The sequence below is a fragment of the Kitasatospora sp. NPDC059599 genome (assembly GCF_042735125.1).
Classification (GTDB): Bacteria; Actinomycetota; Actinomycetes; order Streptomycetales; family Streptomycetaceae; genus Kitasatospora.
On sequence record NZ_JBHWCL010000056.1, the window covers coordinates 1 to 52,121 of the forward strand.

Genomic DNA, 52,121 nt, shown 5'->3' on the forward strand with positions numbered 1-52,121 from the left:
GTCGCCGACGGTCCGACCCCCGTGCAGGCCCGTGCGCCGACCGGTCTCAGCGCAACAGCACGCCGAGCAGCTCGGCGATGGTCGGACCGGCGTCGGCCGGGTGCCGCAGCTGCTTGCCGTCCATCACGCTGTAGTGGTTGGCGCGGCCGCGCCGCTCGTGCGTGAGGTAGCCGGCCTGCTCCAGGTCGGCGATGATCCGCTGCACGGCGCGCTCGGTGAGCAGGCACTGAGCGGCGATGTCACGCACCCGGATGCCGGGGTCGCGCGCGATCTGGACGAGGACGCGGGCGTGGTTCGTCAGGAAGGTCCACTGCCGCGCCGTGGCCGGGCCGTTTTCCACGGTTCAAGGATAGGGGCGTCAGACCGTGCCCCGGAGGCGCCGCCGGGGCCGGCCGTCAGGGGCACTCCTCGTGCAGCCCGCAGAGCCAGGCCAGCGCCTGGTGGGCGCCGAGGACGTAGGCGTGGTCCGTTCCCTGGGTCAGGGCCCGGCGCAGTCGTACGGCGGCGGCCTGGCACTCCGTCAGCAGCTGCGCCCGGCAGGGTTCGGCCGTGCCGACGGCGGCGGTGGCGGTGACGGGTGCGGCGATCTGGGCCCCGGCGGCCCACCGGTAGGCCCCCAGCACGCCGTGCTCGAACCCGGTCCACGGCCGGGGGCGCCGGTTGGCCGTGTCGATCGCGGCGAACACCTCGTCCAGCGGGCGCACCCCCACGGCCGGGATCGTCTCGTCACTGGTCATGTGCGCAACCTACGTCCGCCCGGGGCCGCCCGCCCCCGATGACGCCGCCCGGCCCGGTGCGCCAGCCGTCCGGTCCACCCGAGCGGCGGCGGGCCGTCGCGGCGCGGGGCCGGACCGGCGCGGGGCCCGGCGGGTGCGCCCGCCCCCGCCCGGTAGTCTGACCGGGTCGTGCCCGGCCGGTGAGGTGGCCGGGTCGGATGGACGGTGCGGGCCGGCGGCCCGCCGGTGGAGAACCCTGATGACTCGTCGTTTTGACTGCTCGGACGCGTCCGAGCGCGCAGCCGGGCTGCGTGAGGCCGTGGCCGCGGTGCGCCGCGGCGAACTCGTCGTGCTGCCCACGGACACCGTGTACGGGGTGGGTGCGGACGCGTTCGCGCCGGAGGCGGTGGCCCGTCTGCTCGCGGCCAAGGGCCGGGGACGCAACATGCCCTCGCCGGTGCTGGTCGGCTCCCCGGAGGGCCTGGACGGCCTGGTCGAGGTGACGTCGCGCGCCCGGGACCTGGTGGCCGCGTTCTGGCCGGGCGGGCTGACCGTGGTCGCCCGTCACCTGGCGTCGGTCGAGCTGGACCTCGGCGAGACCGGCGGCACGGTCGCGGTCCGGATGCCCGCGCACCCGGTCGCCATCGAACTCCTCGGCGCCACCGGTCCGTTGGCGGTCTCCAGCGCCAACCTGACCGGGCACGACTCCCCGCAGGACTGCGACGCCGCCCAGGGCATGCTGGGCGACTCGGTGGCCGTCTACCTCGACGGCGGCCCGACCGCCGCCGCCGTGCCGTCCTCGATCGTCGACGTCACCGGCGAGGTGCCCGTCCTGCTGCGTGCGGGCGCGATCAGCGCCGAGCGGCTGCGCGAGGTCGTCCCCGACCTGCGGGAGCGCTGAGCCTCCCGGTCGGCGCGCGGCGGCTGATCCCGCCCGCGCCCGCGCCCGCGCCCGGGCCCCGGCCGTCCGGCGGCCGGTCAGTCGTCCGAGAGCAGTCGGATGAGCGCGGACTCGACGTCCAGGTGCTCGGACTCGGATCCGGCGGGCACCAGGGTGAAGGACTCCGAGAGGAAGGCCGTGACGTCCTCCTCCTGGGCGCTGAGGACGGCCTCGCCGGTGGGCCCGCGCAGGGTGATGAGCACCTGGCCGTCATGCCCCGGGCTCACCCGGACGTCACCGCTGCCGGCAGGGGCGTGCCGGCCCTCGTTCAGCAGTTCGCGGCTGAAGTACCAGCACACCCCGGCGTCCACGGCCACGCACTCGCACGGGGCCAGCGGGAACGCCAGGCAGGCCGCGTACGGCAGGTCCGGATCGAACCGCAGCTCAGCGACGACCGGCACGTCGGGCAGTGGGCTGTCGGGGAAGGTGACGGGCACCGAGTGGACGGGCATCTGCATCGAACGACCCTCCTGAGGTCCTGACGCCGGCCCCGCGCGGGCCGGCGCCCCTGTTCGGCGCCTACCCGGCACCCCCCTGCGCAGTCCGCGGTCGTGGAACTTCCACAACTTCCCCGCACACCGGCGTGCATCACCCGGCGCGGAGCGTGCCGACGGGCGCGTCGGCAGTGGCAGTGGCAGTGGCAGTGGCAGTGGCACCGGCAGTGGGCGGTCAGGAGCCGCAGAGCCTCCCGAGCTGCGCCGAGTCCGCGTCGATGTCCGTGATCACCGGGTCGGGGTCGGCCATGACCATGCCGTTCAACCGGAAGCCCAGCTCCTGGAACTCGGCGGCCAGGCGGCGGATCGTCGCGCCGACCGCGCCCTGTGCGTCCAGGCCGGCGCCCATCAGGTCCTGGTAGGCCTGGCCGGCCGCGGCCGCCCGGCTGCCGCGGCTGCTCCCGGCGTTGCGGCGGTACGCGGCCAGCGCCGCCTCCGCCGCGTCGCAGCCGCCGGGCCGGACCGCCGGGAGCGGCGGCTGGGAGACGGGGTCGGGGGTAGGGCTCCGGACCGGTGTCGGGCTCGGTGCCGGGGAGGGGGTGTCGGGCTCCGGTGACGCGGTGGGCGTCGGGACCGGGGACGGGACCGGTGTCGGGCTCGGGTCCGGCCGGGGTGCCGGGGCGGGGAGCGGGTCCGGTGGCGTCGGGTCCGTGGTGGTGGCCACCGGGGTGGCCGGGGGCGGCGCCGGTGCGTCCGGCGGCATCAGGTAGGCGACGAGGGCCACGACCGCGGCCACCGCGCCCGCGATCGCCCCCACCGCTCCCCAGTCCGGGCGCGGGGTCCGCCCGGGGCCCGGGCCGGGCGGCCGCGCGGGTGGCTCCGTCGTTTCGCTGTCCGTCATGTCCTCATCGTGGGGCGCCGCTCCGGGCCTCGTCCAGGACACCGCGCGCTGACCTTCCTGAACCCGAACTCCTGCTCGTGCCGGGTCCGTTCGTCGCGCAGAGGCGCGGCGGCGCACGGTCACGGCGGCGCCGGGGGGCTCAGACGGTGACGGCCGCGGGCCGGGCCAGCCACTCCTTCCAGGACACCTGGTGGCCGATCAGGCAGGGCTCCCGGAACGGCCACTCCTCGGTGATCCAGCGCGGGACGAGCGCGTCCAGTGCCCGCTCCAGCTCGGTGCCCACCCGGTCGTCCACCACCCACCAGGAGATCTCGGCGTCCGCGCCGGCCTTCTGCGGCGGGTCGATGTAGACGCAGCCGAGCAGGGCCGTCTCCGCCTCGTCGAACAGCGCGTAGTTGAACGACTCGTGGGCGGCGATCTCCCGCTCGTGCCGGATCAGGTCGTCGAGGTCCTGCTGGTAGGTCATGGTGGCGGCCGGCCAGCCCCAGGCCTCGCCGTAGACGGACCAGAGGCGCTCCCGGGAGCCCATCACGGCGGGGTAGTCGAGCTCGGTGTCCGTCCCGGCGATCGGGCGCAGGTGGTGGCCGCCGCCGGGGAGCGGCACGTGGACGGGGTGGACGAAATCGGCAGGCAACCAAGTCATGGGGCCGGAGACTAGCCCAGCGGGGCCGTCGCCCGCCGCGAATATCGTGACGTGCACGAGCGGCCGGGGTGACGCCGGGTCGGCCGCCGGGGCATCATCGCCGGATGACGACGATCAGGACCAGGTGGGGGCGCCTCGGGATGCCGGCGGTGGCGGCCCTGGCCGTACTGGCGGCGGGGTGCGGGACGGAGCACGTGGACGCGCCCGGCGGGGCGGGCGCGCCGCCGACGACGAGCGCGGGCGCGGTGCCCGGCGGGGCGGCCGACTTCCCCTGTCCCGGGGAGACCCCGACCAGGACCCCGGCGCCGAGCACGAGCAGCGCCGCCCCGACCGGCCCGCCCCTCGACCACTACGCCGAGAACCACGCCTTCAAGGCGCCGCTCCCGTTGCACGGTCGGTACCGCTGCGACGGCCTGGCGGCCGTGCGGCGGATCGAGGCCGCCCTCGAACCCGTCCGGGCCGGCTGGCGGGCCGACCCGGAGACGATCCGCGGGGCGCTCGTCGGCCTCGGCTATCCGGCCGGGAAGGTGAAGGTCCAGCCCGGGGGCGACTTCCTGGTCGACGCCACCGGGCTCTGTCTGTCGGGCTCGACGAGCGGCGGGAGGACGACGGTGCAGGCCTTCGCGGGCTACGCGGACGGCACCGGCTGCGAGGAGCCGCGCGGCGGCCACTGACCGGAGCCGTCCGACCTCTCAACGCCCCTGCGGCGGAACGCCGTTGTCGCCTGCGCCCGCGCCCGCGCCCTTGTCCAGCGACAGCGGCGGCCGCACGTCGGTGTCGGCAGCCTCCGCCTCGACGGCCGGCGTCGCTTCGGGATCGGTCTGCTCGATGCGCCGCAGCAGCCGGGCGACGGAGTCGGTGCGTTCGCGCAGGACCACGACCCGGGCGGCGTCGGTGGGCTCGGCGAGCTCGTCGACGGGGAGTACCGGGATGCCGCGGCTGCGGGCGGTGGCGATGAGGCTCTCGCCGGCCCGGTCGCTCACGACGAGTGTCGCGGCGGCGAACGCGCCCGCGTCCAGGGTGCGCTGCCGTCCGAGCAGGCCGCGGTACACGATGCGTGCCGGGACGGTCAGTTCGTCCAGGCGCTGGTCGGCCGCGCCGCGTTCGAGGGCGGCGAGGACGACGGTGGCCAGCGCCTCGGCGGCCTTGGTGACGACCCATTTGCGGCCGGGCACCGGCGGGAGGAACTCGCGGATCCGGTCCACCTCGTGCTCCAGGGCGGTGGTGGTCAGCACCTCGAAGGCGTTGCGGGTGCGGATCTCGGCGACCTTGTCCCACTCGACCTCCTCGCCGTCGAAGCCGACCTTCGACGGCCCGAGGTGGACGGCGCCGAGGCCGTCGAGGAGCCCGAGCAGCTTGTGCACGACGGCCGGGGTCAGGGGGTGGCGCCCGATCAGGGTGCCCACCGACAACTTCCACGGCTCGGTGGCGGGCACCAGGGGCGGCGGGACGGACGTGAGGGCGGTGTGCGCCCACCGCCCGCCCGCCGCCGCTCCGCGTCCGCCCCGCAGCACGGCCTGCCGGCCCGCCTCGCCCAACCCGGCCGCCGCCCCCGTCGCCGCCCCGACCAACCGTCCCAGACCGCCCACCAGCTCGCCCCCGCGCACGTCCCGTTCCTCTCCCCGTACCGCTGTTCCGGAGCTCGATGCTACGGGTCGCGCGGTCCCGTCCCGCCCCGGCCGTCGACGGTGACGTTTGTCATGCGGTTCCGGCCACAGAACTCACTGACACCGGGTCGGTGCCCTGCGGCAGGCTCGACCCGTACCGGGAGGACCGGCGGGACGCACGAGCGGACGCGCGGCCGGGCGCAGGACCGGACGGAATCAGGGGAGCGGACATGAAGGTACTGGTGGCCGGGGCCGGACTCGGCGGGCTCTGCCTCGCACACGGGCTGCTGCGGGCGGGCGTGGACGTCCGGGTCCACGAGCGGGAGGACGGCCCGCACAGCCGCTACCAGGGCTTCCGGATCGCCCTGAACGCACACGGCCTGGCCGCTCTGCACGCGTGCCTGCCGGAGCGGCTGCACGCCCTGCTGGCGGCCGTCTCCGGTCCGATGGCGGGCGAGCGGCGCGTCATGGACGGGCAGTTGCGGGAGATCCGCCGGCTCGGCGCGGTGGACGAGGGCACGGCCACCGACCGGTACGTGCTGCGCCAACTGCTGCTGGCCGGCCTCGGCGACCGGGTCGAGTTCGGCAAGCCCGTGGTCGGCTACACCGAGCGGGCCGACGGTACCGTCGAGGCGCACTTCGGCGACGGCACGGGCGCGGTCGGCGACCTGCTCGTGGGTGCGGACGGCGTGGGCTCCGCGGTGCGCCGGCAACTGCTGCCCGGGGCCGAGGTGGTCACCGTCCCCGGCAACGCCGTCCTCGGGCGCACCCCGCTCACCGAGCGGTCCGCCGCGCTCGTCCCGGGCTTCGGCACCGTCGTGCACGGCACCGGCGCGAGCATGCTGCTCGGCCGGATGGAGTTCCGCCGCCCGCCCCGGCTCGCGGCCGCCGAGCTGGCGCCCGACGTCCGGCTGCCCGACACCGGGAGCTACCTGCGCTGGGTGCTGATGCTGCCCGGCGCCCTGCCCGCGGGCCCGAGGGCGTGGGACGCGGTCCGGGACGACCTGCTCGCCGTGCTCGACGGCTGGCACCCGGACCTGGTCGACCTCGTCCGCCGCGCCGACGTCGTCAACAGCTCGCCCCTGACCGTCCGTTACGCCGAGCCCGTGCCGCACTGGGACGGCAGTCGCCGGGTCACCCTGCTCGGCGACGCGATCCACACCATGCCGCCGAGCGGCGGCCAGGGTGCCAACACCGCCCTGCGCGACGCGGCGCTGCTGGCCCGCACGCTCACCGCCGTCCAGCACGGCACGGCCGAACTCCCGGACGCCGTCGAGCAGTACGAGCAGCGGATGCTCGAATACGGCTTCGCCGCCGTCGCCGAGAGCCTGGAGCGTCTGCCGGACTTCACCCCCGCGCGCTGAGCCCGCCGGGGCGGCCCCCTCGCCGGGCCCGCGGGCTGACCGCCGCTCGGGTGAACGGGCGGCGCGGCACGCGGCGCCGACCGGGGGACCCGCCGGAGCGGGGGCGATGATCTGCGGGTTCCCGGCCGCCCGCACCCCGGAGGCAGACATGCGGATCCTGCTCCTCGCCAGCGCGTTCAACAGCCTCAGCCAGCGCCTCCACGCCGAACTGCGGGACCGGCGGCACACCGTGGACGTCCTGATCGCCGGGGACGGCGAGGACCTGGGGGAGTCGGTCCGCCGTCTGCAGCCGGACCTGCTGCTGGCGCCGATGCTGCGCACCGCGATCCCCGAGGACGTCTGGTCGACGCTCACCTGCCTGGTCGTCCATCCCGGCCCGCCCGGCGACCGGGGCCCCTCCTCGCTCGACCGGGCGGTCCAGGAGGGCGTGGCCGAGTGGGGCGTGACGGTGCTGCAGGCCGAGGCGGAGATGGACGCCGGGCCGGTCTGGGCGCACGAGCCCTGCCGGCTCGCCGAGCGCGGCAAGAGCGACCTGTACCGCAACGAGGTCGCCGACGCCGCCGTCCGGGCCGTCCTGCTCGCCGTCGAGCGCTTCGCCTCCGGTGCGTACGCGCCGCAGCCGCAGCACGGCCCCTCCTGGCGGGAGCCGGTCCGGGTCCGCCCCTTCCTGCGCCAGGCGGAACGCCTGATCGACTGGGCGGCCGACCCCACCGCGACGGTCCTGCGCAAGCTCCGCGCCGCCGACTCCCAGCCCGGGGTGCTCGACGTGCTGGGCGACGGTGACTGGTACCTGCACGGCGGGCACCCGGAGCCGCTGCTGCGCGGCCGCCCGGGCGACCTGATCGCCACCCGCGCCGGGGCGGTGTGCCGGGCCACCTCGGACGGCGCGGTGTGGATCCCCGAACTCCGGCGCCGGCGCGCGCCCGGCGGGCCCGCGACCTTCAGGCTCCCGGCGGTGACGGCGCTCGGCGCCCTGCTGCCGCCGCTGCCGGAGGTGGTGGCGCCGCTGATGGCGGACGAGGGCGGGCAGCGGCCCGGCTGGGCGGACATCGAGTACCGCGAGGAGGGGCCGGTCGGTTTCCTGTGCTTCTCCTTCCCCGGCGGCGCGATGGCCACCGACCACTGCCGCCGCCTGCTGGAGGCGTACCGCTTCGCGCTGCGCCGGCCGACCTCGGTGCTGGTGCTCGGCGGCGGCCGGGACTTCTTCTCCAACGGCATCCACCTCAACGTCATCGAGGCCGCGCCGGACCCGGCCGACGAGTCCTGGGCCAACATCACCGCGATGGACGACCTGGTCGGCGAGGTGCTCACCACCACCGACCGTCTGGTGGTCGCCGCCGTCGGCGGGAACGCTGCGGCCGGCGGGGTGATGCTGGCGCTGGCCGCGGACGAGGTGTGGTGCCGCCGGGGTTCCGTCCTCAACCCGCACTACCGGCTGATGGGGCTGTACGGCTCGGAGTACTGGACCTACAGCCTGCCGCGCCGGGTGGGCGCGGCCCGGGCCGCACGGCTGACCATGCAGGCGCTGCCGGTGTCCGCCGAGGCGGCCGAGCGGATCGGCCTGGTCGACCGCGTCCTCGACTGCGGGCCGGGGGAGTTCGGGCCGGGCGCGGCCCGGCTGGCCGGGCTGCTCGCCGCCTCGCCCACGACCCAGCGCCGGATCGCGGCGAAGAAGGCCGCGCGCGAGGCCGACGAGCTGGTCAAGCCGCTCGACGCCTACCGGGAGGAGGAGCTGGCGGTGATGCACCGGCAGTTCTTCACCCCCGAATCGCCGTACCACGCGCTACGGGCCGCGTTCGTCCGCAAGCGCCCCGTGCCCGCAGGCCTCCTCGCCACGACGTGACCCGAACGGTCCCGTCCGGCTTGCGCGGCCAGGGCGCCCCCGGCGGCCCTCCGGACCGGCGCCCGGACCGGACTGTTGCTATGACTGTGTTCGAGCCATTTCGTCCGGCTCCCATCCCCGAGGAGGCATCCTCATGGGTGCTGCAACAACCGACACCGACGTGGTGCACATTCTCTGGATCAACGCCGGCCTCAGCTGCGACGGCGACTCCGTCTCGCTGACCGCCGCGATGCAGCCCAGCATCGAGGAGATCGTCACCGGCGCGCTGCCCGGCCTTCCCAAGGTCGCGGTGCACTGGCCGCTGATCGACTTCGAGTGCGGCCCGGTCCAGGGCGCGGACAACTTCGTCGAGTGGTTCTTCAAGGCCGACCGCGGCGAGATCGAGCCGTTCGTGCTGGTCGTCGAGGGGTCCATCCCCAACGAGAAGATCAAGGAGGAGGGCTACTGGTGTGGCTTCGGCGACGACCCCGCCACCGGCCAGCCCATCACCACCAGTGAGTGGCTGGACCGGCTCGCCCCCAAGGCGACCGCCGTGGTCGCGATCGGCACCTGCGCCACGTACGGCGGGATCCACGCGATGGCCGGCAACCCGACCGGTGCGATGGGCGTGCCGGACTACCTGGGCTGGAACTGGAAGTCCAAGGCCGGGCTGCCGATCGTCTGCGTGCCGGGCTGTCCGATCCAGCCCGACAACTTCGCCGAGACGCTCACCTACCTGCTGTACCAGCTGGCCGGTTCCGCGCCGATGATCCCGCTGGACGACAAGCTGCGGCCGGCCTGGCTGTTCGGCGCCACCGTCCACGAGGGCTGCGACCGCGGCGGCTACTACGAGCAGGGCCAGTTCGCCACCGACTACGGCACGCCCGAGTGCCTGGTGCGGCTCGGCTGCTGGGGACCGGTCGTCAAGTGCAACGTCGCCAAGCGCGGCTGGACCAACGGCATCGGCGGCTGCCCCAACGTGGGCGGCATCTGCATCGCCTGCACCATGCCGGGCTTCCCGGACAAGTTCATGCCCTTCATGGACCCGCCGCCCGGCTCGCGCGTCTCGACCAACGCGAGCAGCGCGTACGGCTCGCTGATCCGCCGACTGCGCGAGATCACGCTGAAGACCGTCGACAAGGAACCGAAGTGGCGCCACAGCGGACGCCACCTGACCACGGGCTACCGCCCGCCCTGGTGACGGCCGGAGGGCCGCACACCACCCGGTGTGCGGCCCGCCGCCCGCCGCCCCCGCCCCCGTTCAGAGAAGGACACGACAGACACGATGGCAACACCGACGACCAGGGCGGCCGGCGACGGCAGCGGCCTGACCGAGATGTCCTGGGACCCGATCACCCGGATCGTGGGCAGCCTCGGCATCCACACGAAGATCGACTTCAAGCAGAAGCGCGTCGCGGAGTGCTACAGCACCTCCTCGGTGTTCCGCGGCTACAGCGTCTTCATGCGCGGCAAGGACCCGCGCGACGCGCACTTCATCACCAGCCGGATCTGCGGGATCTGCGGCGACAACCACGCCACCTGTTCGGTCTACACCCAGAACATGGCGTACGGGGTGAAGCCCCCGCACCTCGGCGAGTGGATCATCAACCTCGGCGAGGCCGCCGAGTACATGTTCGACCACAACATCTTCCAGGAGAACCTGGTCGGGGTCGACTACTGCGAGAAGATGGTCCGCGAAACCAACCCCGGCGTGCTCGAACTCGCCGAGCGCACCGAGGCGCCGCACGCCGGCGACCACGGGTACAAGACCATCGCCGACATCATGCGCTCGCTCAACCCCATCGAGGGCGAGTTCTACCGCGAGGCGCTGCAGGTCAGCCGGTACACCCGGGAGATGTTCTGCCTGATGGAGGGGCGCCACGTGCATCCCTCCACGCTCTACCCGGGCGGCGTCGGCACCGTCGCGACGGTGCAGCTGTTCACCGACTACCTGACCCGGCTGATGCGCTACGTCGAGTTCATGAAGAAGGTCGTGCCGCTGCACGACGACCTCTTCGACTTCTTCTACGAGGCCCTGCCCGGCTACGAGGAGGTCGGCCGGCGGCGCGTCCTGCTCGGCTGCTGGGGCAGCCTCAACGACCCGGACCACTGCGACTTCACGTACCGCAACATGACGGACTGGGGTCGGCGGATGTTCGTCACCCCGGGCGTCGTCGTGGACGGCAAGCTCGTCACCAACGACCTCACCGAGATCAACCTGGGCATCCGGATCCTGCTCGGCAGCTCCTACTACGAGGACTGGCAGGGCAAGGAACTCTTCGTCACCCACGACCCGTTGGGCAACCCGGTCGACCCCCGGCACCCGTGGAACCAGCACACCATCCCGCAGCCGCAGAAGCGGAACTTCGACGACAAGTACAGCTGGGTGATGTCCCCGCGCTGGTTCGACGGCAAGGACCACCTCGCCCTGGACACCGGCGGCGGCCCGATCGCCCGGCTCTGGTCCACCGCGCTGTCCGGGCTGGTCGACATCGGCTACGTCAAGGCCACCGGGCACAGCGTGCTGATCAACCTGCCCCGCTCGATGACCAAGCCCGAGGTCACCTTCGAGTGGAAGATCCCGCAGTGGAGCAACGCCCTCGAACGCAACCGCGCCCGCACCTACTTCCAGGCCTACGCGGCCGCCGCCGCCCTGCACTTCGCCGAGAAGGCGCTCGACGAGGTCCGCGCCGGACGCAGCCAGACCTGGGAGCGCTTCGAGGTGCCGGACGAGTCGATCGGCTGCGGCTTCACCGAGGCGGTGCGCGGGGTGCTCTCGCACCACATGGTGATCCGTGACGGCAAGATCGCCAACTACCACCCGTACCCGCCCACCCCGTGGAACGCCAGCGTCCGCGACAGCTACGGCACACCCGGCCCGTACGAGGACGCGGTGCAGAACACCCCGATCTTCGAGGAGAACTCCCCGGAGAACTTCAAGGGCATCGACATCATGCGCGCGGTGCGCAGCTTCGACCCCTGCCTGCCCTGCGGCGTGCACATGTACGTCGGCGGCGGACGCACCGTGCAGACCATGCACGTGCCCACCGGCCTCAGCGGGCTCACCGCATGACGGCCGAGCAGACCGGGCTGCGGATCCAGGAGGCCCTGGACGCCCTGGCCGGCAGCGGGGCCGAGCAGGCGGGCGAACACCTCGTCCGCGACCTGATGGACTTCTACGGCGAGGGGCTGGCCAGGATCGTGCCGGCACTGCCCCCGCCCACCCTGGGCCGGATGCTGGACGACCCCGCGGTGGCCGCCGTCCTGCTCCTGCACGACCTGCACCCCGAGGACGTCACCGCGCGGATCGACCGGGCGCTCGCGACCCTGCCCGAGCGGGTCGAGGTGCTCGGCTTCGACCCGGGCACCGGCGTGCTGCGGCTGCGCCGCACCGCCTCCGGCTGCGGCTGCGCGGAGGGGGACGTCGAAGCCGTCCTCGCCTGCCACGCACCCGAGGTGACGGCCCTGGTGCTGGAGCGCTCCCCGCAGCTGCTGCAGATCGGCACCCACCCGCCGCAGACCGCGGAGGTGCGATGAACACCCGCCGGATCTCCCGCGACGGGACCGCCCTGCTGCGCCGGCTGCGCGAGCCCGCGCCACCGCGACCCGAGCAGTGCGGCTTCTGCGGCCACGACCTGCCCGCCGGCCACCGCCACCTGGTGGACGTCGAGGAACGCGCCCTGGCCTGCACCTGCACCGCCTGCGGCCTGCTGTTCCAGCAGCCCGGCGCGGCCGGCGGCCGCTTCCGCACCGTGCCGGACCGCTACCTCGCCGACCCCGACGGCGGGCTGGACGAGCGGGCCTGGTCGGTGCTGGGCATCCCGGTCGGCACCGCGTTCCTGTTCCGCAACGCGCTGCTGGACCGGCTGCTCGCGTTCTACCCCGGGCCGGCCGGCGCCACCGAGAGCGAGGTGGACGAGGACGCCTGGGACCGCGTCCTCGGCGACAGCCGGCTGGCCGCCGCCCTGGAACCGGACGTGGAGGCGTTGCTGCTGCGCCGCACCGACGGGCAGGTCGCATGCTTCCTGGTGCCGATCGACGTCTGCTACGAGCTGGTCGGCCGACTGCGGCGGTGCTGGCACGGCTTCGACGGCGGCGCCGAGGCGCGGGCCGAACTCGACGCGTTCTTCGAGCGGTTGGCCGACCGGGCCCGCCCGCTGCCCGCGGCGGTGACGGCGTGACCGCACTCGCCTTCGCCTGCACCGGCGTGCGGTCCGACCCGTACGCGGCCGCGCCGACCCTGGTCTTCCGGCTGCGGATCACCGCGCCGGCCGGGACCCGGGTGCACGCCCTCGCCCTGCGGTGCCAGCTGCGGATCGAACCTGGCCGCCGGTCCTACGCCGAGCCGGAGGGCGAGCGGCTGGCCGACCTGTTCGGCGAACGGGAGCGCTGGTCGAACACGCTCAACCCGATCCAGTTCGCCACCGTGCCGCTGCTGGTGCCCGGCTTCACCGGCGACACCGAGACCGACCTGGTGGTGCCGTGCAGCTACGACCTGGAGGTCGCCTCCGCCCGCTACTTCCGGGCGCTCGACGGCGGGGACGTGCCGCTGCTGCTGCTCTTCTCCGGCACCGCCTTCGCCGGCCCCGGCGGCTTCCAGGTCACCCCGGTGCCCTGGGACAAGGAGGCCGCGGTGCGGATGCCGGTGCGGGTCTGGCGGGAGGCGATCGACCAGCACTTCCCCGGCTGCGGCTGGCTGCGCCTGCCCGACGACGTGATGGACGAGCTGCTGGCCTACCGCTCCCGGCGGGCCCTGCCCTCCTGGGAGGCGACGGTGCGTGAACTGCTCGCGGCGGTCGCGGTCGAGGAGGTGGCCCGGTGAGCGGCTTCCCGGCCGGGATCGAGCGCGGCTTCGCGGCGGCCCGGCAGATCGCCGACGCGGTGCTGCTGGAGGGCTACGTGCTCTACCCGTACCGCGCCTCGGCGGCCAAGAACCGGCTGCGCTGGCAGTTCGGCGTCCTGGTGCCGCCCGAGTACACCGCGCAGGGCGGCGAACACTCGCACCAGCGCACCGAGTGCGTCATGGAGGCGCGCGGCGAGGACCGGCTGGCGGTCGAGCTGCGCTTCCTCCGGGTACAGCGGCGCACCGTCGAACAGGCCACGCCCACCGGCGGGTTCGAGCCGGTGGAGCGGCTCGAACTCGCCGACCGGGTGCTCGTGGAATGGGACGAGGGCGTCGAGGAGCGGGTCGAGGTCCTGGTGTCCGTGGAGGAGCTGGCCGGCGCCGGGGTGCAGCGGGCGTTCCGGCTGCCGGGCGTCGGCGAGACCGAGCTGCTGCGGGAGCACGGCACCGCCGTCGGACGGCTGGTGCGGCGCCGCGAACAGGTCGACGGCCTGGTGCGGCTCACCGTCGAGGACCTGCCCGGCCCGTACCGGGCGCAGCGGCTCACGGCGGTGGTGGAGAACGTCTCCGCCTGGATGCCGCCGCGGCGGGCGAGCCGGGAGGAGGCGCTGCCGCGCTCCCTGGTCTCCGCCCACCTGCTGCTCGGCCTGGAACACGGCCGGTTCGTCTCGGCCACCGACCCGCCCGAGTGGGCCCGCCCGGCCGTCGAGCGCTGCCGCAGCCGGCACACCTGGCCCGTGCTGGCCGGGCCGGAGGGCGAACGCGGAGTCGTGCTGTCCTCGCCGATCATCCTGGAGGACCACCCGAAGGTCGCCCCGGAGAGCCTCGGCACCCTGTACGACGCCACCGAGATCGACGAGATCCTGGCCCTGCGCACCGCGGCCCTGACCGAGGAGGAGAAGCGGGAGGCCCGGGGCACCGACGAGCGGGCCGCGGCCGTGATCGACCTCGCGGACTCCATGCCGCCCGAGGTGCTGGAACGCCTGCACGGCGCGATCCGCGGGCTGCGCGACCTCACCGGCGGCGCCGACGCGGACCAGCCCTGGTGGGACCCGGGCAACGACCCGGAGGTCGACCCCGAGCGGGACCGGGTCCTGGTCGGTGGCCACGCCGTCGGCGCCGGCAGCCGGGTCGTGCTGCGGCCCGGCCGACGGCGCACCGACGCCCAGGACCTCTTCCTGGACGGACGCACCGGCGTGGTGGAGGCGGTGCTGCACGACGTCGACGGCTCGGTGCACCTGGCCGTCACCGTGGAGGACGACCCGGGCGCCGACCTGTGGCGGGCGCAGGGGCGGTTCCGCTACTTCCAGCCGGACGAGGTCACCCCGCTGGACGCCGACGACCGGGTGGAGGAGTCGTGAAGCGCGCATCGGTGCTGGTCGCCGGGGTGGGCAACATCTTCCTCGGCGACGACGGGTTCGGCGTGGAGACCGTGCGGCGGCTCGCCGCGCACCCGCTGCCGGACGGCGTCGAGGTGGTCGACGTCGGCGTGCGCGGCGTGGACCTGGCGTACCGGCTGCTCGACGGCCACCGGACCGCCGTCCTGGTGGACGCCACCTGCCGCGGCGGCGCGCCCGGCACCGTCTACCTCATCGAGGCGGACGGCGAGCAGCCGGAGGCTCCGCTGCTGGACGGCCACCGGATGGGGCCGGACGCCGTGCTCGCGCTGCTCGCCACGCTCGCGGCCGGAACCGGCGGCGAGCCGCCCGGGCGGGTGCTGGTGGTCGGCTGCGAGCCGGCCTCGCTGGAGGAGGGCATCGGGCTGAGCGCCCCCGTCGCCGCCGCGGTCGAGGAGGCGGTCCAAGTGGTCCTGCGGGTCGTGGACGAGGCCACGCAACCGGAGAGGGAGACAACACCATGCTGAGGAAACTGTTCTGCACGGCCCTGCTGGTGGGGATCGGCGCACTGGTCTGGCAGAGCCTGCCGGACCTCAAGCGGTACCTGCGGATCTCGCGGATGTGAGCCGCGCATTGCTGCGAACGGTGCAGCCCAGGGCGCGGTGGCGGCGCGGCTTCGGGCCGTCGCCGCCACCGCGCCTTGTAATGGGGCGCGCCTCGCAACGCCACCCGTCGCCGACCGCCGTGGGAAGGGAACCGATGCACGAGATGTCGATCGCCGCCGCCGTCGTCGAACAGGTGGACGCGGCCGCGCGCGACCACGGCGCCCCCGGGGTGGCGCGGGTGCGCCTGCAGGTGGGCGAGCTGGCGGGCGTCGTCCCGCAGGCCCTCGACTTCTGCTTCGAACTGGCCTGCGCCGGAACGCTGGTGGAGGGTGCGGTGCTGCACACCGAGGCCGTCGAAGCCCGGGCCCGGTGCACGCCCTGTGACACCGAGTGGGCCGTCGGCATGCCGCCGGACCTCGGCTGCCCGAGCTGCTCCGGCGGCGGCGTGGAGCTGCTGTCCGGACGCGAGCTCCAGATCCTCGACGTCGAGTGGGCCGAGCGCCCGGACGTCCCGGCCGAACAGAAAGGCTGATGCCGATGTGCCGCACGGTCGACCTCCGGCAGGCGGTCCTCGCCCGCAACGACGACAGCGCCCGCGAGCTGCGGGCGGCCCTGGCCGCCCGGGGGACGGTCGCGGTCAACCTGCTCTCCAGCCCCGGCAGCGGCAAGACCGCCCTGCTGGAGGCCGAGTTGGGGCTGGCCCGGCAGCGCGGGGTGCCGGTCGCCGCGCTGACCGCCGACCTCGCCACCGAGAACGACGCGCTGCGGCTGGCCCGTTCGGGCGCGCCGGTCAAGCAGGTGCTCACCGACGGGCTCTGCCACCTGGAGGCGCGGATGCTCGCCGGGCACCTGGACGGCTGGCTGCCGCAGGACTGCCGGCTGCTCTTCGTGGAGAACGTCGGCAACCTGGTCTGCCCGGCCTCGTACGACCTCGGGGAGTCCCTGCGGGTCGTGCTGGCCTCGGTGACCGAGGGCGAGGACAAGCCGCTCAAGTACCCGACCGCGTTCGGGCTGGCGAACCTGGTGCTGGTGACCAAGACGGACCTTGCCGCGGCGGCCGAGTTCGACGAGGCCGAGTTCACCGCGAACGTCCGACGGGTCAACCCCGGGGTGGAAGTGGTGCACACCTCCGCCCGTACCGGGGACGGCGTCGGGTCGCTGCTGGAGCGGGCGCTGGCCGTGCTGGACGGTGCCGAGCCGCACCGGCCGGTGATGGCCGCCACAGCCCCCGGGCACGGGCACGGGTACGACCACGACCACGACCGCGGGCATGGGCACGGGAACGACGGCCACGACCACGGGCACGCGGTGGTCGGGGAGGCCCCGTGACGGTCGGGCGTCCCGAACCCGTCCGGGAACGGCGGCGGGTCGCCGTCCGCGGCCTCGTCCAGGGCGTCGGCTTCCGGCCCTTCGTCTTCACCCTGGCCGACGAACTCGGCCTGGCCGGCAACGTCACCAACACCGGCGAGGGCGTGCTGGCCGAGGTCGAGGGCAGCCGCGAGGCCGTCGAGGCGTTCTGCCGCCGGGTGGCCAGCGACGCGCCGCCGCTCGCCCAGGTGGCCTCCGTCGAGCACGCGCCGCTCGCCGCCACCGGCGCCACCGGCTTCGCCATCACCGCGTCCCGGACCGACGGACCCCGGGCCACCCTGATCCCGCCCGACGTCGCGATCTGCGCCGACTGCCTCGCCGAACTCGCCGACCCGGCCGACCGCCGCCACCGGCACCCGTTCATCAGCTGCACCAACTGCGGCCCCCGGCACACCATCGTCACCGGCCTGCCGTACGACCGCGCCAACACCACCATGGCCGGCTTCCCGATGTGCGCGGACTGCGCCCGGGAGTACACCGACCCGCGCGACCGCCGATTCCACGCCCAGCCGGTCGCCTGCCACGCCTGCGGGCCGCGGCTCGCGCTGACCGTGCCCGGGCGCACCCGCCTCGCGGGCGAGGCCGCACTCACCGGAGCCCGTCGGCTGCTCGCCGCCGGCGCGGTCCTCGCCGTCAAGGGCATCGGCGGCTACCACCTGGCCTGCGACGCCCGCGACAGCGGAGCCGTCGCCCTGCTGCGCCGCCGCAAGCGGCGCGGTGACAAGCCGTTCGCACTGATGGCCCGTGACCTCGCCACGGTCGAGGCGCTGCTGCCGCTCGGCCCGGTCGAACGGGAACTGCTCACCGGACCGGTCCGGCCGATCGTCCTGCTGCGCCGCGCCGGCACGCCCTCGCCCGCGTTCGCGGCGGTCGCCCCGCGCAGCCCCGACCTCGGGGTGATGCTCCCGTACACACCGCTGCACCACCTGCTGCTCGCCGCGCCCGGGCCCGACCTGCTGGTGATGACCAGCGCCAACCTCTCCGGCGAACCGATCGTCACCGACGACCGGGAGGCGCTGGACACGCTCGCCCCGCTGGTCGACGGCTGGCTCACCCACGACCGGCCGATCCACGTGCCCTGCGAGGACTCGGTGGTGCGGGTGGTGGACGGCGAGCAGCTACCGCTGCGCCGCTCGCGCGGGTACGCCCCGCTGCCGCTTCCGCTGCCGGTGCCCGTCCGCCCGGTGCTGGCGGTCGGCGGCGACCTGAAGAACACCTTCGCGCTGGCCCGCGACGGCTACGCCTGGCTGTCCGGCCACATCGGGGACATGGACGACCTGGCCACGCTGCGCGCCTTCGACCGCGCGGTGGACCAGCTCGGCACGGTCAGCGGGGTGCGGCCCGAACTGCTGGTCACGGACCGGCACCCCGGCTACCGCTCGGTCCGGCACGCCGAGCGCGCCGCCGCCGGCCGGCCGGTGCGCCGGGTGCAGCACCACCACGCGCACATCGCCGCGGTGATGGCCGAGCACGGCCTCGACGGCGGCCGGCCGGTGCTCGGCCTGGCCTTCGACGGGACCGGCTACGGCGAGGACGGCGCGATCTGGGGCGGCGAGGTGCTGCTGGCGGACTACGACGGGTTCCGCCGCCTCGCCCACCTCGCCTACGTCCCGCTGCCCGGCGGGGACGCGGCGGTCGAGCGCCCGTACCGGACGGCGCTGGCGCACCTGCGCGCCGCCGGTCTGCCCTGGACCGCCGCACTGCCGCCGGTCCAGGCCTGCCCGGCGGAGGAACTCCGACTGCTGGAAAGGCAGTTGGAGCGTGGTCTGAACACCGTGTCGACCTCCAGCATGGGCCGTCTCTTCGACGCCGTCTCCTCGCTCGCCGGGATCTGCCAGCGGGCCGGGTACGAGGCCCAGGCGGCGATCGAACTGGAGGCGGCCGCAGTCGGGTCGCGGGCGGCGGAGGGCTACCGGTTCGGGCTGCTGGTGCGCGACGGCGGCTGGATCGCCGACCCGGCGCCGGTGCTCGCGGCGGTGGTCGCCGACGTGACCGCGGGCACGCCCGTCGGACTGGTCGCCGCACGCTTCCACACCGCGGTGGCCGAGCTGGTCCGGCGGGTCTGCGCGGCCGTCCGGGAGCGGTACGGCACCACCGCGGTGGCGCTCAGCGGCGGAGTCTTCGCCAACGCCCTGCTCTCCTCGGCCTGTGCGCGCGGCCTCGGGGAGGACGGCTTCACCGTGCTGCGGCACCGCCGGGTGCCGCCCAACGACGGAGGGCTGGCACTCGGCCAGCTGATGGTGGCCGCCCGCGCGGCGGACACCCGGGAGGAGTGAGAGCGGATGTGCCTGGCGGTGCCCGGCAGGGTAACGGAGATCGGGGAGCGCGACGGGACCCGGATGGCGGTCATGGACTTCGGCGGGGTGGTCAAGGACGTGTGCCTGGAGTACCTGCCCGACCTGGCGGTGGGCGACTACGCCATCGTCCACGTCGGCTTCGCGCTGCAACGGCTGGACGAGGAGTCGGCCCGGCGCACCCTCGCCCTGTTCGAGGAACTCGGGCTGCTGCAGGAGGAGTTCGGCGACCCGTGGGAAGCGGCGGGGGAATGGCGGGACCCGGGGGAGCGGGATCGGGAGGCGTCGGGGGAACCGGGCGCGGGGCGAGCGGCTGAGGAGGCCGGACGGTGAAGTACCTGGAGGAGTTCCGCAACCCGGAGCTGGCGGAGGGCCTGCTCGCCGACATCAGGGCCACGGTCACCCGGCCGTGGGCACTGATGGAGGTGTGCGGCGGCCAGACGCACAGCATCATCCGGCACGCCATCGACCAACTCCTGCCGGAGGAAGTCGAGTTGATCCACGGCCCGGGGTGCCCGGTGTGCGTCACCCCGCTGGAGATGATCGACCGCGCGCTGGCGATCGCCGCCCGGCCCGGCGTGATCTTCTGCTCCTTCGGGGACATGCTGCGGGTGCCCGGCACCGACCGGGACCTGTTCCGGGTCCGCGGTGAGGGCGGCGACGTCCGGGTGGTCTACTCGCCGCTCGACGCGCTGCGGATCGCGCGGGAGAACCCCGACCGGGAGGTCGTCTTCTTCGGCATCGGCTTCGAGACCACCGCGCCGCCGAACGCGATGGCCGTCCACCTGGCCCGCAAGGAGGGCCTGCGGAACTTCAGCATGCTGGTCTCGCACGTCCGGGTGCCGCCGGCGATCGACGCGATCATGGAGTCACCGGACTGCCGGGTCCAGGGCTTCCTCGCCGCCGGGCACGTGTGCAGCGTGATGGGCACCGACGAGTACCCGGCGCTCGCCGACCGCCACCGGGTGCCGATCGTGGTCACCGGCTTCGAACCGCTGGACATCCTGGAGGGGATCCGGCGCACCGTACGGCAGTTGGAACGCGGCGAGCACACCGTCGACAACGCCTACCCGCGGGCCGTCCGGCCCGAGGGCAACCCGGCGGCCCGCGCCATGCTGGAGGACGTCTTCGAGGTGGCCGACCGCGCCTGGCGCGGCATCGGCGTCATCCCGCTCAGCGGCTGGCGGCTCGCGCCGCACTACCGGGACCACGACGCCGAACACCGCTTCGACGTCGCCGGGATCACCACCCGCGAACCCGCCGCCTGCCGGGCCGGCGAAGTGCTGCAGGGCCTGCTCAAGCCCCACCAGTGCGAGGCCTTCGGCACCGCGTGCACCCCGCGCACCCCGCTCGGGGCCACCATGGTCTCCAGCGAGGGGGCCTGCGCCGCCTACTACCTCTACCGGCGGCTGGGCGCGCCGGCCGCATCCGCCCCGGCCCAGGAGGCGACCCCCGTTGGCTGACACCGAGATCCTCAACGGGACGGCTCCCGACGCCCCGGCCGCCCCCGACTTCTCCGGCTGGAGCTGCCCGCTGCCGCTGCGCGACCACCCCCGGGTGGTGATGGGGCACGGCGGCGGCGGGGCGCTGTCCGCCGAACTGGTGGAGAACCTCTTCGCGCCGGCCTTCGGCGGACCGGCCCTCGCCGGGCTCGGCGACTCCGCCGTCCTGCGGCTCGGCGGGGCCAGGCTCGCCTTCTCCACCGACTCCTACGTCGTACGTCCGCTGTTCTTCCCGGGCGGCTGCATCGGGGACCTCGCCGTCAACGGCACGGTCAACGACCTCGCGATGAGCGGGGCGCGGGCGGCGTACCTGTCCTGCGGGTTCATCCTGGAGGAGGGCGTGGAGATGGCCGTGGTGGACCGGGTGGCACGGGCGCTCGGCGCCGCCGCCCGGACCGCCGGGGTCGAGGTGGTCACCGGGGACACCAAGGTGGTCGAGGCCGGGCGCGGGGACGGGATCTACCTGAACACCGCCGGCATCGGACTCGTCCCCGCCGGGGTCGACATCCGGCCCCAGCGGGCCGTCCCCGGCGACGTGGTGATCGTCAGCGGGCCCATCGGGCTGCACGGGATCGCGATCATGAGCGTCCGGGAGGGCCTGGAGTTCGGGGTCGAGGTGCGCAGCGACTGCGCGGCGCTCGGCGGCCTGGTCGACACGATGCTGGCCGTCACCCCCGACCTGCACGTCCTGCGCGACCCCACCCGGGGCGGGCTGGCCGCGGCGCTCAACGAGATCGCCGCGGCGTCCGGGGTCGGCGTGACGCTGGACGAGCGGGCCGTCCCCGTCCCCGACGCGGTGGCCAACGCCTGCGCCCTGCTGGGCCTGGACCCGATGTACGTCGCCAACGAGGGCAAGCTGGTGGCCTTCGTGCCGCGTGGCGAGGCGGACGCGGTCCTCGCCGCCATGCGCGCCCACCCGCTGGGCGTGGAGGCGGTGGTGATCGGCGAGTGCGTCGAGGACCATCCCGGGATGGTCGTCGCGCGCACCGGCTTCGGCGGCACCCGGGTGGTGGACCTGCCGATGGGCGAGCAGCTGCCGCGGATCTGCTGACGACGCGGCGCACGGCCGCAGGGCTGCACGGCCGCTGGGCCGCCTCGGGAGGCCGCCTCCGGGGCGGCCGAGCGGGTCCGGGAGCGGCCGGAGCCGTGCGGCGTCAGCGACGGCCGAAGAGCCTGGCGAGCCAGCCCCCGCCCGTCCGCTCCTGCGCGGTGCAGGCGCACCGGGCCGACGCGGGCACGCCCGCCAGGACCTGCTCCACGTGCATCCCGCATCCGGCGTGGGTCGGCTTCCCGCAGCGTCGACAGGCGACTCGTCGGCACATGCCGCTCTCCTTCGTTCTGGTTCCCCGGGTGGGAACGCCCTGACCAATATACCCCCAGGGGTAATTTTCCCGCAGTGCCGGCCCGCGTGCCCGCCGGTGGGCCCCCCGCGTGCCCGCCCGAGCGGCCGCCGCGGCCCGAGCCCGGCCGGGTCCGCGGAATCCCGATACGCTGAGCGAGGAGGCCCCGGCGCGTCCGAGACCGGCGACCGGGCCGTCGCGGCATGGTGCGGAGGTGCGAGGTGCCGGAAGGCGACAGGGGGCGACGGCGCTGGGTCCGGCGTTCCGGAGCGGCTGCCGCGCACGGCGGCTGACGGGACGGCGCGACGGTGAGCTCCGCGGACCCCACGATCGAGGTGAACCTCACCGTGCCCAACCACGGCATCGGACTGTGGATGGTCGGCGCGTTCGTCCTCACCTTCGTGGGCACCCGCGTGATCACCCGACTGATCCGGGCCGGCCGCGGCCCCTTCCGCAACGTCGAGGTCGGCGGCACCCACGTCCACCACCAGGTGTACGGCATCCTCGCCATGCTGATCGCCGGCGCCATGGAGTTCGCCTACCGGCCGGACACACCCGGCGCGCAGATCCTGGCCGCGCTGTTCGGCGCCGGTGCCGCGCTCACGCTCGACGAGTACGCGCTCTGGCTGCACCTGGAGGACGTCTACTGGACGCACGAGGGGCGCAAGTCCGTCGACGCCGCCTTCCTGGCGGTGGGGGTCGGCCTGCTGCTGGTGGCCGGGTTCAACCCGTTCTCCGACGTCGGCCACGGCGCCGCCGCCCACCTGGCCTTCGCGGTCGTGCTGCTGGTCGACCTGGTCTTCTCCGTCGGGGCGATCCTCAAGGGCAAGACGGCGCTCGGAGTGATCGGACTGCTGGTGCCCCTGGTCGCGCCGGTCGCCTGCCTGCGCCTGGCCAAGCCCGACTCGCCGTGGGCCCGCTGGCGCTACCGGCCGGGCTCACGCCGGGCCGAACGGGCGCTGCGCCGCTACCCGGCCGGGCGGCGGACCCGGATGGACGCCCTGAAGGACTTCGTCGGCGGCGTCCCCCGGCAGTGAGGGACCGACGGTCAGGTCCCGGCGGTGCGGGGTCAGCCCAGGAACCGGCGCAGCGAATCCGCCAGGGACCGCACGAAGCGCTCCCGGACCTGCTCGGGGACCAGGTCGAGCGACAGGTAGGGGTTGAGGTCCTCCAGCTCGACGAGGAGCAGCCGCCCGTCCGGCGCCCGGCAGGCGTCCACCCGCTGGATCCCGTGGTCGAGCGTGTTCCACGCGACGAAGCGCCGCGCGAAGTCGAGGTCCGCCGCGGTCGGCTCGTACGGCTCCAGCACCCAGCGCCGGTCCGGGTCGGGTGCGTGGAGGGCGTACTGGAACTCGTCGTCCACGAAGTAGAAGGAGACCTCGTAGGCGAAGTCGATCCGCGGCTGGACCAGCAGGCCGCCCCACTCGACGCCGCCCAGCTCGGCGCGGGTGAGGAAGCGCAGGCCTATGCTGTCGGCGCCCTCCTCGGGCTTGACCGCGTAGTGGTCGACGACGGGCAGCAGGGGGAGGTCCTGCGGGCGGTCGACGGTCGGGATGACCGGGTGACCGGCCGCGGTGAGGTCCAGGAGGTACCGCTTCCCGGCCATGTCGCCCCGCCCGGTCAACGGGTTGTAGACCCGCACGCCGCCGGACAGGGCCTCGGCGCGGAACCGGTCGTACTCCTCCCGGTAGTGCAGCACCGGCCCGCTGTTGCGCACCACGACCGCGTCGAAGCGCGCCATCAGGGCCCGCGCGTCGAGCGGGTGGCACAGCGCGAGGTCGAACCACTCCCGCAGCCGGGAGGTCAGGAACACGTCCTCGTCGCCGTAGCGCCGCCCGGCGGCCGGGTAGGCGAGGTCGGTCACGTACAGCAGGCTGGGCCGGTCGGGCACGGGGAACTCCGTCGGTCGGTGGCGGGGGAGCGAATCTACCGACCGGCCGGGACGGTCACCGTACCGGCCCGCTGCACCGGGGCCTCAGCCCTCGAAGGACCGCTCCTCCAGCAGGTCGAGGTTGCGGAACGACGGCGGGCCCTCGCACAGCGCCGCGACCTGCGAAGCGAACTCGGCGGTCTCCGGCCGGGCGGAGTTCTCCATCGCCACCTCGTGCGAGGGGAACTCCACGATGTTCAGGTACACGTCCTCGCCGTCGCGGTCACGGGTCTGCAGGGCCCGCGTCGCCAGACGGTGGCCCGCGTTCTTCTCGACCCAGCTGTCGAGCAGGGCGTTGAACTCGTCGATGCGACGGGTCCGGTACTCGATGATCTGGATGAACCTCACGGCTCGACCTCCTCGGCCTGGCACGGGACTTCGGCTGCCCCCTCCAGCGTCGCCCCGCAGCGCGGGCGCTGCCACCGCGATCGGGGCCGGCCGGGGACCACCGGCGCCAGACCCGGTCAGACGGTGGCGGCGTCGATGACGAAGCGGTAGCGGACGTCGCTGCGGAGGACCCGCTCGTAGGCCTCGTTGACTTGGTCGGCGCGGATCGTCTCGATCTCGGCCGCCACCCCGTGCCCGGCGCAGAAGTCCAGCATCTCCTGGGTCTCCGCGATTCCGCCGATGCCCGAACTGCTCAGGCTGCGGCGGTTCCCGCTGAGGGACTGCAGTTCGACGTGCACCGGGTCCTCGGGCAGGCCCCGTACCGCCATTGTCGGCGCCGGGCACCGGGCGGCTCCCGCACCGGTGCCTGGGCGGCCGACCGGCCTCAGGGCCCGGCGGCCGGGGCGGGGGCCGGGACCGTTCCCCGGCCGTGCGGGTCGGTGCGGGACCGGGCGAGCAGCCAGGCGTAGACCTCGGGGTCGTCGTACGTCCGGGTCCAGGAGTCGTGGCCGACCCCCGGGTAGCGGGTGAAGCGCACCGGGGCGCCCAGCTCCCGCAGCGCGTCGACCAACCGCTCGGTGTGCGCGAACGGGATGACCTCGTCCTCCTCCCCGTGGAAGGTCCACACCGGCACGGTCGCGAGGCGGGGCGCGGACTCGGGCAGCCAGGAACCGCACACCGGCACGGCGGCGGCGAACCGGTGCGGGTACCGGGCGGCGAGCGCCCACGAGCCGGTGCCGCCCATGCTGAGGCCGGTCACGTACCGACGGTCCGGGTCGATCCGGAACTCCCGGCCCACCTCCTCCACCAGCCCGGCGAGGGCGCTCAGCTCCGCCACCCAGGAACTGTGGGCCGGGCACTGCGGGGCCACCACGACGAACGGCAGCCGCGCCCCCTCGGTGATCTGTCGCACCGGTCCGTGCGTGGCCAGGACCGCCGGGTCCTCCCCGCGCTCCAGCGCGCCGTGCAGGAAGAGCAGCAGCGGCCACGGCCCGGGCCCGTCCCGGTACCCGTCCGGCAGGGACACGACGTACCCCAGGTCGTTTCCGTCGTCGTCGACGGCGAACCGGCGGTGCTGGAACGGTGCGGACATCGGTTTCCTCCCGAACGGCCGGGTGACGGGGCGGGACCGCCCCCCACAGCCCTACCCGGCCGGAGCCCCCGGCCCTCCCGGGCGTCGGGGGGAAGTCGGGGGACGTCTGGGGAAGTCGGCGGGAGGTCGGCGGGGCGGGCCGCACGGCGGGGCTGCGCGGTGGCGCGGATGCGCGTTGCGCCGTCGGAGTGCAGGGTGGACGGGTACGCCGCGGCCTCCGGTGGACTCCGGGGCAGCCGAGAACGATCGAAAGAGGCCCCCATGCCGACCACGAAGCTCCTCGGCCGGGCTCTGGCCCTGACCGCCCTCGCCGTCCTGCCGGCCGCCGCGTTCACGCTGCCCTCGTCGGCGGCCGCCGCGGTGGCCTCCGCCCCGCAGGCGCCGGCCGTCGCGGTGCCGGTCTCCTTCGTCGACCTGCCCGGCAGCCCGCTGCCGACCGACCACGCCGCGCACCGGATCACCGTCACCTACCGCAACGGCACCGGGGCGGACCAGACCGTCGCCCCGCAGATCCTGGTCGAGTCGCCGGACCGGGGGCCCTTCCTCAGCCCGTCGGACGTCCGGCTGGAGGTCCTGAGCGGCGGCCACTGGAGGACCGTGCCGCTGGCCAGCCAGACCGGGACCCTGTACACCGGCCTCACCTCGGCGAAGCTGGTCCTCCACAGCCACCACACCCTCACTCAGCACTACCGGCTCACCGTGCTCCGGACCTCGCCGGGCACGGTCCAGCCCCGGGTGGCGCTGTACGCCTGACGGGCGACGGACCGCGCGATGACGGACCGCGCCCTCACGGACCGCGCACTTGCGGACCGCCCACTCACCAGCCGCGGCGGTCGGCCGGGGTGCCGTGGCCGGCCCGCAGGTGACGGACGAGGGTGCGGCGCAGCTCCCGGTCGTGGTCGGTCTCCACCGGGAGGTCGAGCTGGACGATGTCCACGCCCGCCGAGCGGAGGAGCCCGATGCGGGCGGCGACCGTGGCCGGGGAGCCGGTGTAGGCGGCGGTGAGGGAGCGGCGCACGTAGGCGGCGACCTGCTCGTCGCCGTGGGCCGGGTCGGAGCGGCCCCGCTCGCGGTCCCGGTCGAGTTGGACGGCCTCCCGCCAGCGACCGCCGGCGCCGCCGGAGGTGAGGCGCAGGGCGTCCCGGCGCAGGCGGCGGACGCGGTCGCGGGCCTCCTCGTCGGTGTCGGCGAGGACGACGGTGATGTGCCGCCAGATCCGCAGGGACCGGCCGTGGGCGGCGGCCGCGGCGCGGGCCTGGGCGATCCGCTGCCTGGTGTCGGGCAGCGGCAGGGGGCTGACGGCGTACACCTGCGCGTAACGGGCCGCGAGGTCGAGGCCCTGCGGTGAGGACCCGCCGAAGGAGAGCAGTTCGCCGCCCGGCCGCGGGTGCAGGCCGGGGCGGGCGTCGGCCACGGTGTAGAACTCGCCCTCGTGGTCGATGTCCCGGTCGGCGGCGAGGTAGCGGGTGAACAGGTCGAGGTACTCCCCGGCGCGGCGGTAGCGCTCGGCCTTGTCGAGGAGGTCGCCGTCGCGGGCCGTGTCGCGGTCGCTGGAGCCGATGACGACGTGCGCCGCCGCCCGTCCGCCGGACAGGCGGTCCAGGGTCGCCAGGGAGCGGGCCGCCACGGTCGGCGCGGTGGTACCGACCCGGTGGGCGACGGCGACGCGCAGCCGGGTGGTGGCGGCCAGCGCCCAGGAGGCCACCAGCCAGGGGTCGGGCCACGAGCTGGACTGCACCACCAGGGCGCTGTCCAGCCCGTCCTCCTCGTTCTCGCGTGCGGTGCGGGTGACGTACGCGGGGTCGGCGGTGCGGTCGCGGCCGTCGGGGGCCCAGCGCAGGGCCTGGCGCTCCTGCGGGGTGCTGCCAGGGACGGGGGCGGCGCGGACCCCGCCGCGGATCTCCAGGGGCACGGACTCTCCTCGGATGGGAATCGGGACGGAACGGCGGCGGGGCGGGTGGTGGTGAGGGGCGGTGGTGGGGTGGGGCGGTGGTGGGTCAGCGGGCGGCGGGGCCGAGCCGGGCCAGGGTGTCGAGCAGCTTCGCCCGGCTGACGAACACCTCCGGCGGCAGCGACACGTACAGCTGGATGGTGGTGACGCCCGGGCGGTGGTAGGCCAGGATGCGCTCGCGGCACTCCTCCGGGGAGCCGCTGACGAACAGCCCGTCGACCACCTCGTCCGGCAGGGCCTTCTGGGCGCCCTCCGGGTCCCCCGAGGTCCACAGGCGGTGCGTCTCGGCGAGCAACTCGCCGTGGCCCAGCCAGTCGTGGAACTTCCGGTACGGCTCGCGGTTGAGGATCCAGGCCAGGAAGGGCCGGGTGGCGCGGTGCGCGTAGTCGGTGTCCTCGGTGGGGCAGACGAAGACCTTCACCACCAGCTCCTTGCCGGGCGGCTGCGGGCCGACGGTCTCCAGGATCTTCGGCACGTCGTGCGGGAACAGCAGGTTGGTGATGGCGCCGTCCCCCTCGGTGAAGCCGAGCCGGAGCATGTTGGGCCGCAGCGCGCCCAGGATCACCTTGACCGGCTCGGCCGGCGGGTGCGGCAGCCGGTAGCCGGTGATGTCGAAGGTGTCGAACCCGCCGGTGACGTACTCGCCGCGCAGCGCCCGGGTGACGAAGCGCAGCACGTCCCGGGTGCGCTTGAACGGTTCGTCGAACGGAATGCCGTTGATGTCGGTGACGTGGGCGGGGACCGAGGCGCCGATGCCCAGCAGGAGCCGGCCGGGGGCGAGTTGGGCGAGCGTCGCGGCGGTCTGGGCGAGCACCGCCGGGCCGCGGGTGTGCACCGGGACGATGCCGGTGGCGATCCGCAGCGACGAGGACCACGCCGCCGCGGCGGCCAGCGGGGTGAAGGCATCGGTGCCGCCACCCTCGGCGCTCCACACGTCGGTGTAGCCGAGGTCGGGCAGCCGCTCGACCAGGAAGCGGTGCCGGTCGATGGTCAGTCCCGGCAGGGGCAGCGTGATGCCCCACTTGGGTGGCTCGGCCTCGGGGTGGTGGTGTGGCGGGTACGGGGTGGTCATCGGACGGGTGTCCTTCCTGGGCGCTCTGTGCTTCGGTGCTTCGGTGCGGGGGTGGGGGTGGGGCGGGAATTCCTGGGGGCGGGGCTCAGCCGACCCAGACCGTGGTGAGGTCGAGGAACCAGGACTGCGGCTGCACCAGCCCGTGGACCTTCGGCGAAAGGGCCCGCGGGTTGCGGTCGTTGACGACGAACAGCCAGGGCGCGTCCTGGGTGACGAGCGTGAGGGCCTTGCGGTACCCGGCCTGCCGGGCGGCCTGGTCGGCGTCGGCGGCCGAGGCCGCCAGCAACCCGTCGACCTGCGGGTTCGCGTAGTGGCCCGTCCAGAACGGGCTCCCGGAACCGATGAACAGCGGCAGCAGCGCCTCGGACTGGAACAGCGTGGTGGACTGGGCGACGGCATCGGAGCCGAGCGCCACTTGGCCCTTGGCCTCGGCGCCGATCAGGGTGGTCCAGTCGGTGGTGCGCAGTTCGACCCGGATGCCGACGGCGGCGAGGTCCCGCTGGAGGGCCTCGGCGATCGGCACCGGCAGCAGGTTGCCGCTGCCGCCGGTGGGCACGGTGACGGAGGTGGCGAAGCCGTTCGGGACGCCGGCCTCGGCGAGCAACTGCCGGGCCTTGGCGGGGTCGTAGGAGTAGGCGTCGCCGGCGGGGTCGTAGGCGGCGGTGGCCCGCGGCGCGGCCTGGTAGGCGGGGTCGGCGGTGCCGTGCAGCAGCTTGTCGGCGATGGCCTTGCGGTCGATCGCGTAGTTGGCGGCCCGGCGCACCAGCGGGTTGTTCCAGGGCGCCTTGGACGTGTCCAGGATCCAGTACCAGAGGTGGTCGTAGCTGTTGGTGGCGATCGTGACGCCGTCCGACGTCAGGCTCTCGATGTCGTCCGGGTTCGGGTACTCGATCCAGTTGGCGCCGCCGGAGCGCAGGGCCGCGGTGCGGGCGGCGGCGTCCGGCAGCGCCTTGATCACCAGCCGGTCGAGCCTGGGGGCGCCACGCCAGTAGTCCTTGTTGGCGGCGAGCTCGATCTGCTGGCCCTCGGTCTGTGAGACGAAGCTGAACGGGCCGGTGCCGACCGGGTGTTGGGCGAAGTTCGCCGAGCCGGACCTGCGGACGGCGGTGGGGCTGGCGATCAGGACGTGCGCGAGGTCCTCGGGGAAGTGGCCGTTGGGCTCCTTGGTGACCAGTTCGACGTGCTCGGCGTCGGTCTTGCGGTAGGAGACGATGTCGCCCGCGTACTCCGCGGCGGCGGCGCCCAGGGCGTCGGTGTACTCGGGGCTGCCCTTGTCGAGGTAGCGCGCCAGGTTGAAGACCACGGCGTCGGCGTCGAAGGGGGTGCCGTCCTGGAACTTCACGTCCTTGCGGAGGGTGAACGTCCAGGTCCTGCGGTCGGCCGCGACCTGCCAGTCGGTGGCGAGGGCGCCGGTGACCACCGGCGGCTTGTCGGTGCCCTTGAGCAACTCGTAGCGGGTCAGGCCCTCGTAGAGCTGGAAGGAGACCAGGCGCTTGCCCTCGAAACCCGCGCCGCCGATCACGGTGTCGGTGTTGGGCAGCTTGCCGGTGGCGCCGATGACCAGTGTCCCGCCGCGGCCGTCACCGCCGCCCGCCCCGGTCGCGCCGCCGTCGGACCCGGCGCAGCCGGCGGCTGCGGCGAGCAGGGCGACGGCGGCCGGCAGGGCGACGGCTCTGGAGCGGATGCGGGCGGTGCGGTTCATGGTGATTCCTCGTCGGTTCGGTGGTGCGTCTGCGGTGCGTCTGTGGTGCGTCTGCGGTTCGGCTGTGGTTCGGCTGTGGTTCGTCGGGGGAGGGCGGTCGCGTGGGCGTGGGCGTGGGCGTGGGCGTGGGCGTGGGCGTGGGCGTCAGGGCGCGGACGGGGCGGCGCCGGTGGCGGCTTCCAGCAGGGCCCGGGTGTACGGGTGCGCGGGGGAGTCCCAGAGACGGTCGGCGGGGCCCTCCTCCACCACCCGGCCCGCCCGCAGCACCAGCACCCGGTGGGCGAGATGACGGACGACGGCGAGGTCGTGGGAGATGAACAGGTAGGCCAGGCCCGTGCGTTCACGCAGACCGGTGAGCAGGTCGAGCAGCCGGGCCTGCACGCTGCGGTCCAGGGCCGACGTGGGCTCGTCGCAGACCAGCAGCTCCGGCCCGGTGGCCAGCGCCCGGGCGACGGCCACCCGCTGCAGCTGCCCGCCGGACAGCTCCCGCGGGTAGCGGGCGGCGAGTGCGGGCTCCAGACCGACCTGGGTGAAGAGCCGGGCGACTTCCGCGGCACGCTCGGCGCGCGGCGTGCCGTGCAGCCGCAGGACGAAGGCGACCGCCTCCCCGGCCCGCAGGCTCGGGTTGAGCGAGCCGCGCGGGTGCTGCGGGACGAACTGCAGCCGGCCCCGCAGCGCGCGGTCGGCGCGCCCGCGCAGCCGGTACGGGTCGCGGCCCGCGAAGCGGACGCTGCCGGAGTCGGGGGAGAGCAGGCCCAGGGCGAGGCGGGCCAGGGTGGACTTCCCGGAGCCGGACTCGCCGACCAGGCCGACGGTCTCGCCGGGGGCGACGCGGAGGCTGACCCCTGCCAGGGCCGTCCGGTCGCCGAAGCGCTTGCCGACGGCGTCGAGGGCGAGCAGGGGGGCCTCGGTGGTGGGTGCGGGCCGGTGGTCGGTCGCGGTGTGGGGGCCGGTCGGGCGCTGGTCGGTCGCGGTGTGGGGGCCGGTCGGGCGCTGGTCGGTCGCGGTGTGGGGGCCGGTCGGGCGCTGGTCGGTCGCGGTGTGCAGGCCGGCGGCGGTGCGGGGGTCGGTGCTCATCGGCGGGCTCCCGGTTCGGCGGCCACCAGGGCGGCGGTGAAGGCGTGGTCGGGCTCGCGGAGCACCCGCTCGGCCGGGCCGAGTTCGACGACCCGCCCGGCCCGCATGACCGCCACCGTGCCGCCGATCCGCCGGGCCACCGCGAGGTCGTGGGTGACCAGCAGCAGCGCGATGCCGCAGTCGGCGCGCAGGGTGGTGAACAGGTCCAGGATCCGGCCGCGGACCAGGGCGTCCAGCGCGGTGGTCGGCTCGTCGGCGATCAGCAGCTCCGGCCCGCAGCAGATCGCGAGGGCGATCGCGGCGCGCTGGCGCAGGCCGCCGGAGAGTTCGTGCGGGTACGCCCGAGCGACCCGCTCCGGATCCGGGACGCCGGCGGTGGCGAGCAGCCCGGGGACGGCGGCACGGGCGGCCCGACGGCCGTCGGCTACCCCGTGCCGGCGCAGCACCTCGGCGAGCTGCGGGCCGATCCGGCGCAGCGGGTCGAGCGAGGAGCTCGGGTCCTGCGGCACGTAGCCGATGCGCCGGCCGCGGACGTCGGAGAGCGCGCGTTCGTCGAGCGTCCGCAGGTCCGTCCCGGCGAGGCGGACGGTGCCGCTCACGGCAGCGCCGCGCCCGGGCAGGCCCAGCACCGTCCGGGCGACGGTGGTCTTGCCGCTGCCGGACTCGCCGAGCAGCACCAGGGCGCCGCCGGCCCGCAGCGCGAGGGACACCCCGTCGACGGCCCGGACGCCGCCGGGGTACGTGACGCCCAGACCGTCGATCTCCAGCAGTGCGCCCGTCCGGTCACCCGATGCGCGGTTCGTCGGGCCGGCCGATCCACCGTTCGTCGGGCCACCCTTTCCGTGGCTCATCGGGTCACCTGCTTCGCGGCTCGCCGGGCCGCCGCCGGGGTGGCCCGTGGCAGGTGGGCGGCGGCGTCGCCGATGCGGGTGCGCAGCGCCTCGCCGAGGGTGTTGAACACGACCGAGACCGCGAGGATGACGAGGGCCGGCAGCACCGCCACCCAGGGATGGGTGAGCAGGGCGGGCCGCAGCTCGTCCAGCATCGCGCCCCACTCGGCGGTGGGCGGGGCGACGCCGAGCCCGAGGAAGGACAGCCCCGCGGCGTACACGACGGCGAGCCCCACCAGCGACGAGGCGTACACGAGCACCACCGGCGCCACCACGGGGACGACCTGACGGAGCACCAGCGCGCCCCAGCCGGCGCCGCTGACCCGGGCCGCCTCCAGGTACTCGGAGCTGCGGATCCGCCGGGTCTCGGTGAACGCGACCCGGGCGACCGCGGGGGTGAGCACCACGGACAGCGCCAGCACCGTCGCGCCCAGGCCGGGGGTGAGCAGCGAGGCGACGGCGATCGCCAGCAGCACCCCGGGGAACGCGTAGAGCACGTCCAGCGTGCGCAGCAGGGCCTGCTCGGTGAGGCGGCCGCCGAGCCCCGCCGCGATGCCGAGCAGCGTCCCGGCGACGGTGGCGACCGTGACCGGCACGAGCCCGCCGGTGAGCGAGGCACGCCCGCCCCAGACCAGACGGCTCAGCAGGTCGCGGCCCTGGCCGTCGGTGCCGAGGAGGTGGCCCGGGCTGCCGGGGTCGAGCAACCGGTCCGCGAGCCGTCCGGCGGCCGGGTCGTACGGCGCGACCAGCGGTGCGGCGAGGGCGAGCAGGAGCAGCAGTACGGCGAGCGCACCGGGGACGACCAGGCCCGCGTTCCGCCCGGTCCACCGGGTCGGTGTCATGTCAGACCCTCACCCTCGGGTCGATCGCCGCGTGCGCCGCGTCCACCAGGAGGTTGACACCGACGAACGCGACCGCCACCACCAGCACCCCGCCCTGCACCAGGGGCAGGTCGCGGGCGGTGAGCGCGTCGTACAGCAGCCGACCGATACCGGGCCAGGCGAACAGGGTCTCCACGAAGACCACCCCCTCCAGCAGGTAGGCGAGTTGCAGGCCGCCGATGGTCAGCAGCGCGGGCGAGGCGTTGTGCACGCAGTGCCGCAGCACGGCGGCCGGGCGCAGACCGCGGGCGCGCAGCGAGTCGGCCAACTCGCCGGCCAGGACGGTGCCCAGTGCGGCCCGGAACACCCGGGCGGTGAGGCCGAGCGGCACGAGCGCGGCCGCGACGGCGGGCAGCACCAGGTGCCTGGCCAGGTCGGCCGGGCCGCCGGAACCGAACACGTCGTGCGTGCCGCCGGCCGGCAGCCAGCGCAGGCCGACCGCGAAGACGGCGATCAGCAGCAGCGCCACCGAGTACTGCGGCGCGGACACCGCGAGGGTGGACAACGCCCCGGAGATCCGCCCACCGGGGCCGCGCGGGCGCAGCGCGCCCACCGCGCCGAGCGCCACCCCGCCCGCCAGCACCAGCAGGAACGCGGCCCCGGTCAGGGTGAGGGTCCGGCCGAGCGCGGGGAGCAGGAGGTCGGCGACCGGGCGCTGTCCGGAGACGGACGTACCGAGGTCGCCGGTGAGCGCGTGGCCGAGCCAGTCGACGTAGCGGACGGGCAACGGCTGGTCCAGGCCCAGCCGTTCGGTGAGTTCCCGCCGCGCTCCGGGCGGCGCTCCCGGGCCGAGGAAGGCGGCGACCGGGTCGCCGGGGACGAGCGCGACGGTCGCGAAGACGACGGCGGTGACGCCGAGCAGCGTGGGGACGGCCAGCAGGAGCCGGCGCAGCAGGAACCGGGTCACCCGTCGGCCCTCCGGGGCGGGGCGCCGGACGGGCCGGCGGCGGGCCGGTGGGGCGGTGCGGGCATGGTCCTGCTGCTCCTTCGGGAGTCGGGCGTGTCGGGAGTCGGGCGCGTGCCAGGGATCGGGCGTGTCGGGGGTCGGGCGCGTGTCAGGGGTCGGGTGTGCGGAGGGGAGAGGGCCGAGGGTCGGGCGCGTGTCAGGGGTCGGGTGTGCGGAGGGGAGAGGGCCGAGGGACGGGTGTGCGGGCGGTCCGGTGGGCCGGGCCGTCGGTTCGGCCCCGGGGCGGGGGCGGTCGGCGCGTGTCCGGGGTCGTCAGCGGAACTCGGGTGCCGTCAGCGGGAGTCGGAGCACCGCCGCGGCGGCCGCGGTCGCTTGGAGGAGCGTTGCGGATGCACGGCCCGGACAGCCAGTCAGTTCCTGGTGCTGTTACTCCCGGTCACAGGATCCGTGGGTGGCGGGAGTGCCGCTGCCCGGGCCGCCGGGGCCCGGTCCTGTCCTTGACCAGCACAAGGAACCGGACCTAGGGTTCCCCGCATGGCTATTCGGCGGACCGGCTTCACCTTGGTCGGGATCGGCGGCTCGTGGCACCGAAGGTGTTTCGACGAGTCCTGTCGATCGCGCTCCACGCGCTGACCGCCCCGGTCCACACCCGCCGCGGTCGGCGCCCCCTCCTCACCCGGAATCCATGCCCGACGCCCGTCCGCGTCGCCGGCGGAGCCCTGTCGCAGCACACCGCGTCCACGGGGCCGACCAGCCACCAGCTAGGGGGACCGCATCGCCATGCCACGCCACAGACGTCCGACCTCCGTCCCCGGAGGTGCCCGATGGCAGCAGTGAGCACCTTCGCCGCCCCGGCCGGCCCTCGGGGCCGCCGGCTTCCCGCCCGCCGCGGCGCCTGCGGCGGCCCCGGCCCGGGGGACGCCCCCGGAACCGGGCCGGCCCGGCCGCGGGCCGAGATCGACAACCCGCTGGACCTGATCGCCGGTCACCAGCTGCTGGCCGAACCGGCACCGCCCGCCCCCGGCCGGGCCGACGCCGGCTGCGGCTGCGGCCACCCGATGTGCGTGGACGAGGACCGCGACCGTACCGCGCTCGCCCGGGTGTTCCTGGTCGAGCGGCACTCGGTGGCCAGCGCCGGGCTGCGCAGCGTGCTGGCCACCGCGCCCGGACTGGCGGTGGTCGGCTCCACCGGTGACCCGCTGCGCGCCGTGGCGGCCGTGCACCGCATCGCCCCCGACGTCGTCCTGCTCGGCCGCGGCGCGAGCCTGGAGGAGGACCTGGCGGCCGTGGTGGCGCTACGCGGACCCGACGGGGCACCCGACGCCCGGGTCCTGCTGCTGCGCCGGGCCGAGTCGACCGCCGAGGCGAGCCGGATGCTGCTGGCCGGAGCCAGCGGGTGCTTCCCGCTCGACCTCGCGGGGGAACGGATCATCGGCGCGGTCCAACTCGTCGCGGCCGGCGGGTCGGTGTTCCTGCCGGCGCCGCCGCCCGCCCGGACCCATGCGGCGGCACCCGCCCGGCACCTCGGCGAACTGCCGCCGCAGCAGGCCGGGCTGACCGAGCGCGAGCGCGAGGTGCTCGTCGAGCTCGGGCACGGGCTGAGCAACGCCGAGATCGGGCGTGAACTCGCCCTGGCCGAGGCCACCGTGAAGAAGCACCTCACCCAGGCCATGCGCAAGATCGGGCAGCCCGACCGGCTGCGCGCCGCGCTCTACGCCCACCGCCACGGGCTCGCCGGATAGGTCCGGCTCCCACGCACGCACCGCCCGAGGGCGGGTCCCGCCGGTACGCGGGGCCCGCCCTTCGTGGTGTCCGCCCTTCACGGTGTCCGGCTTCGGCCGTGCCGCCGTTCGCCGTGCCGCCGTTCGCCGTGCCGTCGTGCCGTCGTGCCGTCGTGCCGTCGTGCCGCCGTTCGCCGTGCCGCCGTTCGCCGTGCCGCCGTTCGCCGTGCCGCCGTGCCGCCGTGCCGCCGTGCCGCCGTGCCGCCGTTCGCCGTGCCCCGGCTCCCGGAGGGCGGGGCGCCGGGCGACCTTCGGAGCATCCGCACGGCGACGATCGGCGCCCTGACCGGCGCCGTTCGGGGCTACCGAGCCGGTCGGGCCGCTTCGTAGCGTGGCGGGAACGACGACGACACGACGGTCCGAAGGATCGTTCAGCCGAAGGGAGATGGCCCGATGGGGGGTGTGTCCGACGGGACGGTCGGTGCGACCGGCTCCGGTGGCCGGGCGGGCGGCGAGGCCGGGCCGCGCACGGCGGTCCTGGCCGCCGGCGCGGGCCGACGGCGCCCCGGTGCGGAGCAGCCGAGGTCGCCGTACCGCGCGATGCCGGACGCCGAGCGGTCCGCGCTCTGGCGGCAGCGGCTGCACGAGGCCGAGGCCGGGTTGACGCGGTACCTGGTGTCCCGCGGGGACGAACTGCACCTCACCGACTGGTTCGTCCTGCAGTCCGAGCTCTTCGCGGACCTGCCCGAGCGGGACGCGCCGGCCGTCGAGTGGCAGCGGGTGTTCTTCCGCGACCAGGCATTGATGGAACGTTTCCTCGTCCTCCGCTACGGCGAGGAGGTGCTCGGCGACTGGGCCCGCTCCAACGCCGAGGTGCACCGCGACGTCGAGCCCGACCACGGCCGGGGCGCCGCCGACCCGATCCACCGGATCGCCCGGCAGGCCGAACTGTACGGCTCGGACTACGAGTTCGACGACGACGCGGAGCCCGGCCCCGAGCACGCCGGGCTCACCATCACGCACTGCGCGATCTGGGACTACCGCGAGAAGGCCCGCCGCTCGGGCGTCCGTCTGACCCTCGCCTCGCCCTGCACCTACTGCACCGAGGCGCTGTCCGCCAACATCCGCGCCAAGGGCTACCGGCCCGCGCACCGGCTGACGCACGGTCCGACCGGCCACGGCTGCCGCTGGGAGTGCACCGCCGCGAGCGCGGACGGCTCGCCGGCCGGGGACGTCCGGCCCGGGGGAGCCGCCCGGCCTGCGGAGCCCGCCGCGCCCGCCGCGCCCGCTCCGCCTTCCGGCCCCGCCGAACCCACCGTCACCGACGAACCCGGGGAGTCCTGACATGTGCGGAATCACCGGCTGGATCGACTGGGACACCGACCTGCTCCACCAGGCCCGGGCGCTCCGGGAGATGACCGCCACCCTCGCCTGCCGGGGCCCGGACGCCGACGGCGTCTGGCTCTCCCGGCACGCGGCCCTCGGCCACCGGCGGCTGTCCGTGATCGACCTCGACGGTGGCGTCCAGCCGCTCGCCGACCGACCCGGACCGGACACCGCGGCCGTCCTCTCCTACAACGGCGAGCTCTACAACCACCGCGAACTGCGCACCGAACTGGAGGCCCTCGGGCACGTCTTCCGGACCCGCTCGGACACCGAGGTGGTCCTGCGCGCCCACCTCCAGTGGGGCCGGTCCGCGCCGTCCAGGTTCAACGGCATCTTCGCCTACGCCCTGTGGGACGCCCGGCAGGAGGAACTGCTGCTGGTCCGCGACCACCTGGGCATCAAACCGCTCTTCTGGCACGACCACCGCAGCGGCGTGCTGTTCGGCTCCGAGCCGAAGGCGGTGCTCGCCAACCCGCTGTTCCGCGCCGAGCTGGACGCGGAGGGCATCGCCGAACTGTTCGCGCTGCCCGCCGCACCGAGCGCCGGCCACGGCCTCTTCCGCGGCCTCCACGAGGTGCGGCCCGGCCACCTGGTGGCCGTCACGCGCGCCGCCACCCGCGAGGTCCGCTACTGGCGGCTGGAGTCTGCCGAGCACCGGGACGACGCCGCGACCACCCGGGCGACCGTCCGCGGCCTGCTCGCCGACGCCGTCGGACGGCAGCTGATCAGCGACGTCCCGCTGTGCACCCTGCTCTCCGGCGGCGTCGACTCCAGCGCCGTCACCGCGCTGGCCGCCGCGGCCCGCGAGCGGGCCGGCCAGGGCAAGATCACCAGCTTCTCCGTCGACTTCCCCGGCAGCGCCGACCGCACCCCCGACGCCTGGCGGACCACCCTCGACGCCCCCTACGTGGAGGCCGCCGCCGAGCACATCGGCACCCTGCACACCACCGTCCTGGTGCCCGACGACGACCTGCTGGACGCCCGCGACGCCGTCCTGCGCGCCCGCGACCGCCCCGGGTGGGGCGAGATGGACGCCTCCCTGCACCTGCTCTTCCGTGAGGTGCGGCGGCGCTCCACCGTCGCGCTCTCCGGCGAGGCCGCGGACGAGATCTTCGGCGGCTACCCCTACTTCCACGACGCCGCCGCGGTCGCCGCCCCGACCTTCCCGTGGCTGCACGGCAGGGCCACCCCGGCGGACCTGCTGCGCGCGGACGTCCGGGCCGAGGTGCGCCCCGAGGAGTACACCGCCGCCGCCTACCGCCGCTCGCTCGGCGAAGTACCGCGCCTGGACGGGGAGCCGGCCCGCGACGCGCGGATCCGCGAGGTCTTCCACCTCGCGCTGACCCGCTGGCTGCCCCCGCTGCTGGACCGGGTCGACCGGGTGTCGATGTCGGTGGGCCTGGAGGTCCGGGTGCCGTTCTGCGACCACCGCCTGGTGGAGTACCTGTGGAACGTCCCGTGGGCGCTCAAGGCGCCGGACGGGCGGGCCAAGGGCCTGCTCCGGGACGCCGTCCGGGACCTCCTCCCGCCGCAGGTCACCGACCGGCCCAAGAGCGGGTACCCGTCCACGCCCGCCGTCCGCTACACCGAGGTGCTCACGGCCCGGGCGCAGGACCTGCTGGCCGACCCGAACGCGCCGGTGTTCGAGCTGGTGGACCGCGAGCTGGTCCGCCGGCTGCTCGCCGAGGGCCGGCCACTGCCCAGCCCGCGCACCGCGCCGAACCCGGTCGGCGGCCTCGACCACCTCGTCCAGGTCGACGAGTGGCTGCGCGCCTACCGGGTGGGGCTGCGATGAGCGGCGCCGCCCCGACCGCCGCCCCGGCCGCCGCCCCGACCGCCGCCTCCGACCTGCGGGCGGCCGTCGACGGCCCCGAAGTGCGGGCGGCCGTCGAGGAACCGGACGTACGGACGGCCGCCGAGGACTTCCGGGCCGCCTCCCGCGGCTGGACCAGCGGGGTCGCGGTGATCACCGCCCGCACCGGCGAGGAGGTCTTCGCCAAGACGGTCTCCTCCTTCAGCACCCTCTCCCTCGACCCGCTGCTGGTCACCGTCGCGATCGGCCGGCACAGCCCGCTGGTCGCCGCCGTCCGGGCCTCCGGACACTTCGGACTGTCGATCCTGACGAACCGTCAGATATCCGTCGCCCGGCGGTTCGCCACCCCCGGGGCCGGCCGCGCGCGCGGCGCCTTCGCCGCCGTCGGCGCCCACGCCGCCGTACCGATGCGGACGGCCGCCACCGGCGCGCCGCTCGTCGAGGACGCCCTGGCCCGGTTCGACTGCCGGCTGCACGCGGACCTCCCCGGCGGCGACCACACCATCCTGGTCGGCCGGGTCGCCGCCGCCGCCCGCGACGACGGCACACCCCTCCTCTACCACGACGGCCAGTACCGCGTACTGGCCCCGAATCCCCTCACCACCAACGGAGTCGGCGCATGACACTGCTGGACACCCGCACCGGTCGCGGCGCGCCCGCCACCGCCCGAGGCCTCCTCACCGGCGACCGCTACCGGGCCGAACTCGACGACGGCCGTGAGCTGTACCTCGACGGCCGACGGATCGCCAACCCCGCCGAGCACCCCGCGTTCCGCCCGGCCGTGGACGAACTGGCCCGCCTGCTCGACCTCCAGCACGACCCCGACCACCGCGACCTGCTCACCTGGCAGGACCCCGACAGCGGCCTGCGGCTGGCCCGCGCCTACCAGCCCCCGCGCACCCTCGACGACCTCCGGCTCCAGCGCCGCAGCGCCGAGTTCTGGCACGCCGAAGCACTCGGACAGCAGGGCCGCTCGCCCGCCTTCATGGCCTCCATCGCCGTCGGCGTCCACGACTTCCGGCACCGGCTCGCCGAGGCCGACCCCCGCTTCGGCGCCAACGCCGAAGCCTGGTACCGCCACTGCGCCACCAACGACCTCGTCCTCTCGCACGCCCTCGGCGACCCGCAGATCGACCGCTCCGCCTCCCCGGTCGACGACCCCGACCTCGCCCTGCGCGTCATCGAGGAGAACGACCAGGGCATCGTGGTGCGCGGCGCCAAGCAGCTCACCACCCTCGCCCCGCTCGCCCACGAAGTACTGGTCTACCTCTCGGCCTCCTTCACCGAGGGCCGCGGCGAGCAGTTCGTGAGCTGGTTCGCCCTGCCGCTCGACACCCCCGGCCTGATCACCCTCGCCCGCGAACCGCTCGGCACCGCCGCCTGGGGCCACGCCCACCCGCTCGGCGCGCGGTACGACGAGCAGGACGCGATGCTCTTCTTCGACGACGTCCTGGTGCCCTGGGAGCGCGTCTTCCTGTTGCGCGACCCCGCCCTGGCCCGGCTCGGCCTCGCCCGGATCAACGCCTGGAGCGCCTACATCGGCCACGTCCGCTACCGCGAGCGGCTGCGCACCCTGCTCGCCACCGCCACCCTCCTCGCCGAGTCGATCGGCGTGGACGGCTTCCGCAACATCCAGGAGGACCTCGGACGCCTCGCCGGGTACGCCGAGCTGACCGAGTACTTCCTGGACGCCGCCGAAGCCCGCGGCGGCCCCACCGACAGCGGCCTCTTCGCCCCCGGTGACACCGCCGCCTCCCGGGTCTGGTCCGCCGAGGTCGCCGGCAGCGCCGTCGAGATCGTCCGCCGGATCGGCGCCTCGGGACTGCTCATCCAGCCCACCGCCGCTGACCTCGCCCACCCCCGGCTGCGCCCGCACCTGGACCGCTACATGCGCGGGCGCGGCATCGACGCCGAGCGCAAGTCCCGGCTGTTCCGGATCGCCTGGGAGCTCACCGGCGACGGCTTCGGCCAGCGCCAGGACCTCTACGAGTACGTGCACCGGGGCGACCTCGCGCGCAACCGGATCAACATCTTCAAGCGGTACGACCAGAGCGGGGCCCGTGAGCGGCTGCTGCAGCTGGTCGACCGGCCCGCCGACGCCGAGGAGAACCAGAAGTGACCGCGTCCGCCGTCGAGATCCAGGCCCGCACCCTCGCCGGGTACGCCGACGCCAGCCGACTGCGCCAGGTCCAGGACCGCGACTGGGTGCTCGACCAGGTCACCGGCGCCCCCGAGACCCTGATCGACCTCGGCAGCGGGATCGGCCAACTGCTGCAGGCCGCCCTCGAACGGTTCCCCACCTTGCGGCGCGCCGTCGGCCTGGAACGCTCACCGCACCGCATCGCCGAGGCCGCCGAGCGGCTCCGGCCGTACGGCGAGCGGGTCGCCCTGCACCGGGCCGACCTCACCGCGCCCGAGCCGCTGCCCTTCCGGGCCGAGGTGATCACCCAGACCTCGGTGCTGCACTGGCTCCACCCGGACGAGGAACGGATCTTCGCCTGGGCCGGCGCCCACCTCACCCCCGGCGGCACGTTCCTGCTCACCACCTACCACCCCGCCCGGGACGAACACGGGCTCGGCGGCGAGGACGAACTCGTCCGGGACGCCCTGGTCGCCCTCGGTACCCCGTACGACGAGGTGCCCGGCGCCTTCGCCCGCGGCGGCGTCCTGCCCATCGCCACCCGCACCAGGACCGTCGAGGACCTCGCGGCGCTGATCGGCCCGCACCTGCGGGTGGCCGGCCACCTGGAGCGCGACGCCGTCGTCACCGTCGACGGCGCCGCGCAGTACGAGCACTTCCACGCCGCCACCTTCGGCGACTACTACAGCGGCCTCGTGCCGGAGGACCGGCGGGCGGAGTTCTTCCGCGCCGTCGGCGAGAGCGCCTGGCGCCGGCAGCGGGAGCGCGGACACGTCAGCCACATGGCCGTCCGGCTCTGGTCGTTGACGTCCCGTTGACAGTGTGCGGTCGTTGACGGTGTGTGCTGTCGTTAACAGTGTGTGTAGCCCGCCGCTCACCCCTGGGAGGAGCGGCGGGCTCCACCTACGCTGGGGCCGAACCCCGGAACCCCCGACGTCCGCAGCAAGTGTCCGAGGAGCCCACCCGTGTCAACTCCCCCCGCCGGACGGGAACTCGGCGCCTTCCTGCGCGCCCACCGCGAACTCCTCAAGCCCGCCGACGTCGGCCTCACCGCCACCACCCGCCGCCGCACCCCCGGCCTGCGCCGCGAAGAGGTCGCCTCCCTCTCCGGCGTCGGCCTCGCCTGGTACACCTGGGTCGAACAGGGGAGGGTCGCCGCCTCCCGGCAGGTGCTGGAGGCGATCGCCCGCGTGCTGCGGCTGGACGACGCGGGCCTGCGGCACGCCCTGCGCCTGGCCGGCTACCACGAGCCCGCCCCGGCCGCCGGGCCCGAGGGCACCGGCCGCGTCGCCGAGGCCATCCAGCCCGTCCTCGACTCCTGGCCCACCAGCCCGGCCGTCCTGCTCGACCGCCACTTCGACCTGCGCGGCTGGAACGCCGCGTGGGCGGCGCTGTGGGGCCCGCCCGAGTTCGTGCCCGCCGACCGGCGCAACCTCATGTGGGTGATGGCCGCGCACCCGCGGGTGCGCGCGGTGCTGCCCGACTGGGAACCGCTCGCGATGAACGTCTTCCAGCACTTCCGCGCGCAGGCGGGCCCCGCCCTCGCCGACCCCCGCACCCGCGAGGTCTACCGGCACCTGGACGAGGACGCGCCGGAGCTCCGCCACTGGTGGGGGTGCCACTCGGTGGCGGAACTGACCGTGCGCACCGTCACCGTCGCGCCGGCCGGCCTCGGCCCGGTCCGGCTGACCCTGTCGTCCTTCCACCCGGTGGACGACCCGTCCGCGACGGTGCTGCTGTTCACCCCGACCGCCGCCGCCGACCGGGCGCGGGTGACCGAACTGGTCGAGCATCCGTTGCGCGCGGTCGGCGGCGGCGAGGGGGAGCGCCGGGTCGGCTGAGCCGGTCTCAGGCCTCCGGCGCGGTGGCGGCCGCGGTGGTGGCGCCGGTGGTGGCGGTGGCGCCGGCGGTGGCGGTCGCGTTGTGGCGCAGCCCCGCACTGACCGCCAGCCCGCCGAGCGCGGCCAGCAGCGCCAGCCCGGCGCCGACCAGCAGGGTGCCCTGCGCGACGTCGCCGAACGTCCCCACCACCCAGGCGCCGACGCCGGTGCCCGCGTACATGGTCGAGGTCAGCCAGGCGCTGGAGGTCGCCCGCAGCTCCGGGGCGATGGTGCCCGCCAGCGTCTGCTGGTCCGTCACGAAGCCCCCCGAGGCGAGGAACCACACCGTCACCCCGGCCAGGGCGAGGACCAGGCCCGGCCCCTCGGCCGTCACCGCGATCCCCACCGCCAGCAGGACGCCCCACAGCGGCAGCAGCGGAAGGTCCGAACGCCCGGCGGTCCTGGCCCGGTCGCCGAGCCGACCGCCCACCAGCGAACCGGCCATGCTGCCCGCGCCGACCAGCACGCCCACCAGACCGAGCGCCTGCACCGACAGGTCGAAGCGCTGCACCAGCAGCGCGCCGAGGAAGGTGTAGGCGCCCAGGTTGGCCGTGTTGAACACGGTGTTGACCAGCAGGGCGCGGCGCAGCGTCGGGTCGGCCCAGCCCGCCAGGATCGCCCGGACCGCGCCCACCCGTGGCGCGGGCGCCCCGGCCGGTCCGCCCCCGACCTGACGCAGCAGCAGCGGCACCGCGGCGGCCGTGCCGACCGCCAGCGCCCAGAACGCCGAGCGCCAGCCGGCCAGCCCGGCCAGGAACCCGCCGAGCGGCACACCGATCACCTGGCCGCAGGAGAACAACGCCATGGCGAGGCCCAGTGCCCGCCCGCGCACCGCCTCCGGCGCGGTCTCGGCGATGTGCGCCCAGATCGCCGGCCCGGCCGCAGCCGCCGCCAGCCCCGCCACCGCGCGGGAGACGACCAGCAGGGTCAGCCCGGTGGACAGGGCCGCCGCCGCGTTGGACAGGACGAACAGCAGGGTGCCCACGACGAGGGTGCGCCGACGGCCGAACCGGTCGCTCGACAGCCCGAGGAAGGGCGCCGCGACGGCGTACACCAGCACGTACGCCGTGACGCTGGACGCGGCGGCCGCCTCGCTGGTGCGGACCGAGTCCGCGATGGTCGGCAGCAGTGGCGACACCAGGAACGTCTCCGTGCCGAACAGGAACAGCAGGAGGAACACCCCTGCGTAGCGCCACCGGTCGAAGCCCGGTGCCGGTGCGTCCAGCGGCGGGACCTCCTCGGCCCGGTCGGGCAGGGGCGGGTCGGAGATGCTGCTCACGACGGGGTACCACCTTCTGGTACGGGGCGCGGCCGGCCCTCGGACGGCGGGCGGAAGCGGCCGCGCGACGGCTGACAGGACGTCCGATGCGGCCATCCTGCGGACCGGCCCGGCACCCCAGCCAGACAGGCGGTGATCCTGTGACCACGGCTCACAGGCTCGGCGCGGCGTCGTGCGGCGTCGTGCGTTGTCATGCGGCGTCGTGCCGCGTCATGCGGGCGTCGTGCGGTGACGTGCGGCGTGGTGCGCTGTGGTGCCAACTCCGGGGCACGGGGCGCACAGCCGCCCGGCCGGGTCGGCCGTAGCTTCGAGGAGTGCCGAGCCGCCGACCGCGGACTCCGCAGAACGGGCCCGGCCGCGCGCACCCCGACCGGGCGACCGGACCCACCGGACGCCCTTCCGCCCACCGGACCCCTTGCCACCCCCCGGACCCCTTGCCACCCCCCGGACCCCTTGCCCACCCCCGGACCCCCTTCCCCGAACAGGAGCACCCGATGGAAACCGTGCACCGGACCGCCGACGAGACCTCGCACCCGACCGGCGGCGGCCAGCCGCTGCTGCACCAGAAGGGCGCCGAGACCCAGGCGTTCGGCACGCTCAAGCAGCTGCCGATCGGCCTCGGCCACGACACCCGCATGTACGGCTGCCAGCGGCTGAACCGCGTCCTCGCCGACACCCAGATCCTCTACTCGCTCTACAAGAAGCACCACTGGCTCATGCGCGGGGCGACCTTCTACTCGCTCCACCTGATGCTGGACAAGCACGCCGACGCCCAACTGGCCATCGTGGACGCCCTGGCCGAGCGGGTGCAGAGCCTCGGCGGCGTCGCCGTCGGAGACCCGCGTCACGTCGCGGAGCTGACATCCGTCCCCCGGCCGCCGGACGGCGTCGAGAAGGTCCCCGTCATGCTGTCGCGACTGCTCGACGCGCACGAGCGGATCCTGATCGACGCCCGGGACGCCGCCGCCAGGCTCTCCGCGGAGGGCGACGAGGGCAGCGCCGACCTGCTCGTCTCGGAGGTCGTCCGCACCGGCGAGGCCCAGGTGTGGTTTCTGGCCGAGCACCTGGTCGACACCCCGCTGGTGCGCGGCTGATGGCGGACCCGCACGACGTCGCGGCGGCCGCCGCCGGCCCGGCCGAGCAGCCGGAGGCCCGGGCGGAACGCCGCTTCGAACCGGACCTCCGGTCGATGACCCGCATCAACCTGCGGCCCATCGCCTCACCCATGCCGCTGGGCTTCTTCACGGTGGCGATCGCCTCCGTGATGACGGGCTGCCTGCAGCTCGGGCTCCTCGGGCCCCAGGCCCGCGGCGCCGTCGCGCTGTGCGTGCTGCCCGCCTTCGTCCTGCAACTCCTGGTGAGCGTCCTGGCGTTCGGCGCCCGCGACGTGATCGCGGCGACGCTCATGGGGGTGTTCTCCGGCAGCTGGCTGGCCTACGCGCTCGTCATGTTCAGCGGCGCGGCGGACGGTCTGCCGGTGCTGGGCGTGTTCAACCTGGCGTTCCTCTGCTTCGGCGCGCTGATGGCCTCCGTGACCAGGCCCAAGCGCGCGCTCTGGTTCGTGCTGCTGGCCTCCCTGCCCCGCTGGGCGGCCACCGGCCTGTCGGGCCTCACCGGCGCCGAGTGGCTGACGCGCACGTCCGGGGCCCTCGGCCTCCTGGTGGCGCTCGTCGCGATGTACGCGGCCTTCGCGCTGATGCTGGAGGACATGCGCAGCGAGGAGGTCCTGCCCGTCGGCCGCAGCGGCCCGGCCCACACCGCCGTGGAGGGCGACCTCACCGTCCAGCTCCGCAATCTGGAACGCCAGGCAGGCGTGCGCCGCACGCTCTGACGGTCGCACTCCGGCCTCTCACTCCGGCCTCTCACCCCGGCCTCTCGCCCCGGTCTCGCGCCCCGGTCTCGCGCCCCGGTCTCGCGCCCCGGTCTCGCGCCCCGGTCTCGCGCCCCGGTCTCGCGCCCCGGTCTCGCACCGCGGCAGCCACGAACCCCCAGTCACCCACCGAGGAGTCCTCCTGTGTCCCGATCCGCCCGCCCCACCGTCGTCCTGGTCCACGGTGCTTTCGCCGACGCCTCCAGCTACGCCCGCGTCGTTCCGGAGCTGACCGCCGCCGGCCTGGCCGTGGTCGCTCCGGCGGTGCCCAACCGCGGTCTGGTCGACGACGCCGCGTACATCGCCTCGGTGGTCCGTGCCGTCGACGGGCCCGTGATCCTGGTCGGGCACTCCTACGGCGGCGCCGTCATCACCCTCGCAGGTGTGGAGGACAACGTCCGGGCACTCGTCTACCTCGCCGGGTACGCCCTGGAGCAGGGCGAGAGCCTGGGCGAGCTGCAGGGACGCTTCCCCGACTCGGGCCTCGCCGAGGCGCTGGTCCTGACCCCCTTTCCGGTGGCCGGTTCCACCGAGACCGGCACCGACGTCACCGTGGCGGTCGACCGGTTCCCCGCCCTGTTCGCGGCGGACGTCGACCCCGCGCTCGCGGCGGTGCTCGCCGTCTCCCAGCGCCCCCTGGCCGCACGGGCCTTCACGGAGACGGCCCAGGTCGCGGCGTGGAGGAGCAAGCCGTCCTGGGGCCTGATCGCCACCGAGGACCGGGCCATCAACCCCGAGGTGGAGCGCTACGGCTACCGGCGCGCCGGCATGACCACCGTCGAGGTCGACTCCTCGCACCTGGTCATGCTCGCCCGGCCCGACGCCGTGGTGGAGCTGATCCGGGAGGCGGTGCGGTCCACGGCCGGCTGACCAGCCTGCCTGGCGGCGCACGGCCGGTCGTCGACGGGCGTGCGCCGCTCCGGGTGCCGGAGCGCGAAGGAGGCGTCGTGCGCCGCGGTGTCGGCGGTCCGGGGCGCGGGCCGGTGTCAGCCCGAGGTGCGCGCCTGCCAGTAGGTGAACTGCTGGATCGGGTCGCCGAGGAGGTTCCACGGCCAGGCGGTGACGGAGTTGTCGATCAGGCGGAAGGTGTCACCGACCTCGTTCGCGCGGCCCGCCTGGATCAGGGCGAAGGCCAGCACGTTGAGGTCGGCGGCGGCCGCCGCGTGGCCGAGTCCGCCGAGCCGGGGCCATCCGTGCAGGGCGGTGTCGAGCGCGGTGATCGCCCGGTTGTGGGTCCACTGGCGACGGACCAGCAGTGCCTCGACGCCGCCGGCGGCCGACGTGCGGGCGTGTTCGTCCACGAGCGCCGTGAGTTCCACCGCGGCGGTCGGCGCGGTCGGCGGCGCGGAGGCCCGGACCGTGTCGACGAAGTTGAGCTGGGCGCTGCGCGACCCGCACTCCTCCGGCGACAGGTACCGCAGCATCTGCAGGTGGGCCTCGCGGTTCCACGGGTCCCGTTCGGCGACCTCGTGCCAGACGGCGACCACGTCGCGCGATTCCGCGCGCATCAGGCGCAGGATCCCGAGCAGGACGACCCAGGGCGTCGGATCCTCGGGCGAGATCTCGGCCGCGCGGTAGCAGGTGTCGGCCGCCGCGCGGGCGTCCTCCATTTGTCCCGCGTGCCGGCCGCGGACGAGTTGGACCCACCCCGCGAACGTCAGCGCGTCCGCGCTCTGGGCACGGCGCAGCACCCAGTTGTGCGCCAGGGAGGACGGTGCGGCCGCTTCGGCGAGGACGCCGAAACGGTGCCCGCGGCGGTCCCAGTCCGTGCCGGTCTCCCGGAGCAGCCGTTCGACCTGGTCGATCTGGATGGCGCTCTGGCCGGGCAGGCCCGGGGACTTGAGCTGGCGCCGGACGCGGCCGAGTTCGACGTCGTCGAGTTCGGGGCGCACGCTGGGGCTGGAGGCGCGAATTCTTCGGAAGAGCGACACGCGCCGCAGCCTAGGCCCATGGGCGATTTTCGGACAGCCCCCGGAATGACACATTCATGTCTCGGTGAATGCGGTGACGCTACCGCTCCGTACGGCGATCACCCGCTCCGTACGGCCCGGGCGGGTGCCGGCCATGATCGTTCCGGGGGAGTCGTGGAATTCCGGGCCGTGCGACACTGCCCCCCCTGATCATCGTGATCGGAGAGAGCCGATGCCCCCCCGGAGGCTGGTGTCGAGGGTCAATCGACACAGCCGATTTCCGGCCATTCCTTCACGCTGCGTACGGCCGGGCGGGTGCGGGGGCAGCAGGGCGCACCGCACCTTCGACCTCGTCGTCGGCGCCGACGGACTGCACTCCCGGACCCGGTCCCTCGCCTTCGGACCCGAAACCGACTTCGTCCGGCACCTGGGCCGCTACCAGGGGCACTTCACGATGCCGAACACCCAGGGCCTCGATCGCACCGGTCTGCTGCTGAACCTGCCCGGCCGGACCCTGGGCTGCTACACCGTCCACGACAACCGGGACCTGGTGGTCGGTTGGTTCTTCCGCTCGGCGCCGCTGAGCTACGGCCGGTGCGACACCGCCGCCCAGCAGCGGCTGGTGGCCACCAGGTTCAACGACGTCGGCTGGCGGGTCCCCGGCCTCCCCGACGCCATGCGCCGGTCGACCGACTTCTACTTCGCCCCCATCAGCCAGGTCGTCGTGAACGGCCTGCGCAGTGCCCGCATTGCCCGGTCCGGGCACGTACCTGCGTGGGAGCCGCCGGTCGCCGCCGGCCCTTCCCGTACCTGCACGACCCGTGGCGGGGCCGCGCCGGGTGATCTAGCATGCGCTGCCAGGCGGGCGCGAGGCCGGTGGGCGGCGACGGAAGGCGCGTGGGCAGTGAGCGGACGGCAGACCGGAAGGCCGACCCTGGAGACGGTCGCGGCCCGGGCCGGGGTGGGACGCGGCACGGTGTCCCGGGCGACCAACGGCTCGCACCGGGTGAGCGACCGGACGAGGGAGGCGGCCGGCCGGGCCATCGCGGAGCTCGGCTACGCACCCGACCAGGCGGCCCGGTCGCCGGCCGGCCGCCGGACGGACGCGATCGCGCTGGTCGTGCCCGAGACCGAGGCGCGACTGTGGGCGGAGCCGTACTTCCTGGACGTCATCCGCGGGGTGAGTTCCGAACTCGGCGCGGCAGACAAACAGTTGCTGCTCACACTGGTCCGCACCGAGCAGGAGCGGCGCCGCTTCGAGCAGTACCTGGCCGCGCAGCGGGTGGACGGCGTGCTGCTGGTCTCCGTCCACCGGGACGACCCGCTGCCGGACCGGGTACGCGCGCTCGGCCTGCCGGCCGTGCTGAACGGCCGCCGGTCGCCGCAGGAGCCGACGGCGTACGTCGACACCGACAACGTGGGGGCCGCCCGCTCGGCCGTGGAGCACCTGGCCGGGCGGGGGCGGTGCCGCATCGCCACCATCACCGGCCCGCTGGACATGGACGCCGCGTACGGCCGACTGGTCGGCTACCGCCACGCGCTGGCTGCGGCCGGCCTGCCCGCGGACGAACGCCTCGTCGCCGGAGGGGACTTCACGGAGGACGGCGGCCGCCGGGCGATGCGCGACCTGCTGGGGCGCTGCCCCGATCTGGACGCGGTGTTCGCCGCCTCGGACGTGATGGCGGTCGGGGCCCTCGCCGTCCTGCGGGCCCGGGGACTGGACGTGCCGGGCGACATCGCGCTGGTCGGCGTCGACGACTCACCGGTGGCCCGGCTCCTCGATCCGCCGCTGACCACCGTCCGCCAGCCCGTCGAGGAGATGGGCCGCGCGATGGCCGGGCTCCTGCTGCGGCAGATCGCCGGCGAGGACGCGGCGCCCTCCCGGTTGGTGCTGCCGACGGAGCTGGTGGTACGGCGGTCGTCCTGAGGGCCGGCCGTACCCGACCCCGGGCGCCACGAACCCCGGGCACCGGACCCCGGGCGCCACGAACCCCGGGCACCGGACCCCGGGCGCCACGAACCCCGGGCGCCACGAACCCCGGGCACCGGACCCCGGGCGCCACGAACCTCGGGTGCCACGCACCAACCCCCGTCGGCCGTTCGGACGGTCGGCGGGGGCCCGGGGCCCATGGCCCGGTGTCACGGGGCGTCGGGAAGCCGCGGACGCACTGGGGTCAGGCGAGGGGCTTGTCGACGACGGCCTTGGTGTGGCTGAACGTGTCGATCGAGTACTCGCCGTGGTAGCGACCCATGCCGCTCTCGCCGACGCCGCCGAACGGCAGCGCGGGCATCGCCAGGTGGGAGACGGGCAGGCCGAAGCTGAGCGCGCCGGAGGAGGTCTCCTCGGTCAGCCGTCGCTTGGTGTCCTCGGATTCGGTGAAGGCGTACAGGGCGAGCGGCTTGTCGCGCTCGTTGATGAACGCGATCGCCGCGTCGAGGTCGGGGACGCCGAGGACGGGCAGGATCGGGCCGAAGATCTCGGCCTGCATCACCGCGGCGGTCGCCGGGACGTCGGCGAGGACGGTCGGGGCGAGGTAGCGTGCGGCGCGGTCGTGCTCGCCGCCGGTGACCGTGCGGCCGTCGGCCAGCAGGGCGGTGAGCCGGTCGAAGTGGCGCTCGTTGACGATCCGTCCGTAGTCCGGGCTCTCGGCCGGGTCCGCGCCGAACAACTCCTGCACTGCGTCGGCCAGTTCGGCCTCCAGGGCGGTCGCGGTCCCGCCGATTGCGAGGACGTAGTCGGGGGCGACGCAGGTCTGGCCGGCGTTGAGGAACTTGCCGCGGGCGATCCGCCGGGCGGTGACGGCGAGGTCGGCGCCGGGTTCGACCACGACCGGGCTCTTGCCGCCGAGCTCCAGGGTGACCGGGGTCAGGTGCTTGGCGGCGGCGGCCATGACGATCCGTCCGACAGCGCCGTTGCCGGTGTAGAAGATGTGGTCGAAGCGCTGTTCCAGCAGGGCGGTGGTCTCGGGTACGGCGCCCTCGACGACCGCGACGGCCTCCTCGCCGAGGTGGCGCGGCAGCAGCTCGGCGATGGCCGCGGAGGTCGCGGGGGCGAGCTCGCTGGGCTTGACGAGGGCGGTGTTCCCGGCGGCCAATGCGCCGACCAGCGGGGCCAGGGCGAGCTGGAGCGGGTAGTTCCAGGGCGCGATGATCAGCACCACGCCCAGCGGGTCGCGGACGACCCGGGCCTCGGCGGGGCGGAAGATCTCGGGGACGTCCGCCGGTTCGGGCCGCAGCCACTGTGCCAGGTGCGCCGTGGTGTGGTCGATCTCCCTGATCGTGAAGCCGATCTCGGTGCGGTACGCCTCGGCGGCACTCTTGCCGAGGTCGGCGTGCAGGGCCTCCTGGAAGACCTCGGCCCGGTCGGTGAGCAGGGTGCGCAGGGCGGCCAGCTTGTCCAGCCGCCAGGCGAGCGGCCTGGTCCGGCCGGTGGTGAATTCGGCCCGCAGGCGGGCGACCACAGAAGGGATGCTGTCGTGCATGAGGATCTCGCGGTCTTGAGGCGTCGGTGGCGCTTGACACATGGAACTTTCAGCATGTGAAGCAATGGCGACTCTAGGGATGAAAGGTTGAGTTTGTCAAGCATCTGTCGACCCCGGGGTGCCGGCGCCACTCGCGCGCCCCCGGTGAACTCGCCCTCCTGGGGTCGGAGTTCGCCCGCGGGGCGGCCGGGGCCGGATTGGCTCTTCTTTCGACTCCACCCCCTGGGCAGCGGCCCGCGCATGTGCTGACATATGCATGTCAAAACGAGGTGGTGCCGAACCGCGCCGCACCGCGCAGAACCGCGCCGCACCGCCTCCGACTCAGACTCCGTGCTCGATCGAAGGGGATGCCCATGCTGCTCCGCGCGCTGGCCGCCGCGACCGCCGTCGCCGCATCGCTGTCCGGCCCGTCGGCCTTCGGCGTCGACTCGCTCCCGACCCCGCCCGACCGGATCGTCATCGACGTGGCGACGGTCAACGGCTCCGGCTGTCCGACGGGAACGGCCGCGGTGGCCGTCTCCCCGGACAACACCGCGTTCACCGTCACCTACAGCGAATACCTCGCTCAGGTGGGGCTCGGCTCGAAGCCGACCGACTTCCGGAAGAACTGCCAGCTCGACCTGCGCGTGCACGTCCCCCAGGGCTTCACCTACGCGATCGCCTCCGCCGACTACCGCGGCTTCGCCCACCTGGAGAAGGGCGCGAACGGGACCGAACGGGCCAACTACTACTTCCAGGGCCAGGCCCAGACCGCCTACTCGTCCCACCGCTTCACCGGCCCGCAGGACGACAGCTGGCAGGCGACCGACACCGTCGACGTCGCCGCCCTGGTCTGGGCGCCCTGCGGCGAGGAGCGCAACTTCAACATCAACACCGAACTGCGGGTCGCGGCCGGCACCTCGGACCCGACCAAGAGCACCAGCTTCATGACGATGGACTCGACGGACGGCAACATCAACACCGTCTACCACCTCGCCTGGAAGCACTGCCCCTGACCCCGCACCCGGCCCCCGGGCCGGGGACAGGCCGGGAGG

The 52,121-nt window shown here is 74.9% G+C and carries 51 protein-coding genes and 1 pseudogene; 32 read left to right on the plus strand and 20 right to left on the minus strand.

Annotated features, from left to right (window positions below):
- Window positions 1-46 precede the first annotated feature (46 nt).
- Entirely contained in the window at window positions 47-340 is a 294-nt protein-coding gene (locus ACFV04_RS20575) for a helix-turn-helix transcriptional regulator (RefSeq protein WP_380343596.1), read from the minus strand.
- A 55-nt stretch (window positions 341-395) separates the two neighbouring features.
- A complete protein-coding gene (locus ACFV04_RS20580) occupies window positions 396-737 on the minus strand; it encodes a hypothetical protein (RefSeq protein ID WP_360255412.1) in 342 nt (113 codons plus the stop codon).
- Between the two features lie 238 nt (window positions 738-975).
- Here ACFV04_RS20580 and ACFV04_RS20585 point away from each other — a divergent pair, with 238 nt between their 5' ends.
- Window positions 976-1,617 (plus strand): L-threonylcarbamoyladenylate synthase, encoded by a 642-nt coding sequence (locus ACFV04_RS20585; RefSeq protein ID WP_380343593.1) that lies wholly within the window; start codon window positions 976-978, stop codon window positions 1,615-1,617.
- Between the two features lie 77 nt (window positions 1,618-1,694).
- Here ACFV04_RS20585 and ACFV04_RS20590 read toward each other — a convergent pair whose 3' ends face one another.
- From ACFV04_RS20590 to ACFV04_RS20600, 3 genes are all read right to left on the minus strand, one after another.
- Window positions 1,695-2,114 (minus strand): SsgA family sporulation/cell division regulator, encoded by a 420-nt coding sequence (locus tag ACFV04_RS20590; protein WP_360255407.1) that lies wholly within the window; start codon window positions 2,112-2,114, stop codon window positions 1,695-1,697.
- A 211-nt stretch (window positions 2,115-2,325) separates the two neighbouring features.
- Complete coding sequence (locus ACFV04_RS20595) at window positions 2,326-2,991, minus strand: hypothetical protein (RefSeq protein WP_380530883.1); 666 nt, start codon at window positions 2,989-2,991, stop codon at window positions 2,326-2,328.
- Window positions 2,992-3,130: 139 nt separating this feature from the next.
- Complete coding sequence (locus ACFV04_RS20600) at window positions 3,131-3,634, minus strand: N-acetyltransferase (protein ID WP_380530886.1); 504 nt, start codon at window positions 3,632-3,634, stop codon at window positions 3,131-3,133.
- A gap of 104 nt (window positions 3,635-3,738) precedes the next feature.
- On the opposite strand from ACFV04_RS20600, the gene ACFV04_RS20605 reads away from it, so the two are divergent.
- Window positions 3,739-4,308: a hypothetical protein gene (locus ACFV04_RS20605; RefSeq protein ID WP_380530889.1), complete on the plus strand. Its 570-nt coding sequence runs from the start codon at window positions 3,739-3,741 to the stop codon at window positions 4,306-4,308.
- An 18-nt stretch (window positions 4,309-4,326) separates the two neighbouring features.
- Here the strand turns inward: ACFV04_RS20605 and ACFV04_RS20610 are convergent, their stop codons facing one another.
- Window positions 4,327-5,241, minus strand: a complete 915-nt coding sequence (locus ACFV04_RS20610; protein WP_380343584.1) for a hypothetical protein — start codon at window positions 5,239-5,241, stop codon at window positions 4,327-4,329.
- 230 nt (window positions 5,242-5,471) lie between these two features.
- Between ACFV04_RS20610 and ACFV04_RS20615 the strand changes: the two genes are divergently transcribed.
- From ACFV04_RS20615 to ACFV04_RS20695, 17 genes are all read left to right on the plus strand, one after another.
- The gene (locus tag ACFV04_RS20615; protein WP_380530892.1) at window positions 5,472-6,605 is read left to right on the plus strand and encodes an FAD-dependent oxidoreductase; all 1,134 of its coding nucleotides are present in this window, start codon (window positions 5,472-5,474) and stop codon (window positions 6,603-6,605) included.
- A 148-nt stretch (window positions 6,606-6,753) separates the two neighbouring features.
- On the plus strand, window positions 6,754-8,448 hold the full coding sequence (locus ACFV04_RS20620) for a hydrogenase maturation protein (RefSeq protein WP_380530895.1): 1,695 nt from the start codon (window positions 6,754-6,756) through the stop codon (window positions 8,446-8,448).
- A gap of 133 nt (window positions 8,449-8,581) precedes the next feature.
- The gene (locus ACFV04_RS20625; protein ID WP_360255392.1) at window positions 8,582-9,628 is read left to right on the plus strand and encodes a hydrogenase expression protein HypE; all 1,047 of its coding nucleotides are present in this window, start codon (window positions 8,582-8,584) and stop codon (window positions 9,626-9,628) included.
- A gap of 84 nt (window positions 9,629-9,712) precedes the next feature.
- Window positions 9,713-11,500 (plus strand): nickel-dependent hydrogenase large subunit, encoded by a 1,788-nt coding sequence (locus tag ACFV04_RS20630; protein ID WP_380343575.1) that lies wholly within the window; start codon window positions 9,713-9,715, stop codon window positions 11,498-11,500.
- Window positions 11,497-11,964 carry a thioredoxin gene (locus ACFV04_RS20635; RefSeq protein ID WP_380343572.1) on the plus strand — a complete coding sequence of 156 codons (468 nt, stop codon included), beginning with the start codon at window positions 11,497-11,499 and terminating at the stop codon, window positions 11,962-11,964. Before ACFV04_RS20630 ends, ACFV04_RS20635 begins: the two co-directional genes overlap by 4 nt.
- The gene (locus ACFV04_RS20640; protein WP_380530898.1) at window positions 11,961-12,608 is read left to right on the plus strand and encodes a DUF5947 family protein; all 648 of its coding nucleotides are present in this window, start codon (window positions 11,961-11,963) and stop codon (window positions 12,606-12,608) included. Before ACFV04_RS20635 ends, ACFV04_RS20640 begins: the two co-directional genes overlap by 4 nt.
- Complete coding sequence (locus ACFV04_RS20645; RefSeq protein ID WP_380530901.1) at window positions 12,605-13,249, plus strand: DUF6084 family protein; 645 nt, start codon at window positions 12,605-12,607, stop codon at window positions 13,247-13,249. Before ACFV04_RS20640 ends, ACFV04_RS20645 begins: the two co-directional genes overlap by 4 nt.
- A complete protein-coding gene (locus ACFV04_RS20650; protein WP_380343567.1) occupies window positions 13,246-14,631 on the plus strand; it encodes a hypothetical protein in 1,386 nt (461 codons plus the stop codon). Before ACFV04_RS20645 ends, ACFV04_RS20650 begins: the two co-directional genes overlap by 4 nt.
- Complete coding sequence (locus ACFV04_RS20655; protein ID WP_380343564.1) at window positions 14,628-15,134, plus strand: hydrogenase maturation protease; 507 nt, start codon at window positions 14,628-14,630, stop codon at window positions 15,132-15,134. Before ACFV04_RS20650 ends, ACFV04_RS20655 begins: the two co-directional genes overlap by 4 nt.
- On the plus strand, window positions 15,128-15,232 hold the full coding sequence (locus ACFV04_RS20660; protein WP_380343561.1) for a DUF6893 family small protein: 105 nt from the start codon (window positions 15,128-15,130) through the stop codon (window positions 15,230-15,232). The genes ACFV04_RS20655 and ACFV04_RS20660 overlap by 7 nt, the downstream gene beginning before the upstream one ends.
- Window positions 15,233-15,366: 134 nt before the next feature.
- Window positions 15,367-15,744 (plus strand): hydrogenase maturation nickel metallochaperone HypA, encoded by a 378-nt coding sequence (hypA, locus tag ACFV04_RS20665; RefSeq protein WP_360255376.1) that lies wholly within the window; start codon window positions 15,367-15,369, stop codon window positions 15,742-15,744.
- Window positions 15,745-15,749: 5 nt separating this feature from the next.
- Window positions 15,750-16,541 carry a hydrogenase nickel incorporation protein HypB gene (gene hypB, locus ACFV04_RS20670; RefSeq protein WP_380530906.1) on the plus strand — a complete coding sequence of 264 codons (792 nt, stop codon included), beginning with the start codon at window positions 15,750-15,752 and terminating at the stop codon, window positions 16,539-16,541.
- On the plus strand, window positions 16,538-18,856 hold the full coding sequence (gene hypF, locus ACFV04_RS20675; RefSeq protein WP_380530909.1) for a carbamoyltransferase HypF: 2,319 nt from the start codon (window positions 16,538-16,540) through the stop codon (window positions 18,854-18,856). The genes hypB and hypF overlap by 4 nt, the downstream gene beginning before the upstream one ends.
- Window positions 18,857-18,862: 6 nt before the next feature.
- Window positions 18,863-19,207, plus strand: a complete 345-nt coding sequence (locus tag ACFV04_RS20680) for a HypC/HybG/HupF family hydrogenase formation chaperone (protein ID WP_360255369.1) — start codon at window positions 18,863-18,865, stop codon at window positions 19,205-19,207.
- Window positions 19,204-20,337 (plus strand): hydrogenase formation protein HypD, encoded by a 1,134-nt coding sequence (gene hypD, locus ACFV04_RS20685; RefSeq protein ID WP_380530912.1) that lies wholly within the window; start codon window positions 19,204-19,206, stop codon window positions 20,335-20,337. The genes ACFV04_RS20680 and hypD overlap by 4 nt, the downstream gene beginning before the upstream one ends.
- 100 nt (window positions 20,338-20,437) lie before the next feature.
- Entirely contained in the window at window positions 20,438-21,427 is a 990-nt protein-coding gene (gene hypE / locus ACFV04_RS20690; RefSeq protein ID WP_380530964.1) for a hydrogenase expression/formation protein HypE, read from the plus strand.
- Window positions 21,428-22,024: 597 nt separating this feature from the next.
- Window positions 22,025-22,753: a hypothetical protein gene (locus tag ACFV04_RS20695; protein ID WP_360255364.1), complete on the plus strand. Its 729-nt coding sequence runs from the start codon at window positions 22,025-22,027 to the stop codon at window positions 22,751-22,753.
- 32 nt (window positions 22,754-22,785) lie between these two features.
- Here the strand turns inward: ACFV04_RS20695 and ACFV04_RS20700 are convergent, their stop codons facing one another.
- The 4 genes and pseudogenes from ACFV04_RS20700 to ACFV04_RS20715 all read right to left on the minus strand — a co-directional run bounded on the left by ACFV04_RS20700 (window position 22,786) and on the right by ACFV04_RS20715 (window position 25,126).
- Window positions 22,786-23,607 (minus strand): hypothetical protein, encoded by an 822-nt coding sequence (locus ACFV04_RS20700; RefSeq protein WP_380530916.1) that lies wholly within the window; start codon window positions 23,605-23,607, stop codon window positions 22,786-22,788.
- Between the two features lie 84 nt (window positions 23,608-23,691).
- The gene (locus tag ACFV04_RS20705) at window positions 23,692-23,994 is read right to left on the minus strand and encodes a hypothetical protein (RefSeq protein WP_380343542.1); all 303 of its coding nucleotides are present in this window, start codon (window positions 23,992-23,994) and stop codon (window positions 23,692-23,694) included.
- A gap of 116 nt (window positions 23,995-24,110) precedes the next feature.
- Window positions 24,111-24,365, minus strand: a pseudogene (locus tag ACFV04_RS20710) (alcohol dehydrogenase); the annotation flags it as partial.
- Between the two features lie 53 nt (window positions 24,366-24,418).
- On the minus strand, window positions 24,419-25,126 hold the full coding sequence (locus tag ACFV04_RS20715) for a prolyl oligopeptidase family serine peptidase (protein WP_380343536.1): 708 nt from the start codon (window positions 25,124-25,126) through the stop codon (window positions 24,419-24,421).
- A 261-nt stretch (window positions 25,127-25,387) separates the two neighbouring features.
- On the opposite strand from ACFV04_RS20715, the gene ACFV04_RS20720 reads away from it, so the two are divergent.
- Window positions 25,388-25,879 carry a signal peptide protein gene (locus tag ACFV04_RS20720; protein ID WP_380343534.1) on the plus strand — a complete coding sequence of 164 codons (492 nt, stop codon included), beginning with the start codon at window positions 25,388-25,390 and terminating at the stop codon, window positions 25,877-25,879.
- Window positions 25,880-25,943: 64 nt separating this feature from the next.
- On the opposite strand, the gene ACFV04_RS20725 is transcribed toward ACFV04_RS20720, so the two are convergent.
- The 7 genes from ACFV04_RS20725 to ACFV04_RS20755 form a co-directional block, all read right to left on the minus strand.
- Window positions 25,944-27,038, minus strand: a complete 1,095-nt coding sequence (locus tag ACFV04_RS20725; RefSeq protein ID WP_380530920.1) for an LLM class flavin-dependent oxidoreductase — start codon at window positions 27,036-27,038, stop codon at window positions 25,944-25,946.
- Window positions 27,039-27,123: 85 nt separating this feature from the next.
- Window positions 27,124-28,149, minus strand: coding sequence for an LLM class F420-dependent oxidoreductase (locus ACFV04_RS20730; protein WP_380530923.1), 1,026 nt, complete (start codon window positions 28,147-28,149; stop codon window positions 27,124-27,126).
- Between the two features lie 85 nt (window positions 28,150-28,234).
- Window positions 28,235-29,851 (minus strand): ABC transporter substrate-binding protein, encoded by a 1,617-nt coding sequence (locus tag ACFV04_RS20735; RefSeq protein WP_380530926.1) that lies wholly within the window; start codon window positions 29,849-29,851, stop codon window positions 28,235-28,237.
- Between the two features lie 144 nt (window positions 29,852-29,995).
- On the minus strand, window positions 29,996-30,928 hold the full coding sequence (locus ACFV04_RS20740; RefSeq protein ID WP_380530929.1) for an ABC transporter ATP-binding protein: 933 nt from the start codon (window positions 30,926-30,928) through the stop codon (window positions 29,996-29,998).
- On the minus strand, window positions 30,925-31,779 hold the full coding sequence (locus ACFV04_RS20745; RefSeq protein WP_380530932.1) for an ABC transporter ATP-binding protein: 855 nt from the start codon (window positions 31,777-31,779) through the stop codon (window positions 30,925-30,927). Before ACFV04_RS20745 ends, ACFV04_RS20740 begins: the two co-directional genes overlap by 4 nt.
- Entirely contained in the window at window positions 31,776-32,660 is an 885-nt protein-coding gene (locus ACFV04_RS20750) for an ABC transporter permease (protein WP_380530935.1), read from the minus strand. Before ACFV04_RS20750 ends, ACFV04_RS20745 begins: the two co-directional genes overlap by 4 nt.
- Before the next feature lies 1 nt (window position 32,661).
- Complete coding sequence (locus ACFV04_RS20755) at window positions 32,662-33,606, minus strand: ABC transporter permease (RefSeq protein ID WP_380343516.1); 945 nt, start codon at window positions 33,604-33,606, stop codon at window positions 32,662-32,664.
- Between the two features lie 824 nt (window positions 33,607-34,430).
- Between ACFV04_RS20755 and ACFV04_RS20760 the strand changes: the two genes are divergently transcribed.
- From ACFV04_RS20760 to ACFV04_RS20790, 7 genes are all read left to right on the plus strand, one after another.
- A complete protein-coding gene (locus ACFV04_RS20760) occupies window positions 34,431-35,348 on the plus strand; it encodes a LuxR C-terminal-related transcriptional regulator (protein ID WP_380343513.1) in 918 nt (305 codons plus the stop codon).
- 432 nt (window positions 35,349-35,780) lie between these two features.
- Window positions 35,781-36,671, plus strand: coding sequence for a hypothetical protein (locus ACFV04_RS20765; protein WP_380530938.1), 891 nt, complete (start codon window positions 35,781-35,783; stop codon window positions 36,669-36,671).
- 1 nt (window position 36,672) lies between these two features.
- The gene (asnB, locus tag ACFV04_RS20770) at window positions 36,673-38,508 is read left to right on the plus strand and encodes an asparagine synthase (glutamine-hydrolyzing) (protein WP_380530941.1); all 1,836 of its coding nucleotides are present in this window, start codon (window positions 36,673-36,675) and stop codon (window positions 38,506-38,508) included.
- Window positions 38,505-39,149 (plus strand): flavin reductase family protein, encoded by a 645-nt coding sequence (locus ACFV04_RS20775; protein ID WP_380530944.1) that lies wholly within the window; start codon window positions 38,505-38,507, stop codon window positions 39,147-39,149. Before asnB ends, ACFV04_RS20775 begins: the two co-directional genes overlap by 4 nt.
- Window positions 39,146-40,645 carry a 4-hydroxyphenylacetate 3-hydroxylase family protein gene (locus tag ACFV04_RS20780; protein WP_380343504.1) on the plus strand — a complete coding sequence of 500 codons (1,500 nt, stop codon included), beginning with the start codon at window positions 39,146-39,148 and terminating at the stop codon, window positions 40,643-40,645. The genes ACFV04_RS20775 and ACFV04_RS20780 overlap by 4 nt, the downstream gene beginning before the upstream one ends.
- Window positions 40,642-41,484 carry a class I SAM-dependent methyltransferase gene (locus tag ACFV04_RS20785; protein WP_380530947.1) on the plus strand — a complete coding sequence of 281 codons (843 nt, stop codon included), beginning with the start codon at window positions 40,642-40,644 and terminating at the stop codon, window positions 41,482-41,484. The genes ACFV04_RS20780 and ACFV04_RS20785 overlap by 4 nt, the downstream gene beginning before the upstream one ends.
- 147 nt (window positions 41,485-41,631) lie before the next feature.
- Window positions 41,632-42,507 (plus strand): helix-turn-helix transcriptional regulator, encoded by an 876-nt coding sequence (locus tag ACFV04_RS20790; protein ID WP_380530950.1) that lies wholly within the window; start codon window positions 41,632-41,634, stop codon window positions 42,505-42,507.
- A gap of 7 nt (window positions 42,508-42,514) precedes the next feature.
- Here the strand turns inward: ACFV04_RS20790 and ACFV04_RS20795 are convergent, their stop codons facing one another.
- Window positions 42,515-43,825 carry an MFS transporter gene (locus ACFV04_RS20795; RefSeq protein ID WP_380343496.1) on the minus strand — a complete coding sequence of 437 codons (1,311 nt, stop codon included), beginning with the start codon at window positions 43,823-43,825 and terminating at the stop codon, window positions 42,515-42,517.
- A gap of 494 nt (window positions 43,826-44,319) precedes the next feature.
- On the opposite strand from ACFV04_RS20795, the gene ACFV04_RS20800 reads away from it, so the two are divergent.
- The 3 genes from ACFV04_RS20800 (at window position 44,320) to ACFV04_RS20810 (ending at window position 46,565) form a co-directional block, all read left to right on the plus strand.
- Window positions 44,320-44,919: a Dps family protein gene (locus ACFV04_RS20800; RefSeq protein WP_380530953.1), complete on the plus strand. Its 600-nt coding sequence runs from the start codon at window positions 44,320-44,322 to the stop codon at window positions 44,917-44,919.
- The gene (locus tag ACFV04_RS20805) at window positions 44,919-45,656 is read left to right on the plus strand and encodes an acetate uptake transporter family protein (protein WP_380530956.1); all 738 of its coding nucleotides are present in this window, start codon (window positions 44,919-44,921) and stop codon (window positions 45,654-45,656) included. Before ACFV04_RS20800 ends, ACFV04_RS20805 begins: the two co-directional genes overlap by 1 nt.
- 183 nt (window positions 45,657-45,839) lie before the next feature.
- Complete coding sequence (locus tag ACFV04_RS20810; RefSeq protein WP_380530959.1) at window positions 45,840-46,565, plus strand: alpha/beta fold hydrolase; 726 nt, start codon at window positions 45,840-45,842, stop codon at window positions 46,563-46,565.
- 116 nt (window positions 46,566-46,681) lie between these two features.
- On the opposite strand, the gene ACFV04_RS20815 is transcribed toward ACFV04_RS20810, so the two are convergent.
- Window positions 46,682-47,626 (minus strand): hypothetical protein, encoded by a 945-nt coding sequence (locus tag ACFV04_RS20815; RefSeq protein ID WP_380343488.1) that lies wholly within the window; start codon window positions 47,624-47,626, stop codon window positions 46,682-46,684.
- An 883-nt stretch (window positions 47,627-48,509) separates the two neighbouring features.
- Between ACFV04_RS20815 and ACFV04_RS20820 the strand changes: the two genes are divergently transcribed.
- Window positions 48,510-49,532: a LacI family DNA-binding transcriptional regulator gene (locus tag ACFV04_RS20820; RefSeq protein ID WP_380530967.1), complete on the plus strand. Its 1,023-nt coding sequence runs from the start codon at window positions 48,510-48,512 to the stop codon at window positions 49,530-49,532.
- Between the two features lie 247 nt (window positions 49,533-49,779).
- Here ACFV04_RS20820 and ACFV04_RS20825 read toward each other — a convergent pair whose 3' ends face one another.
- A complete protein-coding gene (locus tag ACFV04_RS20825; RefSeq protein ID WP_380343485.1) occupies window positions 49,780-51,087 on the minus strand; it encodes an aldehyde dehydrogenase family protein in 1,308 nt (435 codons plus the stop codon).
- Window positions 51,088-51,434: 347 nt separating this feature from the next.
- Between ACFV04_RS20825 and ACFV04_RS20830 the strand changes: the two genes are divergently transcribed.
- The gene (locus tag ACFV04_RS20830; protein WP_380343482.1) at window positions 51,435-52,082 is read left to right on the plus strand and encodes a DUF4360 domain-containing protein; all 648 of its coding nucleotides are present in this window, start codon (window positions 51,435-51,437) and stop codon (window positions 52,080-52,082) included.
- Window positions 52,083-52,121: the final 39 nt, after the last annotated feature.

What these genes read in the sequence shown, in the direction of transcription:
- ACFV04_RS20580 (WP_360255412.1), bottom strand. Translation starts at nt 737, where the DNA reads ATGACCAGTGACGAGACGATCCCGGCCGTGGGGGTGCGCCCGCTGGAC.
- ACFV04_RS20585 (WP_380343593.1), top strand. Translation starts at nt 976, where the DNA reads ATGACTCGTCGTTTTGACTGCTCGGACGCGTCCGAGCGCGCAGCCGGG.
- ACFV04_RS20590 (WP_360255407.1), bottom strand. Translation starts at nt 2,114, where the DNA reads ATGCAGATGCCCGTCCACTCGGTGCCCGTCACCTTCCCCGACAGCCCA.
- ACFV04_RS20595 (WP_380530883.1), bottom strand. Translation starts at nt 2,991, where the DNA reads ATGACGGACAGCGAAACGACGGAGCCACCCGCGCGGCCGCCCGGCCCG.
- ACFV04_RS20600 (WP_380530886.1), bottom strand. Translation starts at nt 3,634, where the DNA reads ATGACTTGGTTGCCTGCCGATTTCGTCCACCCCGTCCACGTGCCGCTC.
- ACFV04_RS20605 (WP_380530889.1), top strand. Translation starts at nt 3,739, where the DNA reads ATGACGACGATCAGGACCAGGTGGGGGCGCCTCGGGATGCCGGCGGTG.
- ACFV04_RS20615 (WP_380530892.1), top strand. Translation starts at nt 5,472, where the DNA reads ATGAAGGTACTGGTGGCCGGGGCCGGACTCGGCGGGCTCTGCCTCGCA.
- ACFV04_RS20620 (WP_380530895.1), top strand. Translation starts at nt 6,754, where the DNA reads ATGCGGATCCTGCTCCTCGCCAGCGCGTTCAACAGCCTCAGCCAGCGC.
- ACFV04_RS20625 (WP_360255392.1), top strand. Translation starts at nt 8,582, where the DNA reads ATGGGTGCTGCAACAACCGACACCGACGTGGTGCACATTCTCTGGATC.
- ACFV04_RS20630 (WP_380343575.1), top strand. Translation starts at nt 9,713, where the DNA reads ATGGCAACACCGACGACCAGGGCGGCCGGCGACGGCAGCGGCCTGACC.
- ACFV04_RS20635 (WP_380343572.1), top strand. Translation starts at nt 11,497, where the DNA reads ATGACGGCCGAGCAGACCGGGCTGCGGATCCAGGAGGCCCTGGACGCC.
- ACFV04_RS20640 (WP_380530898.1), top strand. Translation starts at nt 11,961, where the DNA reads ATGAACACCCGCCGGATCTCCCGCGACGGGACCGCCCTGCTGCGCCGG.
- ACFV04_RS20660 (WP_380343561.1), top strand. Translation starts at nt 15,128, where the DNA reads ATGCTGAGGAAACTGTTCTGCACGGCCCTGCTGGTGGGGATCGGCGCA.
- hypA (WP_360255376.1), top strand. Translation starts at nt 15,367, where the DNA reads ATGCACGAGATGTCGATCGCCGCCGCCGTCGTCGAACAGGTGGACGCG.
- hypB (WP_380530906.1), top strand. Translation starts at nt 15,750, where the DNA reads ATGTGCCGCACGGTCGACCTCCGGCAGGCGGTCCTCGCCCGCAACGAC.
- ACFV04_RS20680 (WP_360255369.1), top strand. Translation starts at nt 18,863, where the DNA reads ATGTGCCTGGCGGTGCCCGGCAGGGTAACGGAGATCGGGGAGCGCGAC.
- hypE (WP_380530964.1), top strand. Translation starts at nt 20,438, where the DNA reads ATGGGGCACGGCGGCGGCGGGGCGCTGTCCGCCGAACTGGTGGAGAAC.
- ACFV04_RS20715 (WP_380343536.1), bottom strand. Translation starts at nt 25,126, where the DNA reads ATGTCCGCACCGTTCCAGCACCGCCGGTTCGCCGTCGACGACGACGGA.
- ACFV04_RS20720 (WP_380343534.1), top strand. Translation starts at nt 25,388, where the DNA reads ATGCCGACCACGAAGCTCCTCGGCCGGGCTCTGGCCCTGACCGCCCTC.
- ACFV04_RS20730 (WP_380530923.1), bottom strand. Translation starts at nt 28,149, where the DNA reads ATGACCACCCCGTACCCGCCACACCACCACCCCGAGGCCGAGCCACCC.
- ACFV04_RS20735 (WP_380530926.1), bottom strand. Translation starts at nt 29,851, where the DNA reads ATGAACCGCACCGCCCGCATCCGCTCCAGAGCCGTCGCCCTGCCGGCC.
- ACFV04_RS20740 (WP_380530929.1), bottom strand. Translation starts at nt 30,928, where the DNA reads ATGAGCACCGACCCCCGCACCGCCGCCGGCCTGCACACCGCGACCGAC.
- ACFV04_RS20745 (WP_380530932.1), bottom strand. Translation starts at nt 31,779, where the DNA reads ATGAGCCACGGAAAGGGTGGCCCGACGAACGGTGGATCGGCCGGCCCG.
- ACFV04_RS20750 (WP_380530935.1), bottom strand. Translation starts at nt 32,660, where the DNA reads ATGACACCGACCCGGTGGACCGGGCGGAACGCGGGCCTGGTCGTCCCC.
- ACFV04_RS20760 (WP_380343513.1), top strand. Translation starts at nt 34,431, where the DNA reads ATGGCAGCAGTGAGCACCTTCGCCGCCCCGGCCGGCCCTCGGGGCCGC.
- ACFV04_RS20765 (WP_380530938.1), top strand. Translation starts at nt 35,781, where the DNA reads ATGGGGGGTGTGTCCGACGGGACGGTCGGTGCGACCGGCTCCGGTGGC.
- asnB (WP_380530941.1), top strand. Translation starts at nt 36,673, where the DNA reads ATGTGCGGAATCACCGGCTGGATCGACTGGGACACCGACCTGCTCCAC.
- ACFV04_RS20775 (WP_380530944.1), top strand. Translation starts at nt 38,505, where the DNA reads ATGAGCGGCGCCGCCCCGACCGCCGCCCCGGCCGCCGCCCCGACCGCC.
- ACFV04_RS20780 (WP_380343504.1), top strand. Translation starts at nt 39,146, where the DNA reads ATGACACTGCTGGACACCCGCACCGGTCGCGGCGCGCCCGCCACCGCC.
- ACFV04_RS20800 (WP_380530953.1), top strand. Translation starts at nt 44,320, where the DNA reads ATGGAAACCGTGCACCGGACCGCCGACGAGACCTCGCACCCGACCGGC.
- ACFV04_RS20805 (WP_380530956.1), top strand. Translation starts at nt 44,919, where the DNA reads ATGGCGGACCCGCACGACGTCGCGGCGGCCGCCGCCGGCCCGGCCGAG.
- ACFV04_RS20825 (WP_380343485.1), bottom strand. Translation starts at nt 51,087, where the DNA reads ATGCACGACAGCATCCCTTCTGTGGTCGCCCGCCTGCGGGCCGAATTC.
- ACFV04_RS20830 (WP_380343482.1), top strand. Translation starts at nt 51,435, where the DNA reads ATGCCCATGCTGCTCCGCGCGCTGGCCGCCGCGACCGCCGTCGCCGCA.